The organism is Hydrogenophaga sp. SNF1, from assembly GCF_034421675.1.
In the GTDB taxonomy this organism is placed as follows: domain Bacteria; phylum Pseudomonadota; class Gammaproteobacteria; order Burkholderiales; family Burkholderiaceae_C; genus Hydrogenophaga; species Hydrogenophaga borbori.
Genome location: NZ_CP139793.1, coordinates 4,559,208 through 4,614,338, shown reverse-complemented (window position 1 = coordinate 4,614,338; position 55,131 = coordinate 4,559,208). Strand labels below are relative to the sequence as shown.

50 protein-coding genes and 1 pseudogene (2 of these 51 running past the window's edge) are annotated in these 55,131 nt (G+C 70.7%); 21 read left to right on the top strand and 30 right to left on the bottom strand.

Features of this window, described 5'->3' with window-relative positions; translation table 11 throughout:
• Positions 1-294 carry the 3' portion of a recombination regulator RecX gene (gene recX, locus SOM08_RS22185; protein ID WP_116960106.1) on the top strand. 165 nt of this gene lie to the left of the window's left edge, so only the last 294 of its 459 coding nucleotides appear in the window; its start codon lies off the left edge, out of view; the stop codon is at positions 292-294.
• A gap of 54 nt (positions 295-348) precedes the next feature.
• Here recX and argC read toward each other — a convergent pair whose 3' ends face one another.
• Positions 349-1,275, bottom strand: coding sequence for an N-acetyl-gamma-glutamyl-phosphate reductase (gene argC / locus SOM08_RS22180; RefSeq protein WP_116960105.1), 927 nt, complete (start codon positions 1,273-1,275; stop codon positions 349-351).
• Between the two features lie 168 nt (positions 1,276-1,443).
• Here argC and sucC point away from each other — a divergent pair, with 168 nt between their 5' ends.
• The 7 genes from sucC (at position 1,444) to SOM08_RS22145 (ending at position 8,593) form a co-directional block, all read left to right on the top strand.
• Positions 1,444-2,607 (top strand): ADP-forming succinate--CoA ligase subunit beta, encoded by a 1,164-nt coding sequence (gene sucC, locus SOM08_RS22175; protein ID WP_116960104.1) that lies wholly within the window; start codon positions 1,444-1,446, stop codon positions 2,605-2,607.
• Between the two features lie 14 nt (positions 2,608-2,621).
• Positions 2,622-3,515, top strand: coding sequence for a succinate--CoA ligase subunit alpha (gene sucD / locus SOM08_RS22170; protein WP_116960103.1), 894 nt, complete (start codon positions 2,622-2,624; stop codon positions 3,513-3,515).
• Between the two features lie 229 nt (positions 3,516-3,744).
• A complete protein-coding gene (locus tag SOM08_RS22165) occupies positions 3,745-4,530 on the top strand; it encodes a Stp1/IreP family PP2C-type Ser/Thr phosphatase (RefSeq protein ID WP_070399746.1) in 786 nt (261 codons plus the stop codon).
• A gap of 50 nt (positions 4,531-4,580) precedes the next feature.
• The gene (locus SOM08_RS22160; protein ID WP_322469775.1) at positions 4,581-5,207 is read left to right on the top strand and encodes an FHA domain-containing protein; all 627 of its coding nucleotides are present in this window, start codon (positions 4,581-4,583) and stop codon (positions 5,205-5,207) included.
• A 137-nt stretch (positions 5,208-5,344) separates the two neighbouring features.
• A complete protein-coding gene (locus SOM08_RS22155; RefSeq protein WP_116960101.1) occupies positions 5,345-6,136 on the top strand; it encodes an MBL fold metallo-hydrolase in 792 nt (263 codons plus the stop codon).
• A 188-nt stretch (positions 6,137-6,324) separates the two neighbouring features.
• A complete protein-coding gene (locus SOM08_RS22150) occupies positions 6,325-6,807 on the top strand; it encodes a pilin (protein ID WP_322469774.1) in 483 nt (160 codons plus the stop codon).
• Positions 6,808-6,856: 49 nt separating this feature from the next.
• A complete protein-coding gene (locus SOM08_RS22145) occupies positions 6,857-8,593 on the top strand; it encodes a PglL family O-oligosaccharyltransferase (protein ID WP_322469773.1) in 1,737 nt (578 codons plus the stop codon).
• A gap of 329 nt (positions 8,594-8,922) precedes the next feature.
• Here the strand turns inward: SOM08_RS22145 and moaC are convergent, their stop codons facing one another.
• Positions 8,923-9,357, bottom strand: coding sequence for a cyclic pyranopterin monophosphate synthase MoaC (moaC, locus tag SOM08_RS22140; RefSeq protein ID WP_416186982.1), 435 nt, complete (start codon positions 9,355-9,357; stop codon positions 8,923-8,925).
• Positions 9,358-9,517: 160 nt separating this feature from the next.
• Between moaC and SOM08_RS22135 the strand changes: the two genes are divergently transcribed.
• A complete protein-coding gene (locus tag SOM08_RS22135; RefSeq protein ID WP_322469772.1) occupies positions 9,518-11,119 on the top strand; it encodes a M48 family metalloprotease in 1,602 nt (533 codons plus the stop codon).
• Positions 11,120-11,147: 28 nt separating this feature from the next.
• Here SOM08_RS22135 and SOM08_RS22130 read toward each other — a convergent pair whose 3' ends face one another.
• Both SOM08_RS22130 and SOM08_RS22125 read right to left on the bottom strand, forming a co-directional pair.
• Positions 11,148-11,498: a phage holin family protein gene (locus SOM08_RS22130; protein WP_070399749.1), complete on the bottom strand. Its 351-nt coding sequence runs from the start codon at positions 11,496-11,498 to the stop codon at positions 11,148-11,150.
• Between the two features lie 7 nt (positions 11,499-11,505).
• Complete coding sequence (locus SOM08_RS22125; RefSeq protein WP_116960097.1) at positions 11,506-12,216, bottom strand: TerC family protein; 711 nt, start codon at positions 12,214-12,216, stop codon at positions 11,506-11,508.
• 342 nt (positions 12,217-12,558) lie between these two features.
• Between SOM08_RS22125 and SOM08_RS22120 the strand changes: the two genes are divergently transcribed.
• Positions 12,559-13,239 carry a TerC family protein gene (locus SOM08_RS22120; protein ID WP_116960096.1) on the top strand — a complete coding sequence of 227 codons (681 nt, stop codon included), beginning with the start codon at positions 12,559-12,561 and terminating at the stop codon, positions 13,237-13,239.
• A gap of 89 nt (positions 13,240-13,328) precedes the next feature.
• Entirely contained in the window at positions 13,329-13,742 is a 414-nt protein-coding gene (locus SOM08_RS22115) for a DUF3717 domain-containing protein (RefSeq protein WP_116960148.1), read from the top strand.
• A 36-nt stretch (positions 13,743-13,778) separates the two neighbouring features.
• On the opposite strand, the gene purB is transcribed toward SOM08_RS22115, so the two are convergent.
• Positions 13,779-15,194, bottom strand: coding sequence for an adenylosuccinate lyase (gene purB, locus SOM08_RS22110; RefSeq protein WP_116960095.1), 1,416 nt, complete (start codon positions 15,192-15,194; stop codon positions 13,779-13,781).
• Positions 15,195-15,305: 111 nt separating this feature from the next.
• Between purB and SOM08_RS22105 the strand changes: the two genes are divergently transcribed.
• A complete protein-coding gene (locus SOM08_RS22105; protein WP_070399754.1) occupies positions 15,306-15,920 on the top strand; it encodes a glutathione S-transferase N-terminal domain-containing protein in 615 nt (204 codons plus the stop codon).
• A gap of 13 nt (positions 15,921-15,933) precedes the next feature.
• Here the strand turns inward: SOM08_RS22105 and SOM08_RS22100 are convergent, their stop codons facing one another.
• Entirely contained in the window at positions 15,934-17,283 is a 1,350-nt protein-coding gene (locus tag SOM08_RS22100) for an NAD(P)/FAD-dependent oxidoreductase (protein ID WP_322469771.1), read from the bottom strand.
• A gap of 356 nt (positions 17,284-17,639) precedes the next feature.
• Here SOM08_RS22100 and SOM08_RS22095 point away from each other — a divergent pair, with 356 nt between their 5' ends.
• Positions 17,640-18,479: a ferritin-like domain-containing protein gene (locus tag SOM08_RS22095; protein WP_116960147.1), complete on the top strand. Its 840-nt coding sequence runs from the start codon at positions 17,640-17,642 to the stop codon at positions 18,477-18,479.
• A gap of 7 nt (positions 18,480-18,486) precedes the next feature.
• Here SOM08_RS22095 and SOM08_RS22090 read toward each other — a convergent pair whose 3' ends face one another.
• Both SOM08_RS22090 and glnE read right to left on the bottom strand, forming a co-directional pair.
• Positions 18,487-19,086, bottom strand: coding sequence for a rhomboid family intramembrane serine protease (locus SOM08_RS22090; protein WP_116960093.1), 600 nt, complete (start codon positions 19,084-19,086; stop codon positions 18,487-18,489).
• 7 nt (positions 19,087-19,093) lie between these two features.
• Positions 19,094-21,889, bottom strand: a complete 2,796-nt coding sequence (glnE, locus tag SOM08_RS22085) for a bifunctional [glutamate--ammonia ligase]-adenylyl-L-tyrosine phosphorylase/[glutamate--ammonia-ligase] adenylyltransferase (RefSeq protein WP_322469770.1) — start codon at positions 21,887-21,889, stop codon at positions 19,094-19,096.
• Between the two features lie 14 nt (positions 21,890-21,903).
• Between glnE and SOM08_RS22080 the strand changes: the two genes are divergently transcribed.
• The 6 genes and pseudogenes from SOM08_RS22080 (at position 21,904) to SOM08_RS22060 (ending at position 29,661) form a co-directional block, all read left to right on the top strand.
• The gene (locus SOM08_RS22080; protein WP_322469769.1) at positions 21,904-23,256 is read left to right on the top strand and encodes a hypothetical protein; all 1,353 of its coding nucleotides are present in this window, start codon (positions 21,904-21,906) and stop codon (positions 23,254-23,256) included.
• Positions 23,217-24,461 (top strand): annotated as a pseudogene (locus tag SOM08_RS22555) (DUF3971 domain-containing protein); the annotation flags it as partial. The gene SOM08_RS22080 and the pseudogene SOM08_RS22555, both read left to right, overlap by 40 nt.
• Before the next feature lie 724 nt (positions 24,462-25,185).
• Complete coding sequence (locus tag SOM08_RS22550) at positions 25,186-26,049, top strand: YhdP family protein (protein WP_416187025.1); 864 nt, start codon at positions 25,186-25,188, stop codon at positions 26,047-26,049.
• Between the two features lie 61 nt (positions 26,050-26,110).
• Positions 26,111-26,920: a carbon-nitrogen hydrolase family protein gene (locus tag SOM08_RS22070; RefSeq protein WP_116960090.1), complete on the top strand. Its 810-nt coding sequence runs from the start codon at positions 26,111-26,113 to the stop codon at positions 26,918-26,920.
• A gap of 16 nt (positions 26,921-26,936) precedes the next feature.
• Entirely contained in the window at positions 26,937-28,997 is a 2,061-nt protein-coding gene (locus tag SOM08_RS22065) for a two-component system sensor histidine kinase NtrB (RefSeq protein WP_116960089.1), read from the top strand.
• A gap of 34 nt (positions 28,998-29,031) precedes the next feature.
• Positions 29,032-29,661 carry a response regulator transcription factor gene (locus SOM08_RS22060; protein WP_116960088.1) on the top strand — a complete coding sequence of 210 codons (630 nt, stop codon included), beginning with the start codon at positions 29,032-29,034 and terminating at the stop codon, positions 29,659-29,661.
• 24 nt (positions 29,662-29,685) lie between these two features.
• Here the strand turns inward: SOM08_RS22060 and SOM08_RS22545 are convergent, their stop codons facing one another.
• Positions 29,686-29,898 carry a hypothetical protein gene (locus SOM08_RS22545; RefSeq protein WP_416186981.1) on the bottom strand — a complete coding sequence of 71 codons (213 nt, stop codon included), beginning with the start codon at positions 29,896-29,898 and terminating at the stop codon, positions 29,686-29,688.
• Here SOM08_RS22545 and SOM08_RS22055 point away from each other — a divergent pair.
• Positions 29,861-31,006: a murein transglycosylase A gene (locus tag SOM08_RS22055; RefSeq protein WP_416186980.1), complete on the top strand. Its 1,146-nt coding sequence runs from the start codon at positions 29,861-29,863 to the stop codon at positions 31,004-31,006. The two genes, SOM08_RS22545 and SOM08_RS22055, sit on opposite strands and share 38 nt — an antisense overlap.
• Here SOM08_RS22055 and SOM08_RS22050 read toward each other — a convergent pair.
• Genes SOM08_RS22050 through wbaP form a run of 18 tightly spaced genes read right to left on the bottom strand, consistent with a single transcriptional unit; the run spans position 31,003 to position 51,679 of the window.
• Complete coding sequence (locus SOM08_RS22050; protein ID WP_116960087.1) at positions 31,003-31,527, bottom strand: J domain-containing protein; 525 nt, start codon at positions 31,525-31,527, stop codon at positions 31,003-31,005. The genes SOM08_RS22055 and SOM08_RS22050 overlap by 4 nt on opposite strands.
• Positions 31,528-31,537: 10 nt before the next feature.
• Positions 31,538-33,937 (bottom strand): GumC family protein, encoded by a 2,400-nt coding sequence (locus SOM08_RS22045; protein ID WP_322469766.1) that lies wholly within the window; start codon positions 33,935-33,937, stop codon positions 31,538-31,540.
• A 13-nt stretch (positions 33,938-33,950) separates the two neighbouring features.
• On the bottom strand, positions 33,951-34,721 hold the full coding sequence (locus SOM08_RS22040) for a polysaccharide biosynthesis/export family protein (RefSeq protein ID WP_322469765.1): 771 nt from the start codon (positions 34,719-34,721) through the stop codon (positions 33,951-33,953).
• Between the two features lie 34 nt (positions 34,722-34,755).
• Complete coding sequence (locus SOM08_RS22035) at positions 34,756-36,018, bottom strand: glycosyltransferase WbuB (protein WP_322469764.1); 1,263 nt, start codon at positions 36,016-36,018, stop codon at positions 34,756-34,758.
• Positions 36,015-36,938: a hypothetical protein gene (locus tag SOM08_RS22030; RefSeq protein WP_322469763.1), complete on the bottom strand. Its 924-nt coding sequence runs from the start codon at positions 36,936-36,938 to the stop codon at positions 36,015-36,017. The genes SOM08_RS22035 and SOM08_RS22030 overlap by 4 nt, the downstream gene beginning before the upstream one ends.
• 14 nt (positions 36,939-36,952) lie before the next feature.
• On the bottom strand, positions 36,953-37,924 hold the full coding sequence (locus tag SOM08_RS22025) for a glycosyltransferase family 2 protein (RefSeq protein ID WP_116960082.1): 972 nt from the start codon (positions 37,922-37,924) through the stop codon (positions 36,953-36,955).
• A 10-nt stretch (positions 37,925-37,934) separates the two neighbouring features.
• Positions 37,935-38,891 carry a nitroreductase family protein gene (locus SOM08_RS22020; protein ID WP_322469762.1) on the bottom strand — a complete coding sequence of 319 codons (957 nt, stop codon included), beginning with the start codon at positions 38,889-38,891 and terminating at the stop codon, positions 37,935-37,937.
• On the bottom strand, positions 38,884-39,456 hold the full coding sequence (locus SOM08_RS22015) for a putative colanic acid biosynthesis acetyltransferase (protein ID WP_116960080.1): 573 nt from the start codon (positions 39,454-39,456) through the stop codon (positions 38,884-38,886). Before SOM08_RS22015 ends, SOM08_RS22020 begins: the two co-directional genes overlap by 8 nt.
• Positions 39,453-40,664 (bottom strand): polysaccharide pyruvyl transferase family protein, encoded by a 1,212-nt coding sequence (locus SOM08_RS22010; protein ID WP_322469761.1) that lies wholly within the window; start codon positions 40,662-40,664, stop codon positions 39,453-39,455. Before SOM08_RS22010 ends, SOM08_RS22015 begins: the two co-directional genes overlap by 4 nt.
• Entirely contained in the window at positions 40,661-41,791 is a 1,131-nt protein-coding gene (locus SOM08_RS22005) for a glycosyltransferase (RefSeq protein ID WP_116960078.1), read from the bottom strand. Before SOM08_RS22005 ends, SOM08_RS22010 begins: the two co-directional genes overlap by 4 nt.
• A 24-nt stretch (positions 41,792-41,815) precedes the next feature.
• The gene (locus tag SOM08_RS22000) at positions 41,816-42,823 is read right to left on the bottom strand and encodes an acyltransferase family protein (RefSeq protein WP_181936533.1); all 1,008 of its coding nucleotides are present in this window, start codon (positions 42,821-42,823) and stop codon (positions 41,816-41,818) included.
• Positions 42,820-44,106: a hypothetical protein gene (locus tag SOM08_RS21995; protein WP_322469760.1), complete on the bottom strand. Its 1,287-nt coding sequence runs from the start codon at positions 44,104-44,106 to the stop codon at positions 42,820-42,822. The genes SOM08_RS22000 and SOM08_RS21995 overlap by 4 nt, the downstream gene beginning before the upstream one ends.
• Entirely contained in the window at positions 44,094-45,041 is a 948-nt protein-coding gene (locus SOM08_RS21990; RefSeq protein ID WP_322469759.1) for an aldo/keto reductase, read from the bottom strand. The genes SOM08_RS21995 and SOM08_RS21990 overlap by 13 nt, the downstream gene beginning before the upstream one ends.
• Positions 45,038-46,618 (bottom strand): GMC family oxidoreductase, encoded by a 1,581-nt coding sequence (locus SOM08_RS21985; protein WP_322469758.1) that lies wholly within the window; start codon positions 46,616-46,618, stop codon positions 45,038-45,040. Before SOM08_RS21985 ends, SOM08_RS21990 begins: the two co-directional genes overlap by 4 nt.
• Entirely contained in the window at positions 46,615-47,943 is a 1,329-nt protein-coding gene (locus SOM08_RS21980; RefSeq protein ID WP_322469757.1) for a hypothetical protein, read from the bottom strand. The genes SOM08_RS21985 and SOM08_RS21980 overlap by 4 nt, the downstream gene beginning before the upstream one ends.
• Positions 47,944-47,955: 12 nt before the next feature.
• The gene (gmd, locus tag SOM08_RS21975; protein ID WP_116960074.1) at positions 47,956-49,107 is read right to left on the bottom strand and encodes a GDP-mannose 4,6-dehydratase; all 1,152 of its coding nucleotides are present in this window, start codon (positions 49,105-49,107) and stop codon (positions 47,956-47,958) included.
• On the bottom strand, positions 49,104-50,105 hold the full coding sequence (locus SOM08_RS21970; RefSeq protein ID WP_116960073.1) for a GDP-L-fucose synthase family protein: 1,002 nt from the start codon (positions 50,103-50,105) through the stop codon (positions 49,104-49,106). The genes gmd and SOM08_RS21970 overlap by 4 nt, the downstream gene beginning before the upstream one ends.
• Entirely contained in the window at positions 50,105-51,679 is a 1,575-nt protein-coding gene (gene wbaP, locus SOM08_RS21965; RefSeq protein ID WP_322469756.1) for an undecaprenyl-phosphate galactose phosphotransferase WbaP, read from the bottom strand. The genes SOM08_RS21970 and wbaP overlap by 1 nt, the downstream gene beginning before the upstream one ends.
• 345 nt (positions 51,680-52,024) lie before the next feature.
• Between wbaP and SOM08_RS21960 the strand changes: the two genes are divergently transcribed.
• Positions 52,025-52,465: a helix-turn-helix domain-containing protein gene (locus SOM08_RS21960; protein ID WP_116960071.1), complete on the top strand. Its 441-nt coding sequence runs from the start codon at positions 52,025-52,027 to the stop codon at positions 52,463-52,465.
• 116 nt (positions 52,466-52,581) lie between these two features.
• Here the strand turns inward: SOM08_RS21960 and SOM08_RS21955 are convergent, their stop codons facing one another.
• The 3 genes from SOM08_RS21955 to SOM08_RS21945 all read right to left on the bottom strand — a co-directional run.
• A complete protein-coding gene (locus SOM08_RS21955; RefSeq protein WP_116960070.1) occupies positions 52,582-53,055 on the bottom strand; it encodes a hypothetical protein in 474 nt (157 codons plus the stop codon).
• 61 nt (positions 53,056-53,116) lie between these two features.
• Positions 53,117-55,081, bottom strand: coding sequence for a carboxypeptidase-like regulatory domain-containing protein (locus tag SOM08_RS21950; RefSeq protein WP_322469755.1), 1,965 nt, complete (start codon positions 55,079-55,081; stop codon positions 53,117-53,119).
• An 8-nt stretch (positions 55,082-55,089) separates the two neighbouring features.
• On the bottom strand, positions 55,090-55,131 hold the end of the coding sequence (locus tag SOM08_RS21945) for a hypothetical protein (protein ID WP_322469754.1). The gene runs 753 nt beyond the window's last position; 42 of the gene's 795 nt are visible here — the last part of the coding sequence; its start codon lies beyond the right edge, outside the window; its stop codon occupies positions 55,090-55,092.

Below are 55,131 nucleotides of genomic sequence, written 5' to 3'. Positions count from 1 at the left end.
CAGCGGGTCATCGAGTCGGTGATCCACCGCCGCGCCGCCCGCCTGGGGGCCTCGCGCGTGCGACAGGAACTGCAGGCCAAAGGCCTGCCGGCCGAGGCGGTGGCCCAGGCCGTGGACGGCCTGCGCGGCAGCGAACTGGAGCGGGCGCGCGAGGTCTGGCGCAAGAAATTCGGCCGCGCCCCGACCGACCCGGCCGACTGGGCGCGCCAGGCGCGCTTTCTGGTGGCGCGAGGTTTCGACGCCGGGGTGGCGCGGCGCATCATCGGCGACGCGGGGCGCGGCGATATGTCCTGAGGGGGCGCTGGCCACTCGGCGGGGATGTTCGGCCGGTTCTTGACCGGCCTTCGCTCACAGCCCGAGCATCAGCTTGAGGTTCTGCACCGCCGCCCCGCTGGCGCCCTTGCCCAGGTTGTCCAGGCGCGCGATCAGCACCGCGTGGCGGTGCGCTTCGTTGGCGAACACGCGCAGCTCGATCAGGTTGGTGTCGTTGAGCGCGGTGGCGTCGAGCTTGCCGTCGTCCGTGGGGGGCAGCACCTTCACGAAACCGCCGGCGGCCGCGCTCGCGGCGTAGTGCTTCCGCAGTGCCTCGTGCAGGTCGGCGGCCTGGGGCTGGCCCGGCAGCGCGTCCAGGTGCAGCGGCAACTGCACCAGCATGCCCTGGCGGAAGTTGCCCACGGCCGGGATGAAGATGGGGCGGCGCTGCAGGCCCGTGAGCGCCATGATCTCAGGCAGGTGCTTGTGCGACAGGCCCAGCGCATAGGCCTCGAACAGCGGTGCGGTGCCGGCCTCGTAGGCCTCGATCATGGAGCGGCCGCCGCCCGAGTAGCCGCTGACTGAGGGCAGCGAGAGCGGGAAGTCGGCGGGAATCAGGCCGGCATCGACCAGGGGGCGGATCAACGCAATGGCGCCGGTGGCGTAGCAGCCGGGGTTGGCCACGCGGTTGGCCCGCTGCACGGCCTGCGCCTGCGTGGCGGTGAGTTCGGGAAAGCCGTAGACCCAGCCCGCCGCGGTGCGGTGCGCGGTGGAGGCGTCGATGATGCGCGGCTTGTGCCCGGGCAGGGCGTCGACCATCGCGACCGATTCGCGCGCCGCGTCGTCGTGCAGGCACAGCACCACCAGGTCGGCCTGCGCCATGAGTTCGCGCTTGGCCTCGGGGTCCTTGCGGCGTTCGGGCGCGATGCTGAGCAACTGCACGCCCGGCTCCTTCACGAGCCGCTCGCGGATCTGCAGGCCGGTGGTGCCGGCTTCGCCGTCGATGAAAATCTGGTGGGCCATGCGCGGTTCCTGTGGCGGGGCGGGCCGACGAACGCCTGGGGCGGGCGCCGCCGCGACCCGGATTGGTGCGATGCACCATGATACATTCCCTGGTTGCTCCGTCCGAGAGCCCGTCTACCGGCCGCCGCTGCCGCGCCGGACACACGATCCATCCCTGAGAGAGACCTCATGAAGATTCACGAATACCAAGGCAAGGAAATCCTGCGCCAATTTGGTGTGCCCGTGCCGCGCGGCATTCCCGCGTTCACGGTGCAAGAGGCGGTGGAAGCCGCGCAGAAGCTCGGCGGGCCCGTGTGGGTCGTCAAGGCGCAGATCCACGCGGGTGGACGCGGCAAGGGCGGTGGCGTGAAGGTCGCCAAGACCATCGACCAGGTGAAAGAGCTGGCCGGCCAGATCCTGGGCATGCAGCTCAAGACCCACCAGACCGGCCCCGAAGGCCAGAAGGTGCGTCGCCTGTACATCGAAGACGGCGCCGACATCCAGAAGGAGTACTACCTCTCCGTCGTGACCGACCGCGGCACGCAGAAGGTGGCCTTCATCGCCTCCAGCGAAGGCGGCATGGACATCGAGGAGGTGGCGCACGCCACGCCCGAGAAGATCATCAAGGTCTTCGTCGACCCGCTCGTCGGTCTGACCGACGCGCAGGCCAAGGAGCTCGCCAAGGGCATCAGCCTGCCGGCCGACTCCGAGGCGCAGTTCGCCGATGTCTGCAAGAAGCTCTACAAGTGCTACATGGAGACGGACGCCTCGCTGGTCGAGATCAACCCGCTCAACCGCGACGGCAAGGGCAACATCATCGCCCTGGACGCCAAGTTCAACTTCGACTCGAACGCCCTGTTCCGCCACCCCGAAATCGTGGCGCTGCGCGACCTGGACGAAGAGGACCCGGCCGAGATCGAAGCCTCCAAATTCGACCTGGCCTACATCAGCCTGGACGGCAACATCGGCTGCCTGGTGAACGGCGCTGGCCTGGCCATGGCCACCATGGACACCATCAAGCTGTTCGGCGCCGAGCCGGCCAACTTCCTTGACGTGGGCGGCGGCGCCACCCCCGAGAAGGTGACCGAGGCTTTCAAGATCATGCTCAAAAACCCCAAGGTGAAGGCCATCCTGGTCAACATCTTCGGCGGCATCATGAAGTGCGACACCATCGCCACGGGCGTCATCACCGCGAGCAAGGCGGTGGACCTGAAGGTGCCGCTGGTGGTGCGCATGAAGGGCACCAACGAAGAACTGGGCAAGAAGATGCTGGCCGAATCGGGCCTGCCCATCATCAGCGCCGACTCCATGGCCGAAGCGGCCCAGAAGGTCGTCGCCGCCGTCAAAGCCTGAGCCGAGGAACAAGCATGTCGATCTACATCAACAAAGACACCAAGGTCATTACCCAAGGCATCACGGGCAAGACGGGTCAGTTCCACACCGAGAAATGCCAGGAATACGCGAACGGCAAGAACTGCTTCGTCGCGGGCGTGAACCCCAAGAAGGCCGGCGAGTCGATCTTCAACATCCCGATCTACGCCTCGGTGAAGGAAGCCGCGAAGCAGACCGGCGCCACCGTCTCCGTGATCTACGTGCCGCCCGCGGGCGCGGCGGCCGCCATCTGGGAAGCCGTCGAGGCCGACCTGGACCTGGCGATCTGCATCACCGAAGGCATCCCCGTGCGCGACATGCTGGAAGTGCGCAACAAGATGAAGGCCAAGGAGGCCGCCGGCGGCAAGAAGACCCTGCTGCTGGGCCCCAACTGCCCGGGCCTGATCACGCCCGACGAGATCAAGATCGGCATCATGCCCGGTCACATCCACCGCAAGGGCCGCATCGGCGTCGTGTCCCGCTCGGGCACGCTGACCTATGAAGCCGTGGCGCAGCTCACCGAAATCGGCCTGGGCCAGTCCAGTGCCGTGGGCATCGGCGGCGACCCCATCAACGGCCTCAAGCACATCGACGTGATGAAGGCCTTCAACGACGACCCGGACACCGACGCCGTGATCATGATCGGCGAGATCGGTGGCCCCGACGAAGCCGAGGCCGCGATGTGGTGCAAGGCGAACATGAAGAAGCCCGTGGTGGGCTTCATCGCCGGTGTCACCGCGCCCCCCGGCAAGCGCATGGGCCACGCCGGCGCGCTGATCAGCGGCGGCGCCGACACGGCCGATGCCAAGCTGGCCATCATGGAAGAGTGCGGCTTCAAGGTCACGCGCAACCCGTCCGAGATGGCCAAGCTGCTCAAGTCCCTGATCTGATCGCCCGGTAGGGGTGTGCAAAAGGCAACGCGCGCGTTGCCTTTTTTTTCGCCTGTTGCGCGCAACGTGACGCTTGTCACCGATACAGCTTGTCGCGGCGCGGGCGGCTGCAACAAAATGCAACACCTTTCGGGCCGCGTCGGTCGGCCCTGCCTTCGGCGCCCCCAGCCCCAGCGGTCGTCCGCCGACGAACGCGCCTCGATTCCCCCATCGGTATAACGCCACCCTCATGAATTTCGAGTTTCACGCCCTGACCGATCCAGGACTCGTCAGGGACAACAACGAGGACTCGGTGGCGCTCGACCCCGACAACCGCCTGGCCATCCTCGCCGATGGCATGGGCGGCTACAACGCGGGCGAGGTGGCCAGCGCCATGGCCACCACCTTCATCAAGACGGAGCTCGGGCGGTGGATCGCCGACGGTGGCTTCGAATCCAGCGCGCGCGAGCTCAAGCGGGCGATGGAAATCTGCATCGACAACGCCAACCGCTCCATCTTCAACGCCGCCAACGCCAACGCGCAGTACGCGGGCATGGGTACGACCTTGGTGATGGGCGTGTTCCTCGACGGCCGCGTGATGATCGGCCACGTCGGCGACTCCCGCTGCTACCGCCTGCGCCGCGGCGAGTTCGTGCAGATGACGCGCGACCATTCCCTGCTGCAGGAGCAGATCGACGCCGGCCTGATCTCGATGGAGCAGGCGCAGTTCGCCACGCACCGCAATCTGGTCACGCGCGCGCTCGGCGTGGAAGACACCGTGCTGCTCGAAGTCAACGAATACCGCGTCGAGGACGGCGACCTCTACCTCTTCTGCTCCGACGGCCTGAACGACATGCTCAGCGACGAACGCATTGCCGCGCTGCTGGTCACCGCCGGCACATTGGAGGAAAAGGCAACGGCCCTGGTGGAGGCCGCCAATGGCGCGGGCGGGCGCGACAATATTTCTGTGATACTGGCGTTTGCTCGCGCCCGACCCACCCGCCGCGGCCTGCTGTCGCGCATGCTGGGTCAATAATCCGCTCTGATCCCACACCAAGTCCTACAGGAATCCCAGAGGAGTCGGCCATGCCGAAAATGATCGTTTCCATTGACGGCGTCGTCATCAAGGAGGTCCAGCTCACCAAGGACCGCACCACCCTGGGCCGCCGTCCTTACAACGACATCGTCATCGACAACCTGGCCGTCAGCGGCGAGCACGCCGTGCTGCAAATGTCGGGCGCCGACGTCTTCCTGGAAGACCTCAACAGCACCAACGGCACCTACGTCAACGGCAAGGCGATCAAGAAGCAGCAGCTGCAGGGCGGCGACACGGTCGAAATTGGCAAGTACAAGATCAAGTTCGTCAATGACGGAGCCGAGTCCCAGGAGAAGACCACGGTGATCAACGCCGGCACTGTGGTGTCTGGCGCGGAATCCGCCAGCGCGGCCCTGGGCCCGGCGGCCATCAAGGTGGTCAGCGGCTCGGCCGCTGGTCGCGAGGTGGCGCTGACCAAGGTGGTCACCACCATCGGCAAGCCAGGCGTGGCGGTGGCCGCCATCACCCGCCGCCCGCATGGTTACGTCGTGGCCATGGTGGAAGGCACGGTCAAGCCCACGGTCAATGGCAAACCGCTGGGCACCGATGGGATCGACCTGCACAACGGTGACCTGCTGGAGCTGGCCGGCACGCAGATGCAGTTCGTCCAGCCCTGAACCCAAGGGGCGCTTCGCGTCCATCCCGGCGCGGCCGCCGAAACGCCACGCGCGGGCGCGTGCCGAGGAATAAGTCACATCCCGTGCGGGCGGTGGGGGGTACCCTCGGGGCCCTCCATGTTTTCCACCCGATGCCGATGAGGGTTCGCGTACTCGGGTGTTCCGGTGCCATCGCCCAGGGATGCCGGACCACCGCCTTTCTGATCGACGACGACACGCTCATCGACGCGGGCACGGGCGTGGGTGACCTGCGCATCGATGAGATGCTGCGCATCGACCATGTGCTGCTCACGCACGCGCACCTCGATCACGTGGCCTCGCTGCCGCTCATGCTGGACGCGGTGGCGTCGCGCCGTCTGGCCTGCGGCCGGCCGGCCCTGCAGGTGCATGCGCTGCCCGGCACCATCGCGGCGCTGAGGGCGCACATTTTCAATGACCTCATCTGGCCGGATTTCTCGCGCATTCCATCGGAGGGGGCGCCGCTGATGCGTTTCACCTCCTTCGACGTGGGCGATGTGGTGAAGGTCAATGGCAAGTGCTTCGAAGCCCTGCCGGCGGTGCACACGGTGCCGGCGGTGGGCTTCGCCGTGGCGCGGGACAGTGGCGGCCCGCACTGGGTGTTCAGCGGCGATACCGGCCGCAACCCGGCGTTTTGGCGCCGGATCAACCAGCTCGACGTGGCGCAACTGGTCATCGAGACCGCTTTCAGCGACCGCGAAGCGGAACTGGCGCGCCGCAGCCAGCACCTGGCCCCCGTGTGGCTGGCCGAAGAGTTGGGTCAGATCGCGCCCGGCCGGCACTACCCGATCCACATCACCCATACCAAGCCGGCGGAAACCGAATTGATCGCGGACGAGATCCGTCGCCTGGGTGCCGGCGTGCCGCAGGACATCCGCTGGCTCAGCGCAGGCCAGGTCTTCGAGGTGTGACAAATCCTGTCGATCGTCCGCCGGGGCGACGAAATTTGTCCGACAAAAACTAAGCTAAAAGGATGAATCAGGTCGCCCATTGGCCGGTCGTCCTTGTAGCCGGTACGCTCATCCGGTTCGCGAAGCTGGCACGCCATCTGCAGAAGAGGAGGGGTCTCAACCCAACCCCCCTTCTGGAGGAGTTCTCAATGAAGCGTACGATTCAAAAAGGTTTCACCCTGATCGAATTGATGATCGTGGTGGCCATCATCGGCATTCTGGCGGCCGTGGCGCTGCCGGCTTATCAGGACTACACCAAGCGCGCCAAGATGTCGGAAGTGATTCTGGCGGCGTCGGCCTGCCGGACCAGCGTGACGGAAATCTATCAATCGAACACTTCTGCTTCCCTTCCCGTGGCAGGCGCATGGGGCTGCGAAGCTTCTGTTTCGACCTCTCAATATGTGAGAGAGATCGCCACCAACGCGAATGGTGCTGTGCGCGTGACCTCCCAAGCCATTGGCTCGGGCGCCAATGGCACAGTGTTCCTGGTTCCGCAAATCGCGCCGGGTGGCGATACGGTCACTGCTTGGCTGTGCGGGCCTGGCACTGTTGAGGCAAAATTCTTGCCTGGCTCCTGCCGTGATACCACGGTGGGCGCCACGGCCGGCCCGTTCGTCGCGACGACGCCGTAACGCAATCCGCAGTTCTGTGCACTCAGATAACACAGACAAAAGCGCCCCGATGGGGCGCTTTTTTTTGATGCGGCATTGGCATATGGCTGTGCTTGGTGTGCTGATGCTTAGCGGCTGGATGACCACCAATCATTTTACTCCATGGGTGAGTTGGCATTCGGAGTTACCATTTTTTATGGTGGCTTTCGGTGCCTCTTGGATTGGTGTGACAAGGGCTAGGCATCAGCCGACTCGATCGAAGCGTGTTATCGAGGTCCCCAGAATCGCATTTGTGCTCTTTGCGTTGCTGGCGGTTGTGGGCTGGCAACTGTTGCGTGGGCAAATTCCGTTTGCTGGCACGGCTGCGATTGTTGCTTTGTATTTGTGTTTTGCGGCGATTTGCATAGCTTGGGGATCCGCATCCGTCGGCGTGCAAGGAATGACTGCCGGCGGCGCAAGCTCTTCGCTGTTGGCAGAAACTCTGGCGTGGACACTGCTGATCAACTCCATTTGCCAGGTCGGAATCGAGTTGGCACAGGTGCTTCGGGTGTGGGAGTCAAACGAATGGATTCTGAGAAGCCCAGGTATTCGCAGACCCGGTGGCAATCTCGGGCAGCCAAATCATTTGTCAACACTGCTGATGATGTCCATAGCCAGTGTCAGCTACTTGTACTCACTTGGTAGGCTGTCGGCAACCTCGGTGGGCGTGGCGCTCGCTTATCTCTTTATTGGATTGGCTGTCACTGAGTCGCGCACGGGTTTGGTTTGTGTATTCTTGATTGCCGCATGGTGGATTTGCAGACGATCGTTGATTTCCCCTGGGGTGCACTGGGCGAGTGTGCTTCCCTTTGTGGCTCTGTATTTGATTGTTCTGATGTTTTGGCCAGACGTGTTCAAGGCGCTTGGGGGTGTTTTGTATGAGGGCAGTCGAATTGCCGTAGATGGCGCTATTGGCGATGCGCGCCTGACCATCTGGCCCCAGTTGTTGAAGGCCAGCTTGCAGCAACCTTTATGGGGCTGGGGTGTGCGCAATACAGCGATGGCGCATTCAGCGGTAGTGGATGCATACGCTCAAAGTTTGCCCTTAACGTATAGCCATAATCTCATTCTCGATCTGGCCATTTGGGTGGGTTGGCCGCTCACGATTCTTATTTCGATGGCTGCTCTGTATTGGCTTTATACACGCGCCTTGTTGGTTCGATCGCCTTTGTCTTGGTACGGCTTCGCACTTCTTCTTCCATTCCTTGTTCACTCGCTGCTTGAGTTTCCCTTTGCATATGCGTATCTATTGTTTCCGGCCTTGATTGGTGCGGGTCTTGTTGAGGCCGGTGCCCACCGTTTGCGCCCAATCCGATTGTCGACTAACATGGCGATCGCTGCTTTGACGCTGATATCCGCCATGGCAACTTGGTCGGTTGTAGACTATTTTCGCATGGAGTCTAGCTTTCGCGCGACGCGTTTTGCAATGCTCCGAATTGGAGTAGATCACCCTCCGCAAGAGCGACGAAGGTACGTCTTGCTCACGCAACTTGAGATACTAAATCAGTCCGCGCGCGGCCCATTGTCGCCAGATATGAGCGAAGCAGATATTGATGCGCTAAGGCTGGCTTCGGAGCATTATCCATGGTCTGGCACCCGCTATCGATACGCGGCGGCGTTGGCTCTTAATGGTCAGGTTGTTGAGGCGGCACGGCAACTCCGCATTCTTCGAATTCAGCATGGGCAAAAGCTCCATGACGTATTGAGGGCGCAAGTAGAGGCTGATCTTCAGCGCCTGGGATTGGCCTGGAAGTTGCCGCCTAGTTGAGGGTGTGGATATTGATCATTCTTCCCTCAAGTCGCGCACGCGATGCATGCGATGGGATGAATTTTTGGGGCTATCTTTGTATCGTTATGAATTGAAAATCCGATGGCTGCCTTGTGGCTGTGTGCGGCATTCAGATGCAGAAAATGGGGTTAAGGAGGTAAGATTTGGAGGCGCAGCGCCAGAACGTTCTGACTATGTGCTTGATGCATTGACGGCAATGCGTCATTTGACTGGGAGCGGCTGCAGATACATGGCTGAACTCCGCTCTGTATGGCAAGGAATTCTTGCAACTTCCCTGGTTCCTTTAGCTCAAGGAATTCCGGTGTCGGTCAATTCGCAGAAAACACTCCACTCTTCCCCCCCCTCTTCTCCCTCAGCCTGACCCCCCCCATCACCATCCCCCGATCCACCGCCTTGCACATGTCGTAGATCGTGAGCAAGGCCACCGAGGCGGCGGTGAGGGCCTCCATCTCCACCCCCGTCTGCCCCGTGCATTCGGCGGTGGCGGTGCACAGCACGCTGTGGCTGGCCGGGTCCACCGCGAACTCCACCGCCACCCGCGTCAGCGCGATCGGGTGGCACAGGGGGATGAGGTCGCTGGTCTTCTTGGCGGCCATGATGCCGGCCAGGCGAGCCACCCCCAGCACATCGCCCTTCTTCGCCGTGCCCGATTCGATCAGGGCCAGCGTCGCGGGCTGCATGGTGATCCGCCCTTCGGCGACCGCCACGCGGTGGGTGCTCGCTTTCGCGCCGACGTCGACCATGTGGGCCTGGCCCTGGGCGTCGAAATGGGTCAGCGGGCTGTCGGTGGGGGCGGATGGGGCGGGGGGCTGGGGCACGTTCGTGACGCTTGGTAACGCCGCTTCATGGCGGCTTTGCGCGGGGGCGCGGTGAACCGGAGGGGGTTGGCGGCATCATACGGCCATGTTTTCGACCCCTGCGGCCCCCCGGCGGCCTCCGCGACTGGCGCTGTCCCTCCTCGCGCTGGCCCTGGCCTGGCCCATGACGGGCGTCCAGGCGCAGACCGGCGGCACCGCGCGCGCGCCGGCCCAGAACCCCAGCCCGAGCGCCAATCTCGCCCTGCCCAGCCTGGGGGACGGCGAAGGCCTCACCGTGTCCGCCGAGCGCCGATTGGGCGACCGCATCGCGCGCAGCATCTACCGGGACCCGGATTACCTCGACGACCCCATGCTGGTCGACTACCTGCAGCTGCTGTGGCAGCCTCTGCTGGCCGCCGCCAAGCAGCGCGGCGAGGTGGCGCCCGAGCTGGCCGAGCGCCTGGCCTGGGAGCTGATGATCTCGCGCGACCGCAGCGTCAACGCCTTTGCATTGCCCGGCGGCTACCTGGGCGTCAATCTGGGTCTGCTCGCGGTGACGGAACGGCCGGAGGAATTGGCCTCTGTGCTGGCGCATGAACTCAGCCACGTCTCGCAGCGCCACATCGCGCGGATGATGTCCAACGAGCAGCGCATGGCGCCCTGGATGATCGCCGCCATGGTCCTGGGCGCGCTGGCGGCGGGCTCCAACCCGCAGGCCGCGGGCGCCGCCGTCGCCGGCGGCACGGCCGTGGCCGCGCAGCAGTCGCTCAAGTTCTCCCGCGACATGGAGCGCGAGGCCGACCGGGTGGGCTTCGGCGTGCTCACCGGCGCGGGCTTCGATGGCCAGGGCTTCGTGAGCATGTTCGACAAGCTGCAGCAGGCCTCGCGCCTGAACGACGACGGCGCCTTTCCGTACCTGCGCAGCCACCCGCTCACGGGCGAGCGCATCGCCGACATGCAGTCGCGCCTGCCCTCGGCCGCCGCCGGCGTCGGGCCGCGCGCGGACGCGCCGGTGCGCCCCATGGGGCTGCCGTCGGCCGCGATGCACGCACTGGCCTCGGCGCGCGCGCGCGTGCTGGCCGAGCGCAACAGCGCGCGCTGGTCGGCCTGGGTGCAGACCGCGCTCGCGCCCACGGCGCGGCCCGGCGAGCTGTATGCGGGCGCGCTGTCCGCGCAGCGGCTGGGGCAGCGCGAGCGCGCGCTGGAGCTGGCCCAGCGCTTGCGCACGGCCGTGGCCGGCGACGCGCGCGGCATGGCCGATGCCCTGATGTTGGAGCTGCTGTTGTCGCCGGGCATGCCCGCCAACCCGGCGCTGCTGGCCGAGCTGCGCGACGGCGCGCTGGCGTCCGGTTCGCGCGGGCCCTTGCTGCTGGGCGCGCAGGCGGCCATCGCCAGCGGTGAGGCCGGGCGCGCCGCGTCGCGCCTGCAGGCTTGGGTGGTGGACCACCCGCGCGATGCGCAGGCCTGGCAGATCCTTGCGCGCGCGCAGCAGGCCCTGGGCCACACCCTGCGGGCGGTGCGCGCCGAGGCCGAGGCGCGGGCCGCGCAGTTCGACTGGGACGGCGCGCTGGAGCGCCTGAGGGCCGCTCAGGCCCTGCCGCCCGCACTGCGCAACGCGGATCCCATCGAGCTGGCCATCGTGGACAGCCGCCGCCGCGACGTGGAAGAGCGTCTGCGCGAAGCGATGCGCGAGGAAGACAAGCGCTGAGCGCGCCGCGCTCAGGCGGCGGCGCGGCTCAACCCAGGCGCAGGCTGCGCAGGGCGGCGTCCACGACCAGCATGATCACCGAGTAGATGAGCGAGCCCAGCAGGGCCGCCCAGAAGCCGGCCACATAGAAGCCGTCGAGCACGCTGGCCGCCGCCCAGAACAGCAGGGCGTTGATGACGAACAGGAACAATCCGAAGGTCACCAGCGTCACCGGCAGCGTCAGGATGACCAGCACCGGGCGCAGCAGCAGGTAGAACAGACCGATCACCGCGGCAGCGATGAGCGCCGACGGGAAGCTGCGCACCTCCACGCCGTCGTACAGCCAGGCCACCAGCAGCAGCGCGCAGGCCGCCAGCATCCAGCGCAGGATCAGCCGCATGTTCGCCTCAGGCCTTGTCGGCGGCCGCGGCGCGCTGCGCGACGCGGCGGTTGTGCAGGTAGCCCAGCGTGAGCACCACCGCGATGGTGAGCGCCACGAAGCCCCAGTAGGCCGCCTGGTGCATGGGCTCGCCGCCCTTGAACCAGGGCGCCAGCATCTTCTCGTTCACCACCATCTTGCCCGCGGTGAAGGCCAGCACGCCCGCGCCGATGTACATGATGGCCGGGTACTTCTCGACCAGCTTGAGGATCAGCGTGCTGCCGAACACCACGATGGGGATGCTGATGAGCAGGCCGATGACCACCAGGTCGAAGGCGCCCTGGGCCGCGCCGGCCACGCCCAGCACGTTGTCGATGCCCATCACCGCGTCCGCGATGATGATGGTCTTCATGGCGCCCCAGAAGGTGGTGGCGGCCGGGCCGTGCTCGTCGCCATCGCCCTCGTCCTCGGCGATCAGCTTGTAGGCGATCCACATCAGCGCGATGCCGCCGATGGCCATCAGGCCCGGAATGCGCAGCAGCCACACCACCACCAGCGTCATGGCCGAGCGCACGACGATGGCTCCGACCGTGCCCCAGACGATGGCCTTTCTCTGGTGCTGCTTGGGCAGGTTGCGCGCGGCCAGGGCGATGACGATCGCGTTGTCGCCGGCGAGCACGAGGTCGATGAGGATGATGGCCAGCAGGGCGGACCACCAGGCAGCGGACATGAATTCCATGGTGAAAAGGGGCTCCAGAGGGGACGATGTCTGAAGGTCTTGCCCGGCGCCACGTGTCCGTGGGCCCAACGCGCCGGGTGCCGCGCAGCGGACACCGTACTGACGACGCGTTGACCGGCGCGGCAAGGCGCCAGAAGGAGCCGCCGCCGCGCCCGGGAGCTACTCCCCTTCCGCGAAACCCCGGATTGTATGCGGCGGCACCGCAGGTCCGCCAGCCGTCCCCTCGGTGCAGGTGCGTACGCGGTAACCCTCACGGGCGGCGGCGGTGAGCATGCCTACACTGTCGGGGTGGCGCCCCGGGCGCCGTCTTTTTGGCCGCTGCCGGCCGTCGAAAGCCACACCATGGAATTGCTGTCGAGCCCCCAGTTCTGGCTGGGCCTGGGCCAGATCATCTGGATCAACATCATTCTCTCGGGCGACAACGCGGTGGTGATCGCGCTGGCGGCGCGCGGGCTCGGGCCGCGCCAGCAGAAGCAGGCCATTTTCTGGGGCACCGCCGCCGCCGTGGTGCTGCGTGTGGTGCTGACCGTCGTGGCGGTCAAGCTCATGCAACTGCCCTGGCTGCAGGTGGTGGGTGGCCTGCTGCTGCTGTGGATCGGCGTGCAGCTGCTCAACGGCGGCGACGACGAACAATCCGAGGGCAAGTCCGATGGCGGCCTGCTCGCCGCCATCCGCACCATCCTGGTGGCCGACCTGGTGATGAGCCTGGACAACGTGATCGGCGTCGCCGCCGCGGCCAATGGCAATGTGCCGCTGCTGATCGCCGGCCTGGCCATCGCCATTCCCATCGTGATCTTCGGCAGCACGCTGATGCTCAAGATCATGGGGCGCTTCCCCGTCATCGTGACCCTGGGCGCGGCGCTGATCGGCTGGGTGGGCGCCGAGACCCTGGTCTCCGACAAGGTGATCGAGCCCTGGGTGCCGCACAACTCCCTGGGCTTCTACGCCGCGGCCGCCCTGGGCGCGCTGCTGGTGGTGGCCACGGGCAAGTACCTGCAGTACCGCAACAACAAGGCGGCCTGATCGCCCCGGCGGCGCGTGGGGGCGCCGCCCGGCGCGCGGCGGGGGCGCCGCCCGGCGCGCGGCGGGGGCGCCGTATGATCGCGCTCCCCATGGCCGGCATCCACATCACCGACATCGAGGCGGCCATCAACTGGTGGCGCGAACGCTCACCCTCGCCCGACAACGTCTCGCTGCCCGCGCCCACGCGCGCGCTGGCCGAGGTCTACGCCCTGATGGTCTTCTTCCGCGAAACCGAGGCCGACGAGCACACCCTGCCGCCCCCGGCGCGCGAGGCCTGGCTGGCCTGGTACGCCACCACGCCGGACACACCCTGCATCGCCATCTGCTCCACCAGCCAGGGCGACGAGGTCTGCAAGGGCTGCGGCCGCCTGTTCGAGGAAGTGCAGCGCTGGACGGAGATGAGTCCCGGCCAGAAGCGCGCCACCTGGCGGCGCATCACCATCGAGGGCGACGCCTGGCGCTTCAACCGCTACCGCGAGCGGGCGCTGGACGCGACCACCTGAGGCCGGCCCGCCCGGCGGCGGGTGCCGGCGAGGCGTTCAGGACCGGCGGGCCAGTTCGGCTGCCTTGCCGGTGTAGCTGGCCGGCGTCATGGCCAGCAGCCGTTCCTTCTCGGCCTCGGGAATCTCCAGGCTGCGGATCAGCGCGTGCAGGGCCTCGGCGGTGACGGTTTTGCCGCGCGTCACTTCCTTGAGCTTTTCGTAGGCGCCGGGCACGCCGAATCGGCGCATCACCGTCTGGATGGGCTCGGCCAGCACCTCCCAGGAGGCGTCGAGGTCGGCGGCCAGCGCCTCCTCGTTCAGCTCGAGCTTGTTCAGGCCCACGCCCAGCGCGTGGTAGGCCAGCACGGCATAGCCCAGGGCCACGCCCATGTTGCGCAGCACGGTGGAGTCGGTCAGGTCGCGCTGCCAGCGGCTGATGGGCAGCTTCTCGCTCAGGTGGCGCAGCAGCGCATTGGCCAGGCCCAGGTTGCCCTCGGCGTTCTCGAAGTCGATCGGGTTGACCTTGTGCGGCATGGTCGAGGAACCGATCTCGCCGGCCTTGAGCTTCTGCTTGAAGTAGCCCACGCTGACGTAGCCCCAGATGTCGCGCGCGAGGTCGACCAGGATGGTGTTGGCGCGCGCCACCGCGTCGAACAGCTCGGCCATGTAGTCGTGCGGCTCGATCTGGATGCTGTAGGGCTGGAAGGTGAGGCCCAGGCCGAGCGGCTCGGGCGTCTCCACCACCTTGCGGCTGAAGGCCTCCCAGTCGAAATCGGGCCAGGCCGAGAGGTGGGCGTTGTAGTTGCCCACCGCGCCGTTCATCTTGCCCAGCAGCTTGACCGAGGCGATGCGCTCGCGCGCGCCCGCCAGGCGCACCACCACGTTGGCGAGTTCCTTGCCCACGGTGGTGGGGCTGGCGGTCTGGCCATGGGTGCGGCTGAGCATGGGCACGGCGGCGAAGGCATGCGCCATCTCGCGCAGCTTGTCGATCACCGCGTCCAGCGCGGGCAGCAGCACCAGCTCGCGCGCCCCCTTGAGCTGCAGCGCGTGGCTGGTGTTGTTGATGTCCTCGCTGGTGCAGGCGAAGTGCACGAACTCGGCCGCGCGCTCCAGTTCGGGCCGGGCCTCGAACTTCGACTTGATCCAGTACTCGACGGCTTTGACGTCGTGGTTGGTGGTCTTTTCGATGGCCTTGATGGCCTCGCCATCGGCCTCGCCGAAGTTCTTCACCAGGCCCAGCAAGTAAGTGCGCGCACCCGGCGACAGCGGCTTGAACTCGGCAAAGCCGGCGTCGGACAGGGCGATGAACCAGGCGATCTCGACCTGCACGCGCCGGTGCATGTAGCCCAGCTCGCTCATGAAGGGGCGCAGCGGCGCGAGGCGTCCCGCGTAGCGGCCGTCCAGCGGCGACAGCGCGGTGATGGGAGAGAGTTCGGTGCCCGTGGGCGCGGCGGAGGCAGGTGTCTGGCGCATCCCGGAATTGTAGGAGTGCGCCCGCCGCGGGCCGCCCGGGCGCCGGGCGTGTCAGGCGAAAGGCCCAGGGTGCTGGCTAAAATCGCCGACCGTTCCCGAACCCCACAGACCATGAAACTCATCGGAGCCATCACCAGCCCCTACGTGCGCAAAGTGCGCATCGTCATGGCTGAGAAGAAACTGGACTACCAGTTCGTGCTGGAAGACGTGTGGTCGGACGCCACCACCATCGGCGCGTCCAACCCCCTCCACAAGGTGCCCTGTCTGGTCATGGAAGGTGGCGAGGCGGTGTTCGATTCGCGCGTGATCGTCGAATACCTCGACGGCCTGTCGCCGGTGGGCAAGCTCATTCCGCCCTCGGGCCGCGAGCGCGCCGAGGTCAAGACCTGGGAGGCACTGGCCGACGGCGTGCTCGACGCGGCCGTGCTCGCGCGGCTGGAGTCCACCTGGCCGCACCGCACGGCCGAGCAGCGCAGCCCGGCCTGGATCGAGCGCCAGATGGTGAAGATTCACGCCGCGCTCAAGTCCATGAGCCAGGGCCTGGGCGACAAGCCGTTCTGCTCGGGCATCCATTTCAGCCTGTCCGACGTGGCCGTGGGCTGCGCCCTGGGCTACCTCGATTTCCGTTTCCCGGCCATCGACTGGCGCGGCGACTTTCCCAACCTGGCCAAGCTGAACGACAAGCTCGTGCAGCGCCAGAGCTTCATCGACTCCCAGCCCGTCTGAGCGGCGGCGGCCCTCAGGCCAGAACGCCCGGCAGCGCCTGGCGCAGCGCGCCGCGTTCGCTCAGGCGCGGCACCAGCGCGAAGCGGTCGATCAGCGCGCGCGCCGCGTGCAGGCCCGCTTTCAGGCCGTCCTCAAGCAGGCCGTTGCCGCACCAGGCGCCCGCGTACCAGGTGTGCCCCTGGCCTTGCAGGGCCGGCAGCCGGGCCTGGGCGCGCAGCGCCGCTAGGTCGAACACCGGCCGTTCGAGCGCCCATTGGCCCAGCACGCGTTCGCTGGCGATCGGCGCGCCGGGGTTGCGAGAGAGCAGCACCGGCTGCTCCACCGGCAGCGGCTGCACGCGGTTGAGCCAGACGTGCAGGCTGGCCGGTGCGGGGCCTGCGGCGGGCGCGACGTTCCACGCCGCCCATTCGCCGCGCGCGGCGGGCAGCACGCCGAGGTCGGTGTGCAGCACCACGGGCTCGGGCTCGAAACGGAAGGCGCCCAGCACGGCGCGCTCCTCCTCGCTGGCCACGGCGCCCAGCAAGCGCAGCGCCTGATCGGCGTGGCAGGCCAGCACCACGGCGTCGAAACGCTCGACCTGGGTGTCGGTGACCAGGCGCAGGCCCTGCCCGTCGCGCACGAGCTGACGCACCGGCGTGGACGGGCGCACGTCGGCCAGTTCGGCCAGCAAGGCTTGCACAACCCGGCGCGTGCCGCCCGCCACGCCGCGCCAGGGCGCGGCCCCGCCCAGCGTGGGCAGGCCGTGGTGGTGCCAGAGCCGCAGCGCGGCGGCGGCGGGCGCCCGCAGCAGCGCGTGCGCGGGGCGGCCGCTGAAACCGCTGCACAGCGGCAGCAGGTAGGCGTCGCGGAACTCGGCCGAGAAATGCCGCGCGCGCAGGAAGTCGTCCAGCGGGGTCAGCAGGGCCTCGTCGGGGCCGTCCAGGGCGTGGGCCAGGGCCGCGCACAGGCGCTGCCAGCGTGGGAGGTCGGCCAGCAGGCGCCAAAAGCGCGGGCTCATGAGCTGGCGGCGCGGCGAGAGCGCGCGGCCGAGGTCGGGGCCCCCCCAGGTCAGCGGGCCGCCCCGCACGAAGAAGGAGGCGTCCGCCTCGGTCGGTGCCAGGTCCTGCCGGGCCATCAGCGCCAGCAGGTTGGGGCTGGTGCGTTCGTTGAACACCAGCACGCCGGTGTCCACGGTGAAGGCCACGGGCGCGCCGCCGGCCCCGGGCAGCGCGACGTCCAGGGTGTGGGCGTCGCCGCCGAAGCGCCCGGCGGCTTCGAACAGGCTGACTTCGGCGAGTCCTTGCAGCGTGTGGGCGGCGGCCAGCCCGGCCATGCCGCCGCCGACGACGGCCACACGGATCTGAGGCCTGCGGTGGAGGTTCATGGCGCGCGGGCTCCAGTCAGGCGAGGGGCCCGGGCCAGCATCGCCGGCCGCGGCCGGCGATGGGGTGGACAAGAAGCTGCGAAGCGCCCCGGCGCGAACGAGGGAGGGAGGGAGGAGGAGGAGAAGCGCCCCGGGATTGCATCCGGCCCCGGTGGGGCTGGAAGGCTTCGCAGCGGAAAACGGTGGTCGGTGGATGTCTCCCTCCCCGACACGGCGGGTTGGAGCGGGCGGCGGCGGGGGAAGTTCCGCGGGGAATAGGAAACCGTTTCTGTGCGAGGCATAGGGCAATCCGGGTGCCCGTTATACCCCCCGCCTACAATGTCGCGCGTTTTTTGCCAAGACCCAGAGAGATGACCATGCTGTATCCCGAACTGTTCAAACAACTGGAATCCGTCCGCTGGGACATGGACAAGGACATCCCCTGGGCGCAGTTCGATGCCAGCCGGCTCAGCGACGAGCAGGCCCAGACGATCAAGATGAACGCCATCACCGAGTGGGCGGCGCTGCCGGCCACCGAGATGTTTCTGCGCGACAACCGCGACGACTCCGACTTCTCGGCCTTCATGTCGATCTGGTTCTTCGAGGAACAGAAACACTCGCTGGTGCTGATGGAGTACCTGCGCCGCTTCCGCCCCGATCTGGTGCCCACCGAGCAAGAGCTGCACGACATCCGCTTCGAGTTCGACCCCGCGCCCGCGCTGGAGACGCTCATGCTGCACTTCTGCGGCGAGATCCGCTTGAACCACTGGTACCGCCGCGCGGCCGAGTGGCACAGCGAGCCGGTCATCAAACACATCTACACCACGCTGAGCCAGGACGAGGCGCGCCACGGCGGCGCCTACCTGCGCTACATGAAGCGCGCCATCGGCAAGTTCGGCAACGAGGCCCGGGCCGCCTTCGCCAAGGTGGGCGTGCTGATGGCCAGCGCGCGGCGCACCGCGCAGGCCCTGCACCCCACCAACCTGCACGTGAACAAGGCGCTGTTCCCGAACGACACCATCCAAAGCCGCCTGCCCAACCCCGAGTGGCTGGAGCACTGGCTGGACCAGCAGATCAACTTCGACGCCGTCTGGGAAAGCAAGGTGGTCGATCGCATCCTGCACAACCTGAGCCTGCTCATGGACGGCAGCTTCAAGACCGTGCAGGAGCTCAACCGCTTCCGCAAATCGCTGGGCACCGCGCCGGCCGCGGCCTGAGCGCGGTTCAGCCGCCGGTGCGGCGCGCGCGCCAGCGGCCCCAGCCCACGCCCAGCGCGCCGAGCAGCGCGCCCCAGGCGGCGCCGCCCAGGTGGGCGGCGCGCACCACCGACATCTGACCACCCGGGTCCCACACCACCGGAGCGGACCAGCCCCGCTCCAGCCAGAGCTTGAACAGCAGGCCGCTGGCCAGCAGCAGGCCCCAGGGGCGCAAGGCCTTCGGACCGTCCAGCAGCAGGCACACGGCCAGCACCGCCACGCCAGCGTGCAGCACGCCCGACAGCCCCACCGCGTAGCCGATCAAGGGCCACAGCAGCAGGCTCAGCTGCAGCAGCGGCCAGCTCAGCGCCCAGGCCAGCGTCGCCGCGCGCGAGGGCCGCAGCCGCCAGCCGATGGCGGCCAGCACGCCCAGTGCGAGCAGGTTGCCCACCAGGTGGGGCGCGTTCAGGTGCACCCAGGCACTGGTCCACGGTGTCCAGGGCCGCTGCGCCCAGTCGGCCGAGCGCCACACCAGCGCCTGCGCCAGCGCCGCCGGCGAGGCCCACAGCACCAGGCTGGCCACGCCGTGCAGCGTGCACAGCGCGAGCCAGCTGCGCGAGCCCTTCATGGGCGGTTCAGGCGGCAGGGCCCAGCACCTGCCGCCACAGCGCGCGCACGGCTTCGGCCTCGGCCGCCAGCTCGGCCGGGTCGACCTGGGTGGAGGTTTCGTCCAGCCGCGCGCGGTGTTGCACCTGGCGCAGCCGGCGGTAGGCCAGCGCGGCGGCCTGGCCCATGCCGGCGGGCAGCAGGCCCGCCGCCTCGGCGCGCTGCAGCAGGTTGATGTTGCCGGTGTTGGCGCGCAGCTCGGGGTGCGCGTTCGAGTGCAGCAGCACCAGGTACTGCACCACGAACTCCACGTCGACCATGCCGCCGGCGCTGTGCTTGACGTCGAAGCGGCCCGCGCGCACCGCGTGCGCGGCGCGCAGCTTGTCGCGCATGGCCACGATCTCGGTCCGCAGCGCGGCCTCGTCGCGCGGCGCGGTGATGACGGCCTCTCGCACGGCGTCGAAACGGTCCGCCAGGCCGGCGCTGCCGAGCACGAAGCGCGCGCGCGTCATGGCCTGGTGCTCCCAGGTCCAGGCGGTGTTGCTGCCGCGGCGGGTCTGGTAGTTCTCGTAGGCCTCGAAGCGGGTGACCAGCAGGCCCGAGTTGCCGTTGGGCCGCAGCGCGGTGTCGATCTCGAACAGGTCGCCCTCGCCGGTCTTCACCTGCAGCCAGTTGATCATCTTGCGCACGAAGGCGGCGTAGATCTCGGCCGCGTTCTCGTGCTCGTCCTCATAGACGAAGACGATGTCGAGGTCGCTGCCGTAGCCCAGCTCCTTGCCGCCCAACTTGCCGTAGCCAATGATGGCGAAAGCGGGCACCTCGCGGTGGCGGGTCTTCAGACGCGCCCAGCACCAGCGCGCCGTCAGGCGCAGCACGGCGTCGGCCAGGGCCGAGAGGTCGTCGGCCACCTGCTCCACGGTCAGCACCCCTTCCACGTCGCGCGCCAGGGTGCGGAAAGTTTCGGCGTGGTGGGCGCGGCGCAGCAGGTTGAGCAGGGTTTCTTCGTCGTCCTCGCCGGTCACGCGCAGCGAGGCCAGGCGCGCCTCGCACTCGGCCTCGAAGGCCTCGGCGTCGAAGCGCTCGGCCAGCAACTGCCGGCTCGCCAGCTCGTCGATCACCCCCGGGTGCTGGATGAGGTAGCGCGCCGGCCACTTGGCCGCGCCCAGCAGGCGCAGCAGGCGCTCGTGCACCGAGGGCCGCTCCTGCAGCAGGGCGAGGTAGCTCTCACGGCGCAGCAGCGACTCGATCCAATCGATCATGCGCAGCGCGGCGGTTTCGCCCACGCGGCCTTCCTCGATCCAGGAGCCGGTGCGCTGCACCAGGCGCACCAGTCGTGCGCGCGTGTCCTCGCGCAGGGCCAGCACGCGCGGGTGTTCGGCCCAGCGCTGCACGCGCTCGGCCAGCGCGGGGGGCAGCTGCGGCAAGGTGGCCGACAGGTCGTCGTCGGCGGGGCGCGGGGCGCCGCCGTTGCAGCCCTTGCCCTTGCAGGTGCCCTGGCCGCTGCCGCCGAGCAGGGTGTCGAATTCCTCGGCCACCAGCTCGCGGTGCGCGTCCAGCGCGTGCAGGAAGGCGCAGGTGTTGGCGAAACCCAGGGTTGCGGCGATCCAGGCCAGGTCGTCGTCGCGCTCGGGCAGCACATGGGTCTGCTGGTCGTCCAGGTACTGGATGCGGTGCTCCACCTGGCGCAGGAAGACATAGGCCTCGGCCAGCGCCTGCGCCTTCTCGGGCGGCATCAGGCCGGCCTTGGCCACGCGCTGCAGCGCGCCCAGCGTGGGGCGCGTGCGCAGCTCGGGGAACTGGCCGCCGCGCACCACCTGCAGCAGCTGCACGGTGAACTCGATCTCGCGGATGCCACCGCGCGAGAGCTTGACGTCGTTGGCGCGGCCGGGGTTGCCGGCCGCGCGGCGCGCCGCGTGCTCGCGGATCTGGCGGTGCAGCACGCGCAGCGACTCGAACACGCCGTAGTCGAGGTAGCGGCGGAACACGAAGGGCAGCACGGTGCCGCGCAGCGCGGCCATGCCGGCGGCATCGGCCAGGGCCGTGGCCGGCGCGATCACGCGGCTCTTGAGCCAGGCGAAGCGCTCCCATTCGCGACCTTGCACCAGGAAGTACTCCTCCAGCGCGCCCAGTGAAACGGCGCTGGGGCCGGAGTTGCCGTTCGGCCGCAGCGCCAGATCGACGCGGAACACGTTGCCGTGCTCGGTGGTCTCGCCCACGGTGCTGTACAGGTGCTTGACCGCCTTGGCGAAGTACTCGTGGTGGCTGATGCGGTTGCGCCCGTCGGCGTTGCCCGCGGTCTCGCCGTCCTGGTCGTAGACGTAGATCAGGTCGATGTCGCTGGACACGTTGAGCTCGCGCGCGCCGAGCTTGCCCATGCCGATGACCCAGAGCTGGGCGCGCGCGCCGCTGGCGCACAGCGGCGCGCCGTGCAGGGCGTCGAGTTCCTGGAAAGCCAGGGCGCAGGCCTGGTCGAGCGCGAACTCGGCCAGCCAGGTGACCGGGCCGGTGACCGCCTCCAGCGAGGCGCCGGCCTCGCAGTCCATCACCACCAGGCGCTCCAGTACCAGCTGGCGCAGCACGCGCAGGGCCGCGGGCAGGGCCAGGCCGCGGGCCATGAGCGCGTCCAGGCAGGCGCGCATGGCGGCCTTGTCGGGTGCGCCGGGCGGCAGGCAGGCCAGCTCGGCGGCGTAGCGGCGGCGCACGCGCTGGACGAATCGGGAGTGGTCGGCCTGGCGGGTGGCCGGGGTCTGGGCGTCGACGGTGTTCACAATCGTTGACAAGCGGTGTTCAACGCAGCTGGAACCTGCCCAGAGGCGCGCCCTCATAATTTGCGGTGGACATGAACCGATCTCTTGACGCCAGCGCTTCGCGCGCCAAAGGCGATGCCCCGGCCGGCCGGGGGCTGCGGCTGTGGGCGCGCGCGATGCGCGTGCTGTTGTGGCTGCTGGCGGGCCTGTGGGGGGTGTTCATCCTGTCCTGGCTCGTTTTGCAGGCGTGGATTGTGCCAAGGATCGAAACCTGGCGCCCCGACCTGGAACGCTGGGCCACACAGGCGGTCGGGATACCCGTGAGCATCGGCGCCATCCGCGCCGTCGAGGCCCCGAAGCTGGCCGGGGTGCTGCCGCCGCTGGTGCCCTCCTTCGAACTGCTCGACGTGCGCCTGCACGACGCCAGCGGCCGCAGCGCCCTGGAGCTGCCACTGGTGCGCGGGGCGGTGTCGGTGCGCTCGCTCTGGAACGGCGGCTTCGAGCAGTTGCTCATCACCCAGCCCAGCCTGGACGTGCGCCGGCGCGCCGATGGCCGCCTCGAGATCGCGGGCATCGACGTCTCGGGCCAGGGCGGCGGCGACCACGCCGCCGCCGACTGGTTCTTCGCGCAGGCCGAATTCGTGGTGCGGGGCGGCACCGTGCGCTGGATCGACGAGCAACGCCAGCAGCCACCGGTGCTGCTGCGCGACCTCGACTTCGTGGCGCGCAACGGCACGCGCACCCACGAGCTGCGCCTGGACGCCACGCCCGAGCCCGAATGGGGCGAACGCTTCAGCCTGCGCGCGCGCCTGCGCGAGCCCCTGCTGCGTCTGCCGCTGGAGCGGCCGGCCGGCCAGGCGCCCTGGGACGACTGGAGCGGCGAGCTCTACGCGGAGTTCGCGCGCGCCGACATCTCGCGCCTGCGCGCCCACGCCGACCTGAGCGACTGGGGCGTGACCGTGCGCAGCGGCGAGGGCGCGCTGCGCGCCTGGGCGCGCGTGCAGCAGGGCCAGGTGCAGGGCCTGACGCTGGACCTGGCGCTCGACGGCCTGGACCTGCAGCTCGCGCCCGATCTGCCCGACCTGGCGCTGTCGCAGGCGCGCGGCCGCCTGGAGGCGCAGTGGTCCGAGCGCGGCATGGCCCTGGGCTTCGACGACCTGGCCTTCATCACGCGCGAGGGCCTGGTCTGGAGCGGCGCCCGCGTGCGCCTGGAGCACACGCTGGCGCGCGAACGCCAGGGCGCGCGCACCGCCGTGCAGGCGCAGGCCGTGGACCTGCAGACCGTGGCGGCCATCGCCGAGCGGCTGCCGCTGCCGGCGGACGCGCGCGGCTGGCTCGCGCGCCTGCAGCCGCGCGGGCGGGTCGACACCCTGGACCTGGTCTGGCAGGCGCGCGCAGCGGCCCCATGGCCGAGCACGTGGTGGCCCGCGCCAAGGGCCGCGTGAGCGCGCTCGCCCTGGCCGGCGAGCCCAGTGGCCGCCGCTCGCGCAATGGCCGCTTTCCCCTGCCGGGGCGGCCCGGAGTGGAGGGCGCCGACATCGACTTCGACCTCGACCAGAACGGCGGCCAGGCCACGGTGGCCGTGCGCCAGGGGGCCTTCCTGCTGCCCGACGTGTTCGAGGACCCGCGGGTCGCGCTCGACCGCTTCGACGGCCGCGTGCGCTGGCAGGTCAAGGGGGACAGCCTCAACGTCGAGCTCGACCAGGCGTCGCTGGCCAATGCGCACGCCGAAGGCACGGTGCGCGCGCGCTGGCACACCGGCGACCCGGCGGCCCAGCCCGCGCAGCCTCGCCTGCCCGGCGTGCTCGACCTGAGCGCCCAGCTCACGCGCGCCGATGGCACCGCCGTGCACCGCTACCTGCCGCTGTCCGTGCCCGAAGACGCGCGCCGCTATGTGCGCGAGGCGGCGCTGGCCGGTGGCGCGCGCCAGGTGAGCTTCCGCATCCAGGGCCTGGTGGACGACATCCCCTTCGACGAGGCCCGGCACAGCCCAGGCAGCTTCCGCATCGAGGCGGCGCTGGAGGGCGTGGACTTCGATTACCTGCCGGCCGCCCTGCAGCCACAGGGCGAGGCGCGCTGGCCCGGCGTGCGCCAGGCCAGCGCGCGCTTCGTGCTGGACCGCGGCAACATCCACATCAGCGAGATCCGCGGCCGCCTGGACGGCGCGCCGGGCGTCGCGCTGGACCAGGGTGGCGTGGACATCGAGGACATGGCGCACGACACGCGGGTGCGCGTGCGCGCCCATGGCCAGGGCCCGGCCGCCGAGCTGCTGGGCTTCGCGCAGCGCTCTCCGGTGAACGCGCTCACCGAGGGGGCGCTGGCCACGGCCAGTGCCAGCGGGCCGGGCGAGGCGACGGTGCAGATCGAGCTGCCGCTCAGGCACCTGAAAGACAGCACGGTCAGCGGCAGTGTCAAGCTCGACGGCACCGATCTGCGCCTGGCGCCCGGCGCGCCGCTGCTGGCCCGCACGCGCGGCACGCTCAGTTTCACGCACCAGGGGTTCGCCTTCAGCGGCGCGCGCAGCCAGGTGCTGGGCGGCGAACTCAGCTTCGACGGCAGCCTGCGCCCCGACGCCCAGGGCCGCGCCGTGGCGCAGTTCCGCGGCAGCGGCAGCGCCAGCGCGGCCGGCTTGCGCGAGGGCGGGCTGGGCCCGCTGTCGGCCCTGGCCGCGCACGCCAGCGGCAGCGCGCGCTACACCGCCACGCTGGCCTTTCGCGGCGGCGCGCCCGAACTGCGCCTCGACAGCAACCTGCAGGGCCTGGCGCTGAACCTGCCGGCGCCGCTGGCCAAACCCGCCGAGGCGGTCTGGCCGCTGCGCGTGGAGACCAGCGTGCTGGCCCAGCACAACGACCAGGCCAGCAGCGACCGCCTCAGTCTGCAGCTCGGCCCGGCGGCGCAGCCGCTGGTGGACCTGCTCGCCGAGCGCGAGCTGCGCGGCGACGGCGCGCGCCTGTTGCGCGGCACCCTGGCCGTGGGCCTGCCGGCTGGCGAGCGCATGGCCCTGCCGCCGCAGGGCCTGCACGCCCAGGTGCGCGTGGGCGAACTCGACCTGGACGCCTGGCAGGCCCTGCTGCGCGGCAGCGGCGCCGACGCCCTGGCCAGCGCGGGCGAGGCCGCGCCGCAGGCCGTCTCGCTGCGCGCCGACGCGGTGCTCACCGGCGGGCGGCGCTTTCACCGCGTGGTGGTCGGCGCCTCGCGCGAGGGCGCGGTCTGGCGCGCCAACGTCGACGCGAACGAGCTCAACGGCTACGTGGAATTCCGACCCGCGGGCCGGCCGGCCGCCGGCGGCAGCTCTACGCGCGCGCCTGGCGCGCCTCACGCTCTCGCCCGCCGCGCCGAGCGAGGCCGATGCCCTGCTGCAGCAGCCCAGCAGCGTGCCCGCGCTGGACGTGGCGGTGGACGACCTGCAGTGGGGCGGGCGCTCGCTCGGCCGCGTGGAGATCGAGGCCGTCAACCGCGGCGGGCCCACGCGCGTGGGCGAATGGCGGCTCAACGCGCTGCGCGCCACGCTGCCCGAGGCGCGCCTGAGCGCTTCCGGCAACTGGGCGCCGCTGGGCGGCGGCGACGGCGGCGCGCGCCGCACCGCGCTGCAGTTCCGCCTGGACGTGGACGACAGCGGCGCGCTGCTGCGCCGCTTCGGCAAGGAGGGCCTGGTGCGCGGCGGCAAGGGCCGGCTGGAGGGGCGCGTCGGCTGGATCGGCACGCCCTTCGACCTCGACCTCGGCACGCTGGCGGGCACGCTGCGCCTGGACGTGGAGCGCGGCCAGTTCCTCAAGGCCGACCCGGGCGCGGGCCGCCTGCTCGGCGTGCTCAGCCTGCAGGCCTTGCCGCGCCGCCTGGTGCTGGACTTCCGCGACGTCTTCTCCGAGGGCTTCGCCTTCGACTTCGTGCGCGGCGACGCGCGCATCGACCAGGGCGTCATCCACACCAACAACCTGCAGATGAAGGGCGTGAACGCGGCGGTGCTGATGGAAGGCTCGGCCGACCTCGCGCGCGAGACGCAGGACCTGAAGGTGGTGGTGGTGCCCGAGCTCAACGCCGGCACGGCCTCGCTCATCGCCACCGCCATCAACCCGGCGGTGGGCCTGGGCAGCTTCCTCGCGCAGTTCCTGCTGCGCCAGCCGCTGCAGAGCGCGGCCACGCAGGAATTCCGCGTAAGCGGCGGCTGGGCCGACCCGCAGGTGGAGAAGCTGGCCCGCCCGACCCCAGCGCCCACGCCCGGCCCCACGCTGCAGTAAGCTCGCCGGCTTCCCCCCACCAGGGCGCTGGCACGCCCCTTTCCGCCGGAGGATTGACCGCATGAAAGTCGCCGCCATCCAGATGGTGTCGGGCATCAGCCTGGACGCCAACCTCAGCGAAGCCCTTCGCCTGCTGCGCCAGGCCGCCGCCTGCGGGGCCGAGCTCGCGGTGCTGCCCGAGTACTTCTGCTTCATGGGCGCCAAGGACGAGGACAAGCTGCTCATCGCCGAGAACGAGGGCCTGGGCCGCGTGCAGGACTTCCTGGCCGACGCCGCGCGCGACCTCGGGATGTGCATCGTCGGCGGCACCCTGCCCATGGCCACCAGCGACCCCTCGCACGCCGCCAACGCCTCGCTCAGCTTCGACGCCAAGGGGCACCGCCTGAGCCGCTACGACAAGATCCACCTGTTCCGCTACGACAACGGGCGCGAGCGCTACGACGAGGCAGCGGTGCTGCAGGCCGGCGACACGCCCACCCACTTCGAGCTGCGCGCGCGCGACGGCGAGAACTGGCGCATCGGCCAGAGCGTGTGTTACGACCTGCGCTTCGCCGAGCTGTACCGCCTGCTGGCGGCCGAGGTGCTGCTGGTGCCGGCCGCCTTCACCTACACCACCGGCTCGGCCCACTGGGAGGTGCTGCTGCGCGCCCGCGCGATCGAGAACCAGGCCTTCGTGATCGCCAGCGCGCAAGGCGGCGTGCACGAGAACGGCCGCCGCACCTGGGGCCACAGCATGGTGATCGACCCCTGGGGCCAGGTGATGGCCCTGCACGCCGAGGGCCCGGGGCTGGCGCTGGCCGACATCGACATGGCCCGCATCCGCCAGGTGCGCGAGCAGCTGCCCTGCCTGGAACACCGCGTGCTCTGCTGAGCGCCGAGCCGCGCCCGTGAGCCGCGCCCTGAAGTCGCCCCGCTGGCCGCTGTGGGGCGCCTTGCTCCTGCTGGTGGCCGCGCTGCTCGCGGTGCTGGTGTTCCTGGCGGCGGAGTACGAGGTGGGGCGCGACCAGGCCGCGCTCGACCAGGACGCCACCACCGTGGTCGGGGAGATCCGCAGCGCGCTGCTGCGCAACGTGCAGACCCTGCAGTCGCTCAACGCCTTCTCGCCCACGCCCACGGGCTGGGACGCGCCCGCCGCCGAGCTGCTGGCGCAGCGGCGCGAGCTCGTGCGGCTGGAGTGGCGCGACCCGGCCATGCAGGTGCTGGCGCAGCGCCTGTCGCCCTACCGGCCCGACGTGTTCGACCTGCTGCCGCGCAGCCAGGCCCTGCCTGAGGTGCGCCAGGCCTGCGACGCGGCCCTGCGCCTGTCGGGGCCCGCCTATTCCGCCAGCTACTTCTGGCCCAAGCGCGACGGCCGTGGCCTGGAGGTGATGGAGCTGTGCCTGCCCCTGAGCGAGGCCGGCGAGTCGCGCGGCTTTCTCATCGCCACCTATTCGCTGCCCGCCATGCTGGCCGAGCTGACCGACGCGGCCACGCTGCGCGGGCGCGGCCTGAGCTTCGTGGAGAGCGACGGCGCGCGGCTGGCCGTGCACAGCGTGGTGCCGTTGCAGCGGCGCACCCTCAGCGCGCACGCCCTGCTCGACCTGCCCGGCCACACCCTGCTGCTGCAGCTGGAGAGTCCGCGCCGCGCGCTCGGCCTGTTCCCCAACGTGCTCACCGGCGTGGTGGGCGCGCTGTCGCTGGCGCTGCTGGCCGTGCTGGCCCTGCTGGCGCGCGACATGCGCCGGCGCCAGCGCGCCGAGCAGCGCGCGGCCGACGCCCTGGCCTTTCGCAAGGCCATGGAGGACTCGCTGGTCACCGGCCTGCGCGCGCGCGACATGAGCGGGCGCATCACCTACGTGAACCCGGCCTTCTGCCAGATGGTGGGCCTGAGCGCCGAGCAACTCGTGGGCAGCGGCCTGCCCGCGCCCTGGTGGCCGCCCGAGCTGGTGGACGAGTACCAGCAGCGCCAGGCCGTGCGCCTGGCCGGGCAGACCCTGCCGCGCGAAGGCTACGAATCGGTGTTCCGCCGCAGCGACGGCACGCGCTTTCCGGTCCTCATCATCGAGGCCCCGCTGATCGACGCGCAGGGCGTGCAGACCGGCTACATGAGCGCCATCATCGACCTCACCGAGCAGCGCCGCATCGAGGAGCTCAACCGCGCCTCGCAGGACAAGCTGCAGGCCACGGCGCGCCTGGCCACGGTGGGCGAGATGGCCTCGCTCATCAGCCACGAACTCAACCAGCCGCTGGCCGCCATCGCCAGCTACGCCAGCGGCACGCTCAACCTGCTGCAGCAGGGGCCGCAACGGGGCGAGGACCCGGTGGGCGACGACATCGAGCGCGCCATCCGGCGCATCGCCGAGCAGGCCGAGCGCGCGGGCCGCGTGATCCGCGGCGTGGCCGACTTCGTGCGCCGCCGCGACCAGGTGCGCGAGGCGGTGGAGCCGCATCTCCTGATCGAGGGCATCTCCACGCTGCTGACGCTGCAGGCCAAGAAGCGCGGCATCCGGCTGCAGGTGGAGATCGCGCCCGGCACGCCGCGCGTGTGGTGCGACCGCACCATGGTCGAACAGGTGCTGCTCAACCTCGCGCGCAACGGCATGCAGGCCATGCCGCTGGGCGACCCGGGCACGGCCAGCGGCCTGCGCGTGCTGCGCATCGCCATCGCGCCGGTGATGGGCGAGGCCCACGAGCCGGGCGCGGGGCGCTGCGCGCGCTGGGTGCGCGTGGACGTGATCGACCACGGCCAGGGCCTGCCGCCCGAGGTGGCCCAGCGCCTGTTCACGCCCTTCTTCACCACCAAGGCCGAGGGCATGGGCCTGGGCCTGAGCCTGTGCCGCACCGTGGTGGAGCAGCACGGCGGCGCCCTGCACTTCGAGCCGGCCTTGCCGCGCGGCACGCGCTTTTCCTTCACGCTGCCCGTGGCCGAGGCGCACGCGGCGCAGCCGCTGGAGGCCCACGCCGCCTGAAGGGCCGGGCGGGCCGCGCTCCTATCATCCGCCCATGACCGAATTCCCCGACGCGAAGATCTACCTGGTGGACGACGACGCCGGCGTGCGCGAGGCGCTGGCCTGGCTGCTGCGCACGCGCCGCCTGATCAGCGACGGCTTCGACAGCGCCGAGGACTTCCTGGCCGGCGCCGCCATTGCGCGCCAGGCGCCCGACGTGCCCTGCTGCGTGCTGCTGGACGTGCGCATGCCCGGCATGAGCGGCCTGGCCCTGTTCGAGAAGCTGCGCCTGCTGCCCTGGCAGGCGGCCATGCCCATCATCTTCCTGTCGGGCCACGCCGACGTCGCCACCGCGGTGGCGGCGGTCAAGCGGGGCGCCTTCGATTTCTGCGAAAAGCCGTTTTCCGACAACGCCCTGGTCGACCGGGTCGAGCAGGCGCTGCGCCAGTCGGCCGCGCAGCTGGCCGAGCGCGCCGTGCGGCACGAACTGCAGCAGCGCCTGGACAGCCTGACCGAGCGCGAGCGCGACGTCATGAACCTCGTGGTGGCCGGCCTGCCGAACAAGCTGGTGGCCGATCAGCTGCAGATCAGCGTGCGGACGGTGGAGGTGCACCGCTCGCGCGTGTTCGACAAGATGGGCGTGAAGTCGGCGGTGGAACTGGCCAACCGCCTGCGCGATGCATGAGCAGGCGCCCGAACGCGGGAACGATCAGCGCCCGGGCGGGTCCTGTTCCCGGGCGGCCGGCTTGTCGCGCTCGCCGTCCTCGGGCAGTTCGCCCTTGCGGCGACCGGAGAACATGGTCCACCACACGATGAACACCAACAGGAGCAGCGCGCCCAGCGCTTCGAGCAACAACAAGGTCATGGCGGACGGAATCGAAGGAATGAACAGGCTGGCGCGGTGGGCCGTGGCGGCGGGCATTGTAGGCAGCCTCGCGGCCTGCGCCGTGGGCCCACGGGTGGTGCCCGAACCGCAGCCGGAAGTTCCCGCGCCGGAAGCGGCGATGGGCCCGGCGGCCAAGCAGCACAGCAAGAGCCGCTGGGTGCCGGTGACCTGGAGCGCCCTGCCCGGCTGGGGCCAGGACGGCCTGCACGAGGCCTGGAACGCCCTGCTTCAGGGCTGCGAACGGCCCGCGCCGGGCTTCGAGGCGGTGTGCGCCGAGGCGCGGCCGCTGGCCTTCGCCGACGCCGCGCGCCAGCAGGCCTGGATGCAGGAGCGCCTGCAGCCCTACCGCGTGCTCGAGGCCGACGGCCGCGAGCCGGACGGCCTGCTCACGGGCTACTACGAGCCCATCATGGACGCCACGCGCGAGCCCACGGCGACCCACCGCGTGCCCCTGTATGGCGTGCCCGCCGGTCTGCCCGCCACCGCCAGCGGCCAGCGCTGGTACACGCGCCAGCAGATCGACACCCTGCCCGAGGCGCAGGCGGCGCTGCGCGGGCGCGCCATCGCCTGGCTGGCCGACCCGATCGACGCGCTGATCCTGCAGATCCAGGGCACGGGCCGCGTCAACCTGACCGAGCCCGACGGCCGGGTGCGCCAGGTGCGCCTGGCCTTCGCGGCGCACAACGGCCACACCTACCAGAGCGTGGGGCGCTGGCTGCTCGACCAGGGGGCGATCCGCGAGGCCTCGTGGGAATCCATCAAGGCCTGGGCGCGGCAGAACCCCGAGCGGCTCAACGAGATGCTGTGGAGCAACCCGCGCACGGTGTTCTTCAAGGAAGATCCGCTGAGCCCGCTGGACGCGCGCTTCGGCCCGCGCGGCGCCCAGGGCGTGCCGCTGACGCCGGGGCGTTCGATCGCGGTGGACCCGCAGAGCATTCCCTACGGCACGCCGGTGTGGCTGGCCACGCAGGGCCCGGCCTTGGTGGCCAACCGCCTGGTGCTGGCGCAGGACACGGGCGGCGCCATCCTGGGCGCGGTGCGCGCGGACCTGTTCACCGGCTGGGGTGGCTGGAACGACGAGGCCTACCGGCAGGCGGCCACGCTCAAGCAGCCGCTGCGCCTGTGGGTGCTGTGGCCGCGCTAGCGTCCCCCCAGCACCTCCAGCAGGAAGGCGCTGGTGCGCACCGCCGCCCCCCGGCTGGCCGGCAGGCGCAGCGTGGCGGCAAAGTGGGCCCGCTGCTGCGGCGATGAGAGCAGGTCCTTGGCCCGGTTGACCCGCGTCGCGGCGTCGGCGGGCCAGTGGCCGCCCGCGGCGATGAAGTCCGGGTGCGTCAGGCGGATCATCAGGCGGTAGTGCTCGCGCAGCTGCGCCGGCTCGAAGTCCGGGGTCAGGCCGAGCAGGGTGAAGGGGTCGGCGCCCGGGCGCAGCATCACCGTGCGCACGAAGTAGCGCGCCGCGCGGCGCAGCTCGGCCTCGTTCCAGGGTGTCGCGGGCAGGCCCTCGACCGCCCGCCCGCTGGCCAGCAGCATCACGCGGCCGATCCCGTCGAACAGGGGCCGCGGCTCGCGCAGCCGCACCGGGTAGCGCCCGGGCGAGCGCTCGAAATCGAGCAGGGTGGACAGCAGGCGGTTCCAGTCGGGCGCGGGACGGCCGGGCGCGGTCACTGCACGGTCCTCATGCCGAATGCGGGCCCATGGTGGGTTCGATGCGGGGCTGGGCCGTCAGCGGCACCGGGCCGGGGGTTGGCCGGGCGGTGCGCGGCGCGCGCCGCGCGCCCGGGGCATGGCCGTGGCCGTAGTAGTCCGCGTAGGCGCGGTCGATGATGTGCTCGCTGCGCGCGTGCGTGAGCACCACGCCCATCGGGCTCAGCCCGGCGGTGCGCAGGCGGCGCAGCGCGTCCTTCAGGCTTTCCTTGCGCGTCACGCCGGCCCGCACGGCCAGCACGATGTTGTGCACCTGGTTGCCCAGCGCGATCGCGTCCGAAATGCCCAGCAGCGGCGGCCCGTCGATCACGATCTGCTCGTAGCCCAGCGCCCGCGCCTGGTCCAGCAAGAGGCCCAGGCGCGGTCCCATCAGCAGCTCCACCGGATCGGGCGGCACCGGCCCGGCCGTGATCAGGCCCATGTTGTGCACCGGCGTCTCGCGGACCAGCATCGCGCTGTCGAGGTCTTCGCTCAGGAAGCTCGACAGGCCGCTGTCGTTCGGCAGCTTGAGCAGGGTGTGCATGCCGCCCTTGCGCATGTCGGCGTCGATCAGCAGCACCTTCTGGCCCATCTGCGCGAAGTTGATGGCCAGCGCGAGCGCCGTCGTGCTCTTGCCCTCGTTCTTGCCGCAGCTCGTCACCACGAAGCGCTCGGGGGCGCCGTCGGCCGTGCTGAACTGCAGCGCGGTGCGCATGGAGCGGTAGGACTCGGCGAAGGTGCCGCGCGGCTCGTGGTGGGCCAGCAGCGCCACCGCCTCCTTGCGGCCTTTCGGCGGGCGCGTGAAGGGGATCAGGCCCAGCAGCGGCAGGCGGTAGCGCGTTTCGATGTCGTTGGCGTTCTTCACGGAGTCGTCCATCTGCTCGCGCAGCAGGGCCAGCAGCAGGCCCAGGAACAGGCCGGCCATCAGGCCCAGGCCGATGTTGAGCTTGACGTTGGGCGAGGCCGGAAACAGCGGCACCGCCGCCCGGTCGACGATGCTCACGTTGTTGGTCGTGAGCCCCGCCGTCACGCTCACCTCCCGCAGGCGCTGCAGCAGGCTGTCGTACACCTGCCGGTTCGTGTCCAGCTCGCGGCTCAGCAGGTTCATGTCCACGCTGCGGTCCTGCACGCTCAGCACCTCCGCGCGGGTGCTGGCCACCTTGGCGCGCAACTGGTCCTCGGCCTTCTTGGCGGCCAGGTACTGCCCCTGGATGCTCGACAGGATGTTGTTCACCTCCGTCTTGATGCGACCGTCCAGCTCGGCGATCTGCGCGCGAGCCTGCACCATGCTCGGGTAGTCGGGCTTGAAGACGGAGCGGTTCTTGGCGTAGTCGGCTTCCAGGCGCGCGCGCTGCTCCTTGTAGGCGCGGATGGCCTCGTTGACCACCGCCTGGGGCGCGCTCTCGGGGTCGAGCCGGACCTGGTTGTAGAGCGTCTCGGCCTTGATGCGGTCCTGCTCCGCCTTGGCCAGCGCGGCGGAAAAATCCACGAAGGTCTGGGTGGCGGCGCTGCCCTTGTCGCCCAGGTTCAGGATCTGGTTTTTCTTGGCGTAGGTGTTGATGACCCGCTCGCTCTCTTCCAGCTTGGCCTTGGTCTGGCGGATCTGTTCCTCCAGGAACTGGCGCGCGTAGAGCGAGGACTCCAGCTTGCGCTCGATGTGCGTGGCGAGGAAGGCCCGGGCGGTGGTGTTGGCGATGCCGGCGGCCAGTTGCGGGTCGGCGTTGCGCACGCTGATCTGCACCAGGCGCGAGTTGCGGATGGGCTCCACGGTGAGCGACTGCTGGAACTGCGCCAGCGCGCTGGCGCGGTTGAGCGTGTTCTGCTCGGGTGGCGCGGTGGCCACCAGGCCATGCAGCCGGGCCAGCCAGCCGCCCAGCAGGGCGCTGGCCTGTTCGAGCGGCCCGGCGGGCGCCGCGGCCACCGCATCGCCTTCACCCGGCGCGGCGGCGGCGGGCGCCGACGCGCCGGGCTTGTACAGGCCCATCTCGTCGATGACGCGCTCGGCCAGGCTGCGGCTCTTGAGCAGCTCCACCTGCGTGCGCAGCTGCAGCTGCTCGGACAGCGGGCCTTCCTCGACCTCGAACTCGGTGTTGAAGCCCACCACCTTCTGCGCCGCGCGGTCGATCTGCAGCATGACCGTGCTCTCGTACTGCGGCGTGATGCGCAGCGTGTACAGGCCGGCCGCCAGGGTGAACAGGGCGGTCACGCCCAGGATGAGCCGCCGGTGCCGCGCCAGGGCGCGCCAGAGGGTCTTGAGGTCGATGCGGTCCTCCGCCGGGGCGCTGGATTCGCTGCGCGCGAACAGCAGCTCGGACAGGGCGGCTTCGCGCTGCACCGCCAGCGCGTCCCTCGGGTCGGGCGTCGCGGGCAGCGGGTGTCGTTCAATGGCCATGGGTCCCTCCCCGTCAGTTGAATGGGTTGAGCGTGTTCAGGATGTCGCTGAAGAGCGAGTCCCGCAGGGCCGTGCGCCGGGCGTTGCGCTGGACCACGATGACGTCGTCCGAGCGGATGTCGGGGTCCCTTTCCTGGCCCGCGCGCACCTTGTCGAGGTCGTAGGTGAACTGTTCGCGCGCGCCGCCCGCCTGGTTGCGGTAGACGACGATCTTGTTGATGTCCGCATAGGGCGCGAAGCCACCCGACAAGGCCAGGGCGCGCAGCAGCGTGAGCTGGCCCGCGATCGGGTAGACGCCGGGCCGCAGCACCGCGCCTTCGATGGCCACGCGGCGCGTGGTGAACTCCTTGATGAAGAGCGACACCTGCGGGTCCTGCAGGTACTTCTCCTGGTAGCGGTCGGCGATCAGCCGCGCCGCGGCCTGCGTGGTCAGCCCGGCCACCGGCACCTGGCCGATGAGCGGCAGCGAGACCTCGCCCGTGGCGTTCACGCGCAGGTCGCGTTTCATGTCGGGCACGCCGAACACGTCGAACTCCATCAGATCGTTGGGCGAGATGCGGTAGTTCGGGTCGACGCCGCCGGCCGGGGCCGCGCTCAGCGCGGCGGCGGCGCCAGGGGTGGTGCCCGGCGCCTCGAGCGGCGCGCTGGCCGGCACCGCGTGCGCGGCCCCGGGGCCCGCCTGCGGCGGCGTCTGGGCCCGCAGCGGCAGGGCCGCCGCCACGGCCAGCAGCGCCGCGCCCGCCAGGGCCCATGGCCGGGTGTTCTCGAAGGGGTGGGTGTGCATGATCAACTCCTTTCTGGCCCGGGTGGGGCCTGCTTCAGACGGCGGCCCGGCGGGTGTCGCTCGGGCGCGCCTGCGCCAGGGCCAGCAGCTGCGCCTCGAACCGGCGCAGGACCGCGTCCCGGCTCAGTTCGGCCTCGGCGTAGCGGCGGCCGCGCTCGCCCATCGCGGCGCGGCCGGCGGGGTCGGCCGCCAGCGCGCGCAGCGCCTCGGCCATGGCGGCCGGGTTCTCGGGTGGGACCACCCGGCCGCAAGCGGCGTCGTGGGTCACCACGCGGCACAGCTCGGTGCCGGCCATCGCGGTGGCCAGCACGGCGCGGCCGCTGGCCAGCATGCCGGTGAGCTTGGACGGCATCACCAGGTCGGCCGCGTCGGCCCGCTGCGGCAGCAGGTGCACGTCGGCCAGACCGAGCCAGTCGTTCAGCCGCTCCAGCGGCTGCAGATCAAGGAAGCGCACGTTGGGCAGGCTCGCGCAGCGCGCCTGCAGGGCGGCCCGTCCCGAGCCGCTGCCGCCCAGCACGAAGCGGATGCGGGGCTCGTCGCGCAGCAGGTGCGCCACGTCGGCGATGACCTCCAGCCCCTGCTTGTTGCCCATGTTGCCGGAGTACAGGGCAACGACGGCGTCCGGCGCCAGGCCGAGCTCGGCCCGGTAGGGGCTGGGCGCGGCCAGCGGCGCGATGCCGTCGATGTCCACCCAGTTGGGGAAGTGCACCACGCGCTCGGGCGCCACGCCTTTGTCGAGGGTGCGCTCCACCATGCGGCCGCTGAGGGTGGAGACGCGGTCGAAGCGCCGCATCAGCCAGCGCTCGGCGCGCTGGACCGCGCCGCGCAGCGCGCGGCCTTTGATGAGCCCCAGCTCGAAAGCGGCGTCGACCTCGTGGTCCTGGATGTGCAGCCAGGCGCTGGCCCCGCGCAGGGTGGCGAACAGCGCCGCGGCGGGCGCGCACATCAGCGGCGGCTCCACCACCCACACCACATCGGGCTTCCAGCGCCACTGGGCGCACAGCGCCGGCAGGCTGCTCAGCGCGAAGCTGGCCAGGTGCAGCAGGCGCTGGAGGCCGCCCGGCTGCCGCGGCACCCACAGCGGCGCGCGGATGATCCGAACGCCCTGCCAGTGCTCGATGCGGTAGCGGCGGGCGCTGTGGCCCTCCTGCACCCGCCAGGCCGGGTAGTACGGGGGGGCGGTGATGGCGCGCACCTCGTGCCCCGCCTGGGCCAGCCACTGCGCCATCTCGCCGGTGTACTTGCCGATGCCGGTGAGCTCGGGCGCGAAGTTGATGCCGTAGACGAGCAGCTTCATGGCGCGCCCTTTGTCTGAGGGGGCCTGGCGGGCCGCGCCGCTTCGCCGCGGACGGGGGTGGCCTCGCCCGTGAACGCGCGCACGCCCATGAACTTCAGGGTGTAGTCGCTGATGTTCTTGTGGCTTTGCGCCGAGACGATCAGGTAGAAGTTCTGTCGCCGCGCGATCTCGGGCACGTAGGGGTGCGAGGCCTCGAGCACCGGCCGGCCATTGAGCCACCAGCGCACGCTCAGGGTGTCGGGCGAGTAGGACACGCCGAAGACGTTCGCTTGGGTGCGGTCCAGCGGTTCCTTGGAGGTCGGGTTGGGGTTCTGGATTTTTTTGTAGTTGGGGTAGATGCCGGACCACGAAATGGCCGTGTGGTGTCCGCCGGGGCCGAAGCCGCCCTCGTCGATGTCCAGCTCGAACCAGCGCTCGAAGCCCTTGGGATCGCCTTCGTAGACGTCTTCCATGCGCGGGTTGTGTTCGATGGGCATGAGCCAGACGGCGGGAAAGTTGTCGCGGTCGTTCGACGAGATCGCCACCTGGGCCTCGATGTAGAACGGCCGGTCGCCCCTGAGCAGGGGGAACTGGCCGGGGTGCGCGGTGGCCTTCGCGGTGGCCAGCAGGCCGCCGCGCTTGAGCACCACGCCGTCGTCGGCGGGCCCGTAGAGGCTGGGGCCCTTGAGCGGCGCGAAGGAAACGCCGCTGTGGTACTTGTACCCGTCGGCCTTGCCGGTGAAGTCCACGTCGCCGAGGCGCGGGCAGTCGCGGAACAGCGCCTGCCGCGCGCCCACCTGCAGCGCGCCCGGTGGCGGCGTGGCGTCCTCGCAGATGAGGGCGCTGCTGGCCGGCGTCTGGGCCTGGGCCTGGACGGGCCCCGCCAGGCCCAGGGTGGCCAGCAGGCCCAGGCGCCAGGGGGAGAGGAACCACCGGTGCATGCCGTGCCCTCCGGTCAATGCCGCGGCGCCAGCCGCTGGTCGCCGACGTCCACGTCCCTGGGGGCGTCGCTCTGCGCCACCAGCTTGTGCCCGGTCAGCCGGCTCAGCTCGGCGCAGATGGCGGCCTTGTCGTGCAGGTGGGCCACGGCCTGTTGCAGCTCCATGACCCGGGCCCCCACCAGGAAGCGGTACCAGTAGCCCTGCAGGAAGTGGTAGACCAGCCCGCTGCGGCCGTCCAGGAAGCCCCGCTGGAAGACGTAGCGCCACACGAAGTACAGCGTGGCGCTGAGGGTGAAGGGGATGCGGTTGTAGATCCGCTCCTTGGCCCAGCGCTTGAACGCCGCCTGGTGCGAGGCGCCGCGAGCGTTGAGCGCGCCGTCCTGGGCGAACAGGCCCAGGCGCTGGTTCAGCACCTCGATGGCTTCGCGCGTGGCGTACCGGTTGTGCTTGTCGATGAAATAGGCCAGGTCCTTGAGGTTGTGGTCGGCGAAGCCGCCGTCGAAGGTGACCGTGCGCCCGCCCCAGACCACCATGTGCTCGTCCATCCAGCGGTTCTCGATGCGGCCGTGCCCCTGGCGCCACAGGCGCAGCAGCCGCAGCGGGTAGCGGCCGCCATGGCGCACCCAGCGGTCCATGAAGATGTGCTTGCGCTTGAGGTTGACGCCGACCACGTCGGCCGGCAGCCGGGGCAGCTTCTCGGCGATCTCGCGGGCGAGGTCGGGCTCGATGATTTCGTCGGCGTCCAGGCGCAGCACCCAGTCGCCGCGAATGTCGAGCGTGTCCAGGGCCCATTGGAACTGCCGCGCCTGGTTGACGAAGGCGTGGGTGCAGACCTCCGCGCCCAGGCGCTGCGCGATCCCGGTGGTGCCGTCCGTGGAGCCGGAGTCCACCACGCAGATCTGGTCCGTGAAGGCCTGGATGGAGCGGATCGCGCGCTCGATGTGGAGGGATTCGTTGTGGGTCAGGATGATCGCCGTGATGCGCATCGAGATCTCCTCAGGCGTGAAGGGTGGCGATTTCCGCGGCGGGCCTTCTCGGCGAGAAGGCCACGCGGGTCTGCGGGGCGGCCGGCTCGCCGAAGGCGATCATCAGGATCAGCCGCTCGCCGGCGGGAATGCCGCCCACGCGGCGGATCGCCGATTCGGTCTTGTGGTCGATCGCCAGGTTGAGCGGGCAGGCGCCCCAGCCCAGGGCCCGGCAGGCCAGCAGCAGGCACATGGCAAACAGCGCGCCATCCACATAGGCCTGGTTGCGCTGGCCGGGGCCGCCCCAGGCGCAGATGTCGGAACTCACCACGAACAGGTTGCCGACGGTGTCGGCGAAGCCGCGCGAGCCGCCCTGCAGCGCGAGCAGCGCCTGGATGCGGGCCGGGTCCTGGTAGGTGTGCACCCGGGTGGCCTGGCGGTTGCACTGCGAGGGCGCCTGCTGTGCGAGCGCGATCGCCTCGAGGATGCGCGCGGGCTCGAGCGGCGCGGGCGACAGCGTGCGCACGCTCGAGCGGCCGGCGATCAGGTGCTGCAGGTCGCCGGCGGGCTGGCCGTCGAAGCGGTAGTCCCGCGTGCCGCCCTGCCACGGCCGGGGCAGCCGGGTTTCCCACTGCTTCAGGTAGCCGCTGATCTCGTCGAGCAGGGGGTCGCTGGCGCCGGCCTGGGCGTGGAAGGCCAGGTAGGCCTCCAGCGCGCCCAGCGACATGTGGGCCGGCACCGGCGAGTGCCGGATGTCGTAGCGCGAGAGCGCACGCATCACGAAGCGGACCTTGTCCTTGCCGAACAGCGGCTTGGGGCTCGGCAGCGACAGGCCCTTCTCGATCGTGTGGGCCTCGATGATGATTTTGTAGAAGGCGCGCCGGGACTTGTCCACGAACGGCGAGTACGAGTTGAAGCACAGGAACAGCGCTGCGTCGCGCAAGGCCTCGCTGAAGATGCCCGCCAACTTGGCCACTTTGTCAAACATGGGCCTCTCCCAGCACGCGGTCCCTGATCTTTCGGCACGGGTGCCCGACGCAGACCGACCAGGCCGGCAGGTCCCGCGTCACCACCGAGCGCGCGCCGACCACGGCGCCCTCGCGGATCGACACATTGGGGTGCACGAAGCTCTCCGCGGCGATCCACACGTGGTCCTCGATCGCGATGGGGCCGGTCAGCAGGGGCCGCGACAGGCTGCGGATGTCGTGCGAGCCGGCGCACAGGAAGCTGCGCTGGCTGACGGCGACCTTGGAGCCGATGGTGATGCGGCCCATGCTGTAGCAGTCCACGCCGTCGCCCAGCGCGGAGAACTCGCCCATGGCGAGGTTCCAGGGCGCCCAGACGCGGCACGAGGGCGCGATGCGGCAGCCCGCGCCGATGCGCGCGCCGAAGGCGCGCAGCAGGAAGCGCCGCCAGCCGTGCAGGGCCCAGCGCGGGGTGGGCCGAAAGGCCAGCAGCCAGACCAGCTCCCACGCGAGCCGGCGCAGCAGCGCGGCGCCGCCGAAACCGTTGCGGTAGCGCAGCGAGCGGAAATCGCTGAGTGAATCGCTCACTGCAGGACCTCCCGTGCAACGCGTGGCGGCGCCGGGCGCCGCGGGAGTGGCCGGGCCTCGCCCGGCACCACCGCCCCCAGCTGCGCGTGCAGGAACGCCTGGCCGGTGTGCCGCATCGCCGCCAGGCGCTGCTCCACGTCGGCCCAGTCGATGTCGCTGGCCACCAGCGAGCGCACGTTCGGCGCCGAGAACCCGGCGGCGAAGCGCCGCTCCAGGCCGACGGCGCGCAGCAGGTTCAGCGCGCGGGCGTTGGCGCTGGCCTTCTCGCCGGTGAGCCCGGCCACGATGAAAGGCTTGCGGAACAGGAGGGCGAACACCGTGCCGTGGAAGGAGTTGGTGACGACGAACTGGGCGTGCTGGACCAGCGAGACCCACTCGCCGGGATCGGGGTACACCGTGTGCCCGATCTCCGGCCAGCGCCGGTGCGGGTTGTGCGGCGAGAGCACCGGGCAGCCGAGCTCGCGCGACACGCACTCGGCGCTGGGTCGGATGTTGTCGGGCGAGCGCAGCCCGTAGCAGAAGACGTAGGGCCCGTGGTGCGGGGCCGGCGCGCGCTCGGTCAGCGCCGAGTAGTCGCTGTGCAGCAGGGTCGGGTCGGGCACGTTGGCCGGCGGCTGGCCCGTGGCCCGTTCGACCAGGGCGACGCCGGAGGCCTCGCGCACGGAGATGGCGTCGAAGTGCTGCAGCAGGTAGGGCAGCTGCGCGGCCTCGCCTGGCGACACCTGGTCCCGGCCGAAGCTGGCGGCGTAGGCGATCTTGCGGGCGCCGAAGGACTCGGCGAAGGCCAGGAAGTAGTTCGGGTCGAAACCGAAGTGCTGGGACGGGCTCCAGATCTGGTCGCTGCCCGCCACGATCAGGTCGAAGGCGCGCGCGGCGGCCAGCGAGGCGAGCGGGTCGCCGGGCGCGGCGGCCCGCCCGATGCCGAGGTATTGCTCCCGAAACCGCTGGAACTTGTCGCGCTGGCCGGGGTGGCCGAAGTGCTGATGGACGAAGGACGACAGCGCCAGGTAGGCCACCTTCACATTCGCCTTGAGCCGGGCGGGCGAGGTCGGCAGGCTGAGCCGGCCGCCGCGCTCGATGTGCGCGGGCCGGTAGTCGATGAAGCTGGCGCGGTGGCCTTGCTCCGTCAGCCAGCGGCGCAGGGCGTAGGCCTGCAGCGCGGCGCCGTAGTTGTCGCTGAAGTGGAAGGTCAGGATGCCGACGTTCATCGCTTCACCATCGGGGTGGCGGTGCCGGGCACCGCGGGCTGCGGGGGCGTCTGCTGCGGGGCCAGCAGTTGCGCGAGCCTGTGCTGGAAGCGCGCGGCCACGGCCGGCCCGCTGAGGCGGGCGGTTTCCGTGTGCGCCAGTTCGGTGCGGTTCCAGCGGAACTCCTCGCAGTACTGGCGCAGGCGCTCCCGCAGCGCGCGGGCGCTGCCGGCCTCGAACACGTAGCCGTTGCGCCCGTTCTCGATCACGTCGCTGGCCCCGCAGCGGTTGCTGCAGATCACCGGCGTGCCGACCATCAGGGCTTCGTTGACCACCGCGCCCCAGCCGTCGAACCGGCTGGGCAGCACCAGCACGTCGGCGCCCGCCATGGCGGCCACGGTCTCGGCATTGGGCAGGCCGGGCGAGAAGCTCACCCGCTCGGCGATGCCCAGCTGCGCGGCCAGCCGCCGCAGCACCGGCTCTTGCGGGCCCTGGCCGAGGATGCGCAAGCGCGCCGTGGGCACGTCGAGCTGGCTGAAGGCCCGCAGCAGCAGGTCGACGCGCTTGCGCGCAATCAGCTGCCCCACGTACAGCACCTGCAGGTGGCCGTGCGACACCGGCGTGCGCGGCACCGGCGTGGGGTCCACCACGTGCACGAAGGGCACGATGCGCGAGCGGGGGTAGCCGCAGGCCGCGAAGAACCGGGCGCCGCCATAGCGGCCCGCGTGGCCGATGCAGAACACGCCGCTCAGATGCCGGCGATGGCGCAGCGCGTCCCAGGTGTAGAGCAGCCAGCGCGGCAGCAGGCGCGCGCCCGGCTCGTAGCGGTTCTCCGTCATCAGGAAGCGGTGCACCGGCGCGCCTCGGCTGGCCTTGAAGGCCGCCAGCGGCAGCGCGAAGCCGCGCAGGCCGAAGAACACCTGCACCGACCCGGGCCGCGTGGCCAGCTCGGCGATCTGCGCCGGCGTGGGCGCGACGTGGACCTGGATGCGGCCGGTGTCGGGCTGCGGGTAGCCACGGTCGCGGTAGTGCGCGGGCAGGGCCTGCGTCACGCACCAGTGCACGGTGTTGCCGGGCGTGTTCGCCAGCTCGCGGATGTACGCGGCCTGGTGGAACATCAGGTAGGAATGCCAGAAGACGAAGTGCATGTCGGGTCGGCCTGTCAAAAGGGGTCAAGCGGTGGCGGGCTGGAACAGGCGCGAGACGCCCGAGCCCATGCGCTGCGATACCCAGCGCGTCAGCACCGAGAACACCAGCAGCGGCACCAGGGCCAGGAGCAGGAGCGCGAGCGGGCCGTAGGGGTAGCTCTGGGCTTCCAGCCAGCGGATCCAGGCGGTCTGCGTGAGGTAGATCTCCAGGGTCAGGCCGCCCAGCAGCGCGACCACGGGGAACAGCGGCGTGGACCGCAGGGGCCTGAGCAGCGCCTCCGAGGCGAAGACGTGGAAGCAGCCATAGACGATCGGGTACAGCAGGGCCTGGAACACGAACTGCAGAGGGCCCAGGCCGAAGCGGAACAGCGTGAGCTTGGCGACGAGGAACAGCAGCAGGCCGCCCAGCAGCCAGGCGATCGCGGCGGGACCGAGCCGGGGCGTCAGGCCCAGGCGCGCGACCAGGCAGCCCATCAGCGTGAGGCCGAAGTAGTTGATCCACTTGAAGTGGTTGGCCCAGGTGAAATCGTTGCCCCGCCCTTCCACGACGAAGGTGGACAGGTCCAGCTGGCCGTAGAAGAAGGCGTAGGGCACCAGCAACAGCGCCAGGGCCGTGGCGATGCCGGCGGGGCGCAGGCGCGCCAGGTAGAACACCGGCACGTAGAACACCATGACGGCGGAGATGAACCAGAACGGCGTCGGCCAGACGAAGACCGCCGCCAGCCCCGCGATGCCGTCGACCCGGACCATGCCGGCCGCGAGCATGGCGCAGGCGACGATGACGACGGCGGGGTAGAGGCGAACCACCCGTTTGCGCAGGTAGGTCGACAGCGAAGGCGGCACACCGCCCGCGGCCTCGGCGTTCAGGCTCTTGGCCAGGCCAAAGCCCGAGAGGAAGAAAAAGAGCGAGTTGCCGATGGCGCCGCCCGTGGCGATGCGCGGGTCCGGCACGAAGGCGTCCAGGTGCGACAGGGTGATCAGCACCGTCGCCAGGCACAGCATCAGCGTGGTGTCCGTGTCTCTGTGTGTCATGTCAGGCTCCCAGGGGGGGTGAAGGCGTCGCGGTCCAGGGGCCATGCGCGGGCCGCCGCGCGCGCGCGCCGGGCCCGCAGGTCCGACGGCAGGGCCCGCAGGTTCAGTTGCAGGATCAGCACGAGGATCCAGAGCGAATAGGGGTTGCCCACGCCGATCAGGTACCGGTTGAAGACCGACTGGGCCAGGATGAAGACCACCATCAGTCCGGCCATGAACAGCGGGTAGCGCGGCGGCTGGCCCTGCAGCCCGTGCCTGAGCGCACGGCAGCCGGTGACCGCGAAGGCCAGCACGATGAGCGAGCCGAAGAACAGCCCGTGCTCCAGTGCCAGGTTGATGTACGAGCTCTCGACCGGGAAGCCGATGATCTCGGGCAGGGCTGAGCGGATGCCCCGCCCCGTGAACAGCAGCGCGCCGTCGGAGAACACCAGTTCGACGCCGGCCCGCCAGAGATCGGTGCGCCCGGTGGCGCCGGACTCCACGCCCCGCGTGGGCGAGTCGACATCGAGGATGAGCGACAGGTAGTCCCTGATGTCGGTCCACTTCAGGAGCACGAGCACCAGGCCGGCGAGCACCGCCAGCGCCAGGCCCATGCGCGCCCGGCGCGAGCCGCGCCAGGCGATCAGGGTGACGCCGGTCGCGCCGGTGATGGCCAGCGCCAGCATCCCGGCGCGGGCGGAGGCGGCCAGCAGCACGCAAAGGCACAGCCCCGCCATGGCCAGCGCGAACAGTTGGCGGGGCCGTCGCCGCACGGTCAGGCTGTGCTGGAAGAACAGCAGCGCCCCGCCGCCGTAGACCAGCCCGCTCAGGTTGGGGTGCATGCCCAGCGGTTGGTAGCGGACCAGCCCCTGGCCGTACTCCACGTTGCCGGCGAGCGAGGCGAACAGGGCCTGGGGCTCCACCATCAGCAGCGTGCCGAGCAGCGCGACATAGGCCCACCGGAACACGGCGACCCAGCCGTCCGCCCGGCCGTGCCGGACCATCAGGGCGATGGCCGCGAGCACCAGCAGCAGCATGGCGCCGTACATCGTCGACAGCGCATTGCCCCTGGCCCAGGCCACCAGCATGGCGAACAGGAAGGCGGCGCTGAACAGCCACTCGACGAGGCTGGGCCGGATGCGCAGCGTGTCGCCCGACAGCAGGGAAAAGAAGCCGGCCATCAGCAGCAGGCTGATGGCGCCCATCTGGGCGGCCTGAAGCGCCGGCCCTTCGTAGTACCAGCCCGTGAGGTAGATGGCGCCGCCCAGCAGCCAGCGCGACAGCTGGGTGCTCAGCCCGCGCATGGGGCACCTCCCGGGGCGAAGGCCGTGTGCAGCGCCTGCATCGCGGGCCGCCAGTGGGCCGAGCCCGTGATGTGCCAGACGAGCGACAGCGTATCGACCAGGCGGCGCGGCTGGTCGGTCGAGAACAGCAGGCGGTGCTGGCCGCGCGCCAGCGCATAGGCCAGCGCCAGCGCCCCGGTCGCGGCCTGCGGGTCCGCGCCGGGGGGCAAGAGGCTGGCCAGCTGCTCCTTGAGCCGCGGGTCCTGTTCCATCCGCTGCGCGATGGCCGGGGCGATGCACCGGAACGCGCCATGCTGGATGTCCATGGGCCCCGCCGGCGACCCCTCGGTACCGGGCAGGGGGCAGCGGTACTGCCGCACCGCCCCGAAGCGCACCAGCCGGGCGGCGGATTCGCCGGTGGAACTGCCATAGGCGCCCAGCTGGCCCTGGGCCACGCGGCGCTCGAGCAGCGGCGCCAGGGGCGCCAGCGCGTCGTGCGGCTGCGCCTCGTGCAGCAGCAGGCCCTCCACCCGCTCGGTTTGCAGCAGGCGCAGGCTGGTGTCGAAGGAGCGGGCGATGAAGTCGGGGTGGAACTGCGCGGGCGCGGCGCGCTGGGCCATGCCCTTGAGCACCGCGCTGCGCAGCCCCGGCACGCGGTGGGCCAGGGGCCGGACGATGGCGCGCGCCGTTTGCAGCAGGCCGGGCGAGGCGGGGCGCGCCAGCCCGGCCTTGGTGAACACGGTGACGGGCTCCTGCCGGCCCTTGAGGGCTTCGCCCAGCACCGCTTCCGACATGCCCAGTCCATAGGGTGGCGCGGTGTCGAAGTGGCGCAGCCCCATGTCCAGCGCGGCGTGCACCAGCCGCAGGGCGTTGGCCTTTTCATGGCCGCCCTTGAGGCGGCCGCAGCCAAAGCCCAGGCGCTGGGCGATGAGGGCGGCGTGGCGGTCCATGGTCATGCCGTCGCCGGTTCACGGCCCAGCTGGTCGGCCAGGCGGGCCGTGAGCGCCATGGCGGTGAACGTGGGGTTGGCGTAGCTGGAGGTGCGGAACACCGCGGCGCCGGCCACGTACAGGTTGTGGGTGCCGAACACGCGCAGTTCGCGGTCGACCACGCCGTCGCGCGCGTGGTGGCCCATGCGGGCGCCGCCGCACTGGTGGTAGGTGTCGGTGGCCCGGTCCAGCGCGCGCGGGTCCTCGTCGGCGAGCAGCGGATCGATCTCCACGCGGGCCAGCCCGGCGGCCTGCAGGCTGCGCCCGGCGCGGCGCACGAAAGCGGCCATGGCCTGCACCTCGGGCCGCCCGCCGATGCGCCAGTCCAGCGCGGCCAGGGGCATGCCGAAGCGGTCCTTGCGCTGGCGGTCGAGGGTGATGCGGCTGTCGTCGCGGGGCAGTTGTTCGGCGTGCATGACGAGCCAGACCCCCCGGTCGGCCGGGTGGTAGATGCGGTGGTGCCGCAGGTACTGGACGGCCATCGGCAGCCAGGCGCTGCCCATGCCCCGCACGTGGCGCAGCACCTCGCCCAGGCCCTGGCGCGGCAGGGCGCCTCGGGTCAGCGAGCGGGCCAGCACCTTCAGGTGCTGCAGGTGCTCGGCGATGCTGGACTCGAACGCGAAGTAGCCCGAGACCTGGAGCGCGGCGTCGGCGCCGGTGCTGAGCCGCAGCTTGGGCTGGTACTTGTGGCCACCCAGCACGATGTTCTGGAAGGTGCGCAGGAAGCGCGCCCTGTCGAGCGGGTGCACCTGGCCGCCGCGCATCTCCAGGTGGTCCTGGAAACCGGCGCCGAGCCAGGGGTTGGCCGCCCACGGGGCCCGGGGTTGTTCGGCCGCGCAGGCCAGCAGCAGGCGGGCGATTTCGATGGTGCCGTTGGCCAGCACGACGCGTGGGCTGCGCAGGTTGGCCAAGCGGCCGTCGGGCCGCGCCACGCGCACGGCGGCGACGCGCTGGCCGTCGGCCGACAGCTCCAGGCCGGTGGCGTGGGCGTGCAGCAGGACGGTGAGCCGGGGCGCGTGGCGCAGGCGCTCGCTGAAGTACCGGGCCATGGCGGGCTCCTTGAGCCAGCGCGTGAGGAACAGGGTGAAGCCCGGGATCTCGGGATAGCCGCCGCCGAAGAGCTTGTGCGCCTGGGGCGTGCCCTCGTCGAGCGCATCGGCCAGGCGCAGCTCCCGGGCCACGGCGTCGTACCAGGGCAGCAGGTCCTGGTAGGCGATGGGCCAGGGCGCGTCGGACACGCCCGCGCGGGCCTCGAAATCGGATGGCACGAAGCCGGTGAGCTGGCCGCCCCAGAGGTTGGAGGTGCCGCCCAGCGCGCGCCCGCGCGCCATGGCGATGCCGTTGTGGGCGCGGCCGATGACGCTGGCGTCGTTGAGCTGCTGCGCCGGCGCTTCGAAGCCGCCGCCGCCGCTCTCCAGCACCAGCACGCGCTGGCCCTGGCGCTCCAGCAGCACCGCCAGCAGCAGGGCCACCGTGCCGCCGCCGACGATGACGACGTCGTGCGGCGTGTCGGGGGGCGGGGCGTGGACGAGGTCGACGATCATGCGGCGCCTTTCGTGGCGTGCAGGCGGTGCACCGCGCGCGTGGCGGTGAGCCAGACCAGGGCTTCGCCCAGCACCATGGCACCCACCACGCCCGCCATGCCGGCGCCGCGCCAGACCAGCCAGGCCACCACGAGCGAGACCACGGCGGCGGCCAGGCTCTGCGCGGCCAGGCCGGCGTGGCGGTTGATGGACATGAGCACGACGCGCGGGACCTGGGTGGCCGAACACACGGCGGCGTAGAGCAGGAACAGCGCCATGCCGCTGGCGGCGAAGGGGATCTGGCCGTGGGTCCAGACCGCCAGCAGGTGGGGCGAGGCTGCGTACACCAGCGCGGCACCGGCCACCGCGATCAACAGGCCCAGGCGCTTGGCCCGGCGGTAGAGCCGCCAGAAGGCGGCGTCGTCCCGCTGGCCCTTGAGGGCCGTGAGTTCGGGCCAGAGCGGGTTGCTCAAGGCGTTGGTGACCTGCACCACGACCCGGGCGATGGTGCGGTAGGTGTTGAACACGGCGGTGGCGGCGGGGCCCAGGGTGGCGGCCACCAGCAGGGTGAAGCCCTGCAGGCTCAGCGCGTTGGTGAGCGAGAGCGAGAGGAAGAGCATGCCGGGTGCGGCGGTCTGGCGGATGTCGGCCGCGTTGGCGTGGCGCAGGCCCCAGCGCAGGAAGTCGGTGCGCCGCTGGCTCAGCCAGAGGCTGAGCAGGGTGTAGCCCAGGCGCGCCAGCAGCATGGCCGCGGCGACGCCGATGAAACTCTGCGTGAGCGCCAGGCCGACCAGGCCGCCGGTCCAGTCGACCAGGCGGCCGGTGGTCACCAGGTAGGTGCCGGCCGCGTAGCCGCCGGTGGCCTTGTAGATGACCTCGGCCAGGCTGCAGAACAGGCTGAGCACCACGCTCAGCGACAGCAGCATGAGCACCGCCTTCCAGCCGGGCGCCTGCAGCGTGCCGGCGGGCAGCAGCACCAAGGTGCTGCCCACGGCCAGCAGGGCCAGCAGCGAGACCGCCGCCACGAAGGCCACGGCGCTGTGGAACACCTCGGCGGCGCGCGCCTTCTGGCCTTGCGTGATCAGGCCGATCATGCGGTTGCAGGCGGCGTGGGAGATGCCGGCGTCGGCCATCGACAGGTAGAAGGGCAGCGCCGTCAGGGCCAGCCAGTAGCCATAGGTGGCCATGTCCCAGTAGTGCAGGAACAGCGGCAGCGAGACCAGCTGCGTGCCGATGCTCACCGCCTGCGCGTAGCCATAGGCGCCCGCGCCCGAGGCCATGCGCCGTGCCAGGGGCGAGCGGGCAAGGGCCGATGGGCGCAAGGGCTGGGGGACCAACATGGCCATGCGTCCGCTGGGTCAGTGCTCGCCGGACACCGCCACGGCGTAGCCGTGGGTCTTGAGCAGGGCGTGGCGGCGGGCCTCCGCCAGGTCGGCGGTCACCATCTCCGTCACCATCTCGCGCAGGGCGATCCGCGGCACCCAGCCCAGCGAGGCCTTGGCCTTGGCCGGGTCGCCCAGCAGCGTCTCCACCTCGGTGGGGCGGAAGTAGCGCGGGTCCACCTGCACGATCACCTGGCCCGGCCGCAGCGCCGGCGCCTGGTCGCCCTCGACGGCCTGCACGATGGCCCGTTCGTTCGCGCCCTCGCCCTCGAAGCGCAGGGTGATGCCCAGTTCGCGCGCGGCCATGTCGATGAACTGGCGCACGCTGTACTGCACGCCGGTGGCGATGACGAAGTCCTCGGGCCGCTCCTGCTGCAGCATCATCCACTGCATGCGCACGTAGTCCTTGGCGTGGCCCCAGTCGCGCAGCGAATCGAGGTTGCCCATGTACAGGCAGCGCTCCAGTCCCTGCGCGATGTGGGCCAGGCCGCGCGTGATCTTGCGGGTGACGAAGGTCTCGCCGCGGCGCGGGGACTCGTGGTTGAACAGGATGCCGTTGCAGGCGTACATGCCGTAGGCCTCGCGGTAGTTCACCACGATCCAGTACGCATAGAGCTTGGCCACCGCGTAGGGGCTGCGCGGGTAGAAGGGCGTGCTTTCCTTCTGCGGAATCTCCTGTACCAGGCCGTACAGCTCGGAGGTGCTGGCCTGGTAGAAGCGCGTCTTCTTCTCCAGCCCGAGGATGCGGATGGCCTCGAGCAGGCGCAGCGTGCCCATGCCGTCCACGTCGGCGGTGTACTCGGGGCTCTCGAAGCTCACCGCCACGTGGCTCTGCGCGCCGAGGTTGTAGACCTCGTCGGGCTGGGTTTCCTGCACGATGCGGATCAGGTTGCTGGTGTCGCTCAGGTCGCCGTAGTGCAGGTGGAAGCGGGCGTCGTCGATGTGCGGGTCCTGGTAGATGTGGTCGACCCGCTGGGTGTTGAACTGACTGCTGCGGCGTTTGATGCCGTGCACGACGTAGCCCTTGTCGAGCAGCAGCTCGGCGAGGTAGGAGCCGTCCTGGCCGGTAACGCCGGTGATGAGGGCGACGCGGGGCTTGGCGTGGGGGAGGGGCGGGTTGGTGGTCATAGCGCGGCGATCGGCAGGTGGCGGGGGGCGGTGGTCTGGAGGAAGTCCTGGTAGGTCAGGGCCAGTCCCTGGGGCAGGTCGACCTGGGCCCGCCAGCCCAGGCTGTGCAGGCGGCCGCTGTCCATGAGCTTGCGGGGCGCGCCGTCGGGTTTGCTGGCGTCGAAGCCGATGCGGCCCTTGAAGCCCACGACACGGGCGATGCGGTGCGCGAGTTCGGCGATGCTCAGGTCCGACCCCGAGCCCACGTTGATGTGGCTGAGCATGGGCTGCGTGTGCTGCTCGTAGCGGGCCTTGGGCAGGTTCATCACGTGCACGCAGGCGGCGGCCATGTCGTCGACGTAGAGGAACTCGCGCAGCGGCGCGCCGCTGCCCCAGATCGCGACCTCGGGCGCGTCGAGCGCCTTCGCTTCATGGAAGCGGCGGATCAGCGCGGGGATGACGTGGCTGTTGTCCGGGTGGTAGTTGTCGCCCGGCCCATAGAGGTTGGTGGGCATGACGCAGCGGTAGTCCACGCCGTGGCTGGCGCCGAACTGGCGGTTGTAGCTTTCGCACAGCTTGATGCCGGCGATCTTGGCCACCGCATAGGGCTCGTTGGTGGGCTCCAGCGGCCCGGTGAGCAGGGCCTGCTCGCCCATGGGCTGGGGCGCCAGCCGGGGGTAGATGCAGCTGGAGCCGAGGAACAGCAGCTTCTGCACGCCGTTGCAGAACGCGGCCTCGATCACGTTGGCCGCGATCATGAGGTTCTGGTAGATGAAGTCGGCGGGGAAGACGTTGTTGGCGTGGATGCCGCCGACCTTGGCCGCCGCGAGGTACACCTGCTTCGGCTGGGTCCGCGCGAAGAAGGCGCGCACGGCGGCCTGGTCCGTCAGGTTGAGCTCGGCGTGCGTGCGGGTGAGGAGGCGGCTGGCCGGGTGGCCGGTGGCGAGCAGCCGGCGCACGATGGCCGAGCCGACCATGCCGCGGTGGCCCGCGACGTAGATGCTGTCGGGTGTGTTCATCAGCAAGCGCCTTCCTGTCTGAGAACCACGCGCACGGTGCGCAGCATGATCACGAGGTCGTACCAGAGCGACCAGTTGCGCACGTACCAGAGGTCCATGTTGATGCGGTGTTGAAAGGTGCTGGCGCTGCGGCCGCTGATCTGCCACAGGCCGGTGATGCCGGGGCGGGCCTTGCCGTAGGCGGCGATGCTCTTGCCGTACTCGCCGAGCTCGCGGGCCAGCAGCGGGCGCGGGCCCACCAGGCTCATCTCGCCGCGCAGCACGTTGATGAGCTGGGGCAGCTCGTCGATGCTGGTGCGGCGGATCAGGCGGCCGATCGGGGTGACCCTGGGGTCGTTGGCGAGCTTGAAGTTGCTGGCCAGGTACTGCACGTAGAGTTTCTCGTTCTCGGTCTTCCAGCGCTCCAGCGCGGCGTCGGCGTCCATCACCATGCTGCGGAACTTGATGAAATCGAACAGCTGGCCGTCCACGCCCACGCGCTTCTGCACGAAGAAGACCGGGCCGGCGTCGTCGCGCTTGATGCGCCAGGCAACCCAGGCCAGCAGCGGCGCCAGCAGCACCAGCAGGGTGGCCGCGCCCACGATGTCGAGCGCGCGCTTGAGCACCTGCGGGCCGCGCCGGTTGAGGTTGTTGCGGGCGCGCAGCAGCAGCACGTCGTGGCTGAAGAAGTGCGAGACCTCCATGCCGTAGATGGGCAGGCCGCCGAGCGCGGGCACCATGACGAGGTCGTCGCGGGTGAGCATGAGCTCCTGCGCCAGTTCGCGCAGCCAGTTGTTGTCGCGCAAGCCCAGCACCCCCACGAGCTGGTGGGGGCCGGGCCGCGCGAGAAAGGCGCGCACGCCGGGCGTGAGCGCCGTGGGCGCGACGACGTGCCCGCCGGCGAGCTTGACCAGCCGCGCGCCGGGGTCGGGGCAGACGACGGCCACGGGCCGGTAGCCCAGCAGGGGCTCGCTGGCCAAGGCGGCGGCGGCCTTCTCGACGTCACCAGGGTGGCCGATGAGCACGTAGGGTTGCGTGAGCAGGCCGGCGCGCAGCAGCAGGCCGCGCACCGCCAGGCGGGCCAACGGCAGGCAGATGAACACCAGGCCCCAGGTGGCGCCGGTCCACAGGCGGGAGAGCGGCCACTTGGCGAGGTAGATGACCATGGCGTCGAGCAGGGCCGCGAGCACGATCACCTGGATCAGCTGGCGCGCCTCGTCCCACCAGGGCTTGCGGCGGTGCGCGGTGTAGTGGCCCTGCACCGTCCACATCCAGCTGACCATGGCCAGGGCGATGGCCGCGAACAGGGTGAGGCGCAGGTGGCCGTTGGCGGCCCACCAGACGTTCATGGCCTGCGAGAGGCTCACCTCGTCGCGAAGCCACGCGGGCAGGCGCCCGGCGACGAAGCACAGGCCGAGCACGCACAGGTCGGTGAGCACCAGCCAGGCCCTCACCTGTTGTTCGCGCCGGCCGAGGTCGGCCCAGGGCGCGAGGCTGTGGGCGAGGTCGTGTTCGTTGTGGAGCGGGACGACGACGCCCGGTCCGCCTTCCGCGGATGGGCGCCTCTCCAGCCGTTGGGCGTGCGCGCGGGCCATGTCAGGGCCCACCGCGGATGCAGGGGTTGGACGGGCGCGCCCTGTGTGGGTGCATGGCATGCACCCGGAGGGCGCATGGCAAAGGCTGGCGGCTGAAGCACGGCATGCATGACTCCCTGCGTGTCGGGGTGGTTGGGGGAAGCGCGGACAGGCGGGGTCCGTGCTCGCCAATTCATTCTTGGAGCCCGCCCCTGGGCCGCATGTAACGAAGCTTGAGTTGAGCCGCGTGATGCATGCGACCGATACCTGCGCAGAAATCCGTTCACACGCATCGGTGTAGCGCGCGCCAGAATTGATTGAACTTATGGCGGCGTGAAGGGCTCAGTCGCCCAGGAGGTTGCAAGCATGCGGGTGGCTGAACCGATCGAGACGGATGCGAAAACCGAGCGCGAATTGCGCGCGCTGTCCAAGGGGCGGCGCGTGGAGGCCCGCGTGCAGCAGCGTGCCCGGTTGATCCTGCTGGCGGCACAGGGCTGGCGCAACAAGGACATCGCCGAGGAGGTGAAGCTCGACCGGCGCCAGGTGGCCTTGTGGCGCCGGCGCTTCATCGAAGGCGGCGTTCAGGCCTTGCTGCAGGACGCGCCCCGCTCGGGGCGCGCGCCGAGCGTGACCGCCGCGGTCGAGTGGTACGTGTTGCGCGCGACGCGGGACGAGCAGCCGGCCGCGGGCACGAACTGGAGCACGCGCAGCCTGGCGGCTTATCTGGGTCTCAGTGCCACGACGGTGCGCCGGGTGTGGCAGCGCCACGGCATCGCGCCGCACCTGTCCGCGCGCCCCCGCCGATAAGTACAGAACAGATTGGCGCAGCCGCGTGGCGAGGCCACGCGCAAATGCGTGATCCGGGCGTGAGGCTTACATCCCGACACGGCGTTTCGTGGGCGAGCGGCCACGGCGCGCGGGGATCAGATGGCCGAGATGTCGGTCTGCACCGGCCAGTGCAAGGCGCTGGCCTGGCTGTCGCGGGTGCCGAAGCGGTGCTGCAGCAGCACCGTGTATTGCCCCGGTCGGGTGCCGCAGAGGCGGTAGCCGTCGGCTGTGGGGCTGAGCTGGACACCGCTGTGCGGGTCGGCCTGCAGCTCCCAGGTGCCGAGTTGGGGCGCGGCGCGGCGCAGCGAGACACAGAAGCCGTGCTTCAGGTTGGATAGCACCACCAGACGCTGCTGGGCACTGGCCTCGCCGCTGGCGGAGGCGTCGAGCTGGCGCGGGTGGCTGTTCTCCAGCACGCGCATCACGGGCGGAATGACGATGCGGAAGTCCAGCGCGGCGCTGGCATTGCCCCGCGGTGCCCACGCGCTGTCGCCCATGCCGGTGGCCGGCGCCAGCAGCAGCGCGCAGGCGGCCGCGGCGGGCAGGAACGGGCGAAGTGGGGTGGACATGCCCCCCTTATCGGGCTTTTGGGCCCGAACTTGAATGGGGCGAGGCCCCGCTGGTCAGCGCTTATTCATTGCGCTGCACCGGGAAGCTCACCGACACGCTCTCGCGCCGGCGCACCTCCAGCAGGGCCTGGCCCTTGTCGACCACGCCCCAGGGCAGCGGCAGGCTGTCGTTGCGCACGCTGAGCGTCCGCGGCCCGCTGGCCACGAAGGGGAATTCGAAGCGGCCCTGGCTGTCGGTGCGCACGGCGTAGCGGTTGTCGAGGTAGACGGTGGCGTTGGGCACGCCGGCCTCGCTGGCCTCCTGCGTGCCGTTGCGGTTGGTGTCGAAGTACACCGTGCCCTCGATGCGCCCGCCGCCGTCGGCCGCGCGTCCGCCCAGGGGCACGCTGCGGCTGCCGGCCTCGAATTCGTAGCGCAGCAGCACGTAGAACGAGCGGTCCGAGTCCGGCACGGTGAGCGGCAGGAAGGGCGCCAGCGGGTCCAGCGAGGGCGCGAGGCGGCTGCGGCCGGTGGAGCGGTTGTACTGGGCTTCCAGGCTCCAGCGCGGGTCGATGCGCCAGTTGGCGCTCAGGTTCAGGCTGTGGCGCGACTGGCCGTTGTTGCCGCGTTCGGTGGCGAGGTTGCCGCGCAGGCCGGCCCGGTTGCCCAGCGGCGCGGACAGGCTCAGCGCGGCGTTCCAGGCGTTCTCGGCGGGCTGGGCCTGGAAGGCGTCGTAGCGTCGCAGGCCCAGGCTGGTGGAGATCGCCCAGCCCTGTTGCGCGGCCCACTCCTGGTCCCAGCTCAGCCAGCGCGAGTCGGGCTCGCCCTGGCCGTGCGTGAGCTCCAGGCGCAGGCCGGTGGTGCCCCAGCCGTTCTGGAAGCGCCAGTCGCCCCAGGTGCTCCAGGCGTCGCCGTCGAAGCGGCGCAGCGTGGCGCCGGCGCCCAGGCTGTGGTCGCGGTTGAGGCGCCAGCGCGCCGAGCCGGTGGCGAAGTAGCCGCTGCCGCTGCGCCCGCTGAGCGAGTCGAGCCAGTCGACCGAGCCCTCGGCCGACCACTGCCGCGTGCGCCAGGCCGTGCGCGCGTAGGCGCCGACCAGGTCGTTGGCCATGGGCAGGTTCGCCCAGCTCAGGTCCGGCTGCAGGCGGTAGGCGCCCAGGCCGTGGGTGCGCGGGCCGTCGTCCCATTCGCCGTCGAACCAGAAGCCGCTGCGCGAGCCGCTGAGCTGGCTGGAGCGGGTGCTCATCAGCTGGCCCTGCAGGCGGTAGCCGGCGTCTTCGCGCCGCAGGGCCAGGAGGGTGGAGTCGGCGTTGACGGTGTCGCTCGCCTGGGCGGGGGTGTCCAGCACCGACACGCGCCGCCCGTCCTCGTGGCGCAGGGCGAGCGTCCAGCCTTGGGTGGCCAGCGGGTTGGCCTCGTCGGCGCCGAGGCGCCACTGGCCGCCGAAGGCCGTGCGCTGGCCGGGCAGGCGGCGAAAGCCGTTGGCCGGCAGGAAGTCGAGCCGGCCGGGTTGGCCGGTGCTGGCCTGCAGCTGCAGGCCGCGGCCCGGGTTCTCCCATTCGGCGCTGGCGCCCTGCAGCAGCGCGCCGGGCACGAAGACGCGCGCCGGCAGGCGCAGGATGCCCGGCATGGGCGGGTTGATGACGCCCAGTTCGTGGCTGGCCAGCCAGCCGCCGTCCAGCGGCATGGCGCGCTGGCGCAGCGTCAGCGTGCCGCTGCTGTCGGCCGGGGCGTAGGTGCCGTCGATGGACAGGCTGCCGTGGTTGGGCGTTTCCAGCAGCCCATACAGGCCGTAGCCGATGCGGGTGCGGCGCTGTTGGTCGAAGGGCTGCGAGCCCACGCGCGCTTCCAGCCGCAGGTAGCGCGGCCAGCCGTCGCGGTCGTAGGGGTAGTCGGCGGCGGTGTCCGCCGGTTCGGGCGGCAGGTTCTCGATCACGCGGTCCACGTAGGGCGCGGCGGCGCCGGCGGGCGGGGCCTCGCCGGTCTGGGCGCCCAGCCAGGGCGCCCAGGCGCCCAGGAGGATCAGCAGGCCGAGGCGCGCACGCGGCATCGGGGCCTTCACGGCGCGAAGCGGGCGTCCAGCGGCAGGCGGTTCTTGCC

Excerpts from the sequence above, each read along its gene's own strand:
- SOM08_RS21980 (WP_322469757.1), bottom strand. The coding sequence starts at position 47,943 with ATGGCCATGTTGGTCCCCCAGCCCTTGCGCCCATCGGCCCTTGCCCGC.
- SOM08_RS22135 (WP_322469772.1), top strand. The coding sequence starts at position 9,518 with ATGTTTTCGACCCCTGCGGCCCCCCGGCGGCCTCCGCGACTGGCGCTG.
- SOM08_RS22000 (WP_181936533.1), bottom strand. The coding sequence starts at position 42,823 with ATGACACACAGAGACACGGACACCACGCTGATGCTGTGCCTGGCGACG.
- sucD (WP_116960103.1), top strand. The coding sequence starts at position 2,622 with ATGTCGATCTACATCAACAAAGACACCAAGGTCATTACCCAAGGCATC.
- SOM08_RS22080 (WP_322469769.1), top strand. The coding sequence starts at position 21,904 with ATGAACCGATCTCTTGACGCCAGCGCTTCGCGCGCCAAAGGCGATGCC.
- SOM08_RS22165 (WP_070399746.1), top strand. The coding sequence starts at position 3,745 with ATGAATTTCGAGTTTCACGCCCTGACCGATCCAGGACTCGTCAGGGAC.
- SOM08_RS22060 (WP_116960088.1), top strand. The coding sequence starts at position 29,032 with ATGACCGAATTCCCCGACGCGAAGATCTACCTGGTGGACGACGACGCC.
- SOM08_RS22105 (WP_070399754.1), top strand. The coding sequence starts at position 15,306 with ATGAAACTCATCGGAGCCATCACCAGCCCCTACGTGCGCAAAGTGCGC.
- SOM08_RS22035 (WP_322469764.1), bottom strand. The coding sequence starts at position 36,018 with ATGAAGCTGCTCGTCTACGGCATCAACTTCGCGCCCGAGCTCACCGGC.
- SOM08_RS22150 (WP_322469774.1), top strand. The coding sequence starts at position 6,325 with ATGAAGCGTACGATTCAAAAAGGTTTCACCCTGATCGAATTGATGATC.
- moaC (WP_416186982.1), bottom strand. The coding sequence starts at position 9,357 with ATGGTCGACGTCGGCGCGAAAGCGAGCACCCACCGCGTGGCGGTCGCC.
- SOM08_RS21995 (WP_322469760.1), bottom strand. The coding sequence starts at position 44,106 with ATGCGCGGGCTGAGCACCCAGCTGTCGCGCTGGCTGCTGGGCGGCGCC.
- wbaP (WP_322469756.1), bottom strand. The coding sequence starts at position 51,679 with ATGGCCCGCGCGCACGCCCAACGGCTGGAGAGGCGCCCATCCGCGGAA.
- SOM08_RS22040 (WP_322469765.1), bottom strand. The coding sequence starts at position 34,721 with ATGCACACCCACCCCTTCGAGAACACCCGGCCATGGGCCCTGGCGGGC.
- SOM08_RS21990 (WP_322469759.1), bottom strand. The coding sequence starts at position 45,041 with ATGACCATGGACCGCCACGCCGCCCTCATCGCCCAGCGCCTGGGCTTT.
- SOM08_RS22115 (WP_116960148.1), top strand. The coding sequence starts at position 13,329 with ATGGCCGGCATCCACATCACCGACATCGAGGCGGCCATCAACTGGTGG.
- SOM08_RS22055 (WP_416186980.1), top strand. The coding sequence starts at position 29,861 with ATGAACAGGCTGGCGCGGTGGGCCGTGGCGGCGGGCATTGTAGGCAGC.
- SOM08_RS22070 (WP_116960090.1), top strand. The coding sequence starts at position 26,111 with ATGAAAGTCGCCGCCATCCAGATGGTGTCGGGCATCAGCCTGGACGCC.
- SOM08_RS22100 (WP_322469771.1), bottom strand. The coding sequence starts at position 17,283 with ATGAACCTCCACCGCAGGCCTCAGATCCGTGTGGCCGTCGTCGGCGGC.
- SOM08_RS21955 (WP_116960070.1), bottom strand. The coding sequence starts at position 53,055 with ATGTCCACCCCACTTCGCCCGTTCCTGCCCGCCGCGGCCGCCTGCGCG.
- SOM08_RS22145 (WP_322469773.1), top strand. The coding sequence starts at position 6,857 with ATGGGGCGCTTTTTTTTGATGCGGCATTGGCATATGGCTGTGCTTGGT.
- SOM08_RS22545 (WP_416186981.1), bottom strand. The coding sequence starts at position 29,898 with ATGCCCGCCGCCACGGCCCACCGCGCCAGCCTGTTCATTCCTTCGATT.
- SOM08_RS21950 (WP_322469755.1), bottom strand. The coding sequence starts at position 55,081 with ATGCCGCGTGCGCGCCTCGGCCTGCTGATCCTCCTGGGCGCCTGGGCG.
- glnE (WP_322469770.1), bottom strand. The coding sequence starts at position 21,889 with ATGAGGGCGCGCCTCTGGGCAGGTTCCAGCTGCGTTGAACACCGCTTG.
- SOM08_RS22030 (WP_322469763.1), bottom strand. The coding sequence starts at position 36,938 with ATGCACCGGTGGTTCCTCTCCCCCTGGCGCCTGGGCCTGCTGGCCACC.
- SOM08_RS22010 (WP_322469761.1), bottom strand. The coding sequence starts at position 40,664 with ATGAACGTCGGCATCCTGACCTTCCACTTCAGCGACAACTACGGCGCC.
- SOM08_RS22160 (WP_322469775.1), top strand. The coding sequence starts at position 4,581 with ATGCCGAAAATGATCGTTTCCATTGACGGCGTCGTCATCAAGGAGGTC.
- SOM08_RS21960 (WP_116960071.1), top strand. The coding sequence starts at position 52,025 with ATGCGGGTGGCTGAACCGATCGAGACGGATGCGAAAACCGAGCGCGAA.
- argC (WP_116960105.1), bottom strand. The coding sequence starts at position 1,275 with ATGGCCCACCAGATTTTCATCGACGGCGAAGCCGGCACCACCGGCCTG.
- sucC (WP_116960104.1), top strand. The coding sequence starts at position 1,444 with ATGAAGATTCACGAATACCAAGGCAAGGAAATCCTGCGCCAATTTGGT.
- SOM08_RS22155 (WP_116960101.1), top strand. The coding sequence starts at position 5,345 with ATGAGGGTTCGCGTACTCGGGTGTTCCGGTGCCATCGCCCAGGGATGC.
- SOM08_RS22120 (WP_116960096.1), top strand. The coding sequence starts at position 12,559 with ATGGAATTGCTGTCGAGCCCCCAGTTCTGGCTGGGCCTGGGCCAGATC.
- SOM08_RS22025 (WP_116960082.1), bottom strand. The coding sequence starts at position 37,924 with ATGCGCATCACGGCGATCATCCTGACCCACAACGAATCCCTCCACATC.
- SOM08_RS22005 (WP_116960078.1), bottom strand. The coding sequence starts at position 41,791 with ATGCACTTCGTCTTCTGGCATTCCTACCTGATGTTCCACCAGGCCGCG.
- gmd (WP_116960074.1), bottom strand. The coding sequence starts at position 49,107 with ATGACCACCAACCCGCCCCTCCCCCACGCCAAGCCCCGCGTCGCCCTC.
- SOM08_RS22045 (WP_322469766.1), bottom strand. The coding sequence starts at position 33,937 with ATGGCCATTGAACGACACCCGCTGCCCGCGACGCCCGACCCGAGGGAC.
- SOM08_RS22095 (WP_116960147.1), top strand. The coding sequence starts at position 17,640 with ATGCTGTATCCCGAACTGTTCAAACAACTGGAATCCGTCCGCTGGGAC.
- SOM08_RS22020 (WP_322469762.1), bottom strand. The coding sequence starts at position 38,891 with ATGTTTGACAAAGTGGCCAAGTTGGCGGGCATCTTCAGCGAGGCCTTG.
- purB (WP_116960095.1), bottom strand. The coding sequence starts at position 15,194 with ATGCGCCAGACACCTGCCTCCGCCGCGCCCACGGGCACCGAACTCTCT.
- SOM08_RS21985 (WP_322469758.1), bottom strand. The coding sequence starts at position 46,618 with ATGATCGTCGACCTCGTCCACGCCCCGCCCCCCGACACGCCGCACGAC.
- SOM08_RS21970 (WP_116960073.1), bottom strand. The coding sequence starts at position 50,105 with ATGAACACACCCGACAGCATCTACGTCGCGGGCCACCGCGGCATGGTC.
- SOM08_RS22130 (WP_070399749.1), bottom strand. The coding sequence starts at position 11,498 with ATGCGGCTGATCCTGCGCTGGATGCTGGCGGCCTGCGCGCTGCTGCTG.
- SOM08_RS22125 (WP_116960097.1), bottom strand. The coding sequence starts at position 12,216 with ATGGAATTCATGTCCGCTGCCTGGTGGTCCGCCCTGCTGGCCATCATC.
- SOM08_RS22090 (WP_116960093.1), bottom strand. The coding sequence starts at position 19,086 with ATGAAGGGCTCGCGCAGCTGGCTCGCGCTGTGCACGCTGCACGGCGTG.